The 56707-nt window shown below is 60.8% G+C and carries 55 protein-coding genes and 1 tRNA gene; 25 read left to right on the top strand and 31 right to left on the bottom strand.

All coding sequences use genetic code 11. The features are described from left to right. The 14 genes from NCG91_RS25420 to NCG91_RS25485 all read left to right on the top strand — a co-directional run. A partial coding sequence (locus NCG91_RS25420) for a DegT/DnrJ/EryC1/StrS family aminotransferase (RefSeq protein WP_251350068.1) occupies nucleotides 1-214 on the top strand: 214 nt, incomplete at its 5' end. A gap of 8 nt (nucleotides 215-222) precedes the next feature. Next, on the top strand, nucleotides 223-756 hold the full coding sequence (locus NCG91_RS25425; protein ID WP_251351708.1) for a dTDP-4-dehydrorhamnose 3,5-epimerase family protein: 534 nt from the start codon (nucleotides 223-225) through the stop codon (nucleotides 754-756). Between the two features lie 13 nt (nucleotides 757-769). Continuing rightward, the gene (locus tag NCG91_RS25430; RefSeq protein ID WP_251351709.1) at nucleotides 770-1687 is read left to right on the top strand and encodes an NAD-dependent epimerase/dehydratase family protein; all 918 of its coding nucleotides are present in this window, start codon (nucleotides 770-772) and stop codon (nucleotides 1685-1687) included. Beyond that, entirely contained in the window at nucleotides 1684-3060 is a 1377-nt protein-coding gene (gene wzx / locus NCG91_RS25435) for an O-unit flippase-like protein (protein ID WP_251351710.1), read from the top strand. Before NCG91_RS25430 ends, wzx begins: the two co-directional genes overlap by 4 nt. 3 nt (nucleotides 3061-3063) lie before the next feature. After that, nucleotides 3064-4098, top strand: a complete 1035-nt coding sequence (locus NCG91_RS25440; protein WP_251351711.1) for a glycosyltransferase family 2 protein — start codon at nucleotides 3064-3066, stop codon at nucleotides 4096-4098. 45 nt (nucleotides 4099-4143) lie between these two features. Next, complete coding sequence (locus tag NCG91_RS25445) at nucleotides 4144-5406, top strand: glycosyltransferase family 4 protein (RefSeq protein ID WP_251351712.1); 1263 nt, start codon at nucleotides 4144-4146, stop codon at nucleotides 5404-5406. Then, on the top strand, nucleotides 5399-6091 hold the full coding sequence (locus NCG91_RS25450) for an acyltransferase (RefSeq protein ID WP_251351713.1): 693 nt from the start codon (nucleotides 5399-5401) through the stop codon (nucleotides 6089-6091). Before NCG91_RS25445 ends, NCG91_RS25450 begins: the two co-directional genes overlap by 8 nt. Then, nucleotides 6088-7227, top strand: a complete 1140-nt coding sequence (locus NCG91_RS25455; RefSeq protein WP_251351714.1) for a glycosyltransferase family 4 protein — start codon at nucleotides 6088-6090, stop codon at nucleotides 7225-7227. The genes NCG91_RS25450 and NCG91_RS25455 overlap by 4 nt, the downstream gene beginning before the upstream one ends. A 62-nt stretch (nucleotides 7228-7289) precedes the next feature. Next, nucleotides 7290-8501: an O-antigen ligase family protein gene (locus tag NCG91_RS25460; RefSeq protein ID WP_251351715.1), complete on the top strand. Its 1212-nt coding sequence runs from the start codon at nucleotides 7290-7292 to the stop codon at nucleotides 8499-8501. 1 nt (nucleotide 8502) lies between these two features. Next, nucleotides 8503-9576: a DUF1972 domain-containing protein gene (locus tag NCG91_RS25465; RefSeq protein ID WP_099666663.1), complete on the top strand. Its 1074-nt coding sequence runs from the start codon at nucleotides 8503-8505 to the stop codon at nucleotides 9574-9576. Further along, on the top strand, nucleotides 9560-10537 hold the full coding sequence (locus NCG91_RS25470) for a UDP-glucose 4-epimerase family protein (protein ID WP_251351716.1): 978 nt from the start codon (nucleotides 9560-9562) through the stop codon (nucleotides 10535-10537). The genes NCG91_RS25465 and NCG91_RS25470 overlap by 17 nt, the downstream gene beginning before the upstream one ends. A 10-nt stretch (nucleotides 10538-10547) precedes the next feature. Further along, nucleotides 10548-11108 carry a sugar transferase gene (locus NCG91_RS25475; protein WP_099666661.1) on the top strand — a complete coding sequence of 187 codons (561 nt, stop codon included), beginning with the start codon at nucleotides 10548-10550 and terminating at the stop codon, nucleotides 11106-11108. A gap of 100 nt (nucleotides 11109-11208) precedes the next feature. Continuing rightward, nucleotides 11209-13155, top strand: a complete 1947-nt coding sequence (locus NCG91_RS25480; RefSeq protein WP_251351717.1) for a polysaccharide biosynthesis protein — start codon at nucleotides 11209-11211, stop codon at nucleotides 13153-13155. 407 nt (nucleotides 13156-13562) lie between these two features. Then, on the top strand, nucleotides 13563-14801 hold the full coding sequence (locus NCG91_RS25485) for a lipopolysaccharide biosynthesis protein (protein ID WP_251351718.1): 1239 nt from the start codon (nucleotides 13563-13565) through the stop codon (nucleotides 14799-14801). A 212-nt stretch (nucleotides 14802-15013) separates the two neighbouring features. Here NCG91_RS25485 and NCG91_RS25490 read toward each other — a convergent pair whose 3' ends face one another. Beyond that, on the bottom strand, nucleotides 15014-16564 hold the full coding sequence (locus NCG91_RS25490; RefSeq protein ID WP_251351719.1) for a DEAD/DEAH box helicase: 1551 nt from the start codon (nucleotides 16562-16564) through the stop codon (nucleotides 15014-15016). A 375-nt stretch (nucleotides 16565-16939) separates the two neighbouring features. Between NCG91_RS25490 and NCG91_RS25495 the strand changes: the two genes are divergently transcribed. Then, a complete protein-coding gene (locus tag NCG91_RS25495; protein WP_099666657.1) occupies nucleotides 16940-17158 on the top strand; it encodes an oxidoreductase-like domain-containing protein in 219 nt (72 codons plus the stop codon). 8 nt (nucleotides 17159-17166) lie between these two features. Here NCG91_RS25495 and NCG91_RS25500 read toward each other — a convergent pair whose 3' ends face one another. Next, nucleotides 17167-18852 carry a methyl-accepting chemotaxis protein gene (locus NCG91_RS25500; RefSeq protein ID WP_251351720.1) on the bottom strand — a complete coding sequence of 562 codons (1686 nt, stop codon included), beginning with the start codon at nucleotides 18850-18852 and terminating at the stop codon, nucleotides 17167-17169. 550 nt (nucleotides 18853-19402) lie between these two features. On the opposite strand from NCG91_RS25500, the gene NCG91_RS25505 reads away from it, so the two are divergent. Together NCG91_RS25505 and NCG91_RS25510 are read left to right on the top strand one after the other, a co-directional pair. Further along, nucleotides 19403-20122: a Crp/Fnr family transcriptional regulator gene (locus tag NCG91_RS25505; protein ID WP_035828139.1), complete on the top strand. Its 720-nt coding sequence runs from the start codon at nucleotides 19403-19405 to the stop codon at nucleotides 20120-20122. Nucleotides 20123-20190: 68 nt separating this feature from the next. Next, complete coding sequence (locus tag NCG91_RS25510; RefSeq protein WP_251351721.1) at nucleotides 20191-20802, top strand: glutathione S-transferase; 612 nt, start codon at nucleotides 20191-20193, stop codon at nucleotides 20800-20802. An 11-nt stretch (nucleotides 20803-20813) separates the two neighbouring features. Here the strand turns inward: NCG91_RS25510 and NCG91_RS25515 are convergent, their stop codons facing one another. Next, complete coding sequence (locus NCG91_RS25515; RefSeq protein WP_251351722.1) at nucleotides 20814-21230, bottom strand: GFA family protein; 417 nt, start codon at nucleotides 21228-21230, stop codon at nucleotides 20814-20816. A 119-nt stretch (nucleotides 21231-21349) separates the two neighbouring features. Between NCG91_RS25515 and NCG91_RS25520 the strand changes: the two genes are divergently transcribed. The 3 genes from NCG91_RS25520 to NCG91_RS25530 are packed head-to-tail and all read left to right on the top strand — an operon-like array spanning nucleotide 21350 to nucleotide 22727. Further along, nucleotides 21350-21844 carry a DUF4265 domain-containing protein gene (locus tag NCG91_RS25520; protein WP_251351723.1) on the top strand — a complete coding sequence of 165 codons (495 nt, stop codon included), beginning with the start codon at nucleotides 21350-21352 and terminating at the stop codon, nucleotides 21842-21844. A 32-nt stretch (nucleotides 21845-21876) separates the two neighbouring features. After that, nucleotides 21877-22338 (top strand): BPSL0067 family protein, encoded by a 462-nt coding sequence (locus tag NCG91_RS25525; protein ID WP_251351724.1) that lies wholly within the window; start codon nucleotides 21877-21879, stop codon nucleotides 22336-22338. Beyond that, the gene (locus NCG91_RS25530) at nucleotides 22335-22727 is read left to right on the top strand and encodes an STY0301 family protein (protein WP_251351725.1); all 393 of its coding nucleotides are present in this window, start codon (nucleotides 22335-22337) and stop codon (nucleotides 22725-22727) included. Before NCG91_RS25525 ends, NCG91_RS25530 begins: the two co-directional genes overlap by 4 nt. 67 nt (nucleotides 22728-22794) lie before the next feature. Here NCG91_RS25530 and NCG91_RS25535 read toward each other — a convergent pair whose 3' ends face one another. Then, nucleotides 22795-23307 carry a DUF2947 family protein gene (locus NCG91_RS25535; protein ID WP_251351726.1) on the bottom strand — a complete coding sequence of 171 codons (513 nt, stop codon included), beginning with the start codon at nucleotides 23305-23307 and terminating at the stop codon, nucleotides 22795-22797. 5 nt (nucleotides 23308-23312) lie between these two features. Next, the gene (locus NCG91_RS25540) at nucleotides 23313-24038 is read right to left on the bottom strand and encodes a pyridoxine 5'-phosphate synthase (protein WP_251351727.1); all 726 of its coding nucleotides are present in this window, start codon (nucleotides 24036-24038) and stop codon (nucleotides 23313-23315) included. A 131-nt stretch (nucleotides 24039-24169) separates the two neighbouring features. Between NCG91_RS25540 and NCG91_RS25545 the strand changes: the two genes are divergently transcribed. Both NCG91_RS25545 and NCG91_RS25550 read left to right on the top strand, forming a co-directional pair. After that, entirely contained in the window at nucleotides 24170-24883 is a 714-nt protein-coding gene (locus NCG91_RS25545; protein WP_099666648.1) for a YjjG family noncanonical pyrimidine nucleotidase, read from the top strand. Between the two features lie 97 nt (nucleotides 24884-24980). Next, nucleotides 24981-25457, top strand: coding sequence for a DUF2726 domain-containing protein (locus NCG91_RS25550; protein WP_251351728.1), 477 nt, complete (start codon nucleotides 24981-24983; stop codon nucleotides 25455-25457). 15 nt (nucleotides 25458-25472) lie between these two features. Here NCG91_RS25550 and NCG91_RS25555 read toward each other — a convergent pair whose 3' ends face one another. The 8 genes from NCG91_RS25555 to ybiB all read right to left on the bottom strand — a co-directional run bounded on the left by NCG91_RS25555 (nucleotide 25473) and on the right by ybiB (nucleotide 34037). Continuing rightward, on the bottom strand, nucleotides 25473-25808 hold the full coding sequence (locus NCG91_RS25555) for an FKBP-type peptidyl-prolyl cis-trans isomerase (RefSeq protein ID WP_251351729.1): 336 nt from the start codon (nucleotides 25806-25808) through the stop codon (nucleotides 25473-25475). Nucleotides 25809-25909: 101 nt separating this feature from the next. Then, a tRNA-Ile gene (locus NCG91_RS25560) sits at nucleotides 25910-25988 on the bottom strand. 109 nt (nucleotides 25989-26097) lie between these two features. Next, nucleotides 26098-28338, bottom strand: a complete 2241-nt coding sequence (rpoD, locus tag NCG91_RS25565; RefSeq protein ID WP_099666644.1) for an RNA polymerase sigma factor RpoD — start codon at nucleotides 28336-28338, stop codon at nucleotides 26098-26100. A 464-nt stretch (nucleotides 28339-28802) separates the two neighbouring features. Beyond that, the gene (dnaG, locus tag NCG91_RS25570; protein ID WP_099666643.1) at nucleotides 28803-30599 is read right to left on the bottom strand and encodes a DNA primase; all 1797 of its coding nucleotides are present in this window, start codon (nucleotides 30597-30599) and stop codon (nucleotides 28803-28805) included. 130 nt (nucleotides 30600-30729) lie between these two features. After that, complete coding sequence (locus tag NCG91_RS25575) at nucleotides 30730-31182, bottom strand: GatB/YqeY domain-containing protein (RefSeq protein WP_251351730.1); 453 nt, start codon at nucleotides 31180-31182, stop codon at nucleotides 30730-30732. Between the two features lie 195 nt (nucleotides 31183-31377). After that, nucleotides 31378-31590: a 30S ribosomal protein S21 gene (gene rpsU / locus NCG91_RS25580; RefSeq protein WP_008451879.1), complete on the bottom strand. Its 213-nt coding sequence runs from the start codon at nucleotides 31588-31590 to the stop codon at nucleotides 31378-31380. A 183-nt stretch (nucleotides 31591-31773) separates the two neighbouring features. Then, a complete protein-coding gene (locus NCG91_RS25585) occupies nucleotides 31774-32988 on the bottom strand; it encodes a BaiN/RdsA family NAD(P)/FAD-dependent oxidoreductase (protein ID WP_251351731.1) in 1215 nt (404 codons plus the stop codon). 56 nt (nucleotides 32989-33044) lie between these two features. Continuing rightward, the gene (gene ybiB, locus NCG91_RS25590; protein WP_251351732.1) at nucleotides 33045-34037 is read right to left on the bottom strand and encodes a DNA-binding protein YbiB; all 993 of its coding nucleotides are present in this window, start codon (nucleotides 34035-34037) and stop codon (nucleotides 33045-33047) included. Between the two features lie 147 nt (nucleotides 34038-34184). On the opposite strand from ybiB, the gene NCG91_RS25595 reads away from it, so the two are divergent. Together NCG91_RS25595 and NCG91_RS25600 are read left to right on the top strand one after the other, a co-directional pair. Then, the gene (locus NCG91_RS25595; protein WP_251351733.1) at nucleotides 34185-34862 is read left to right on the top strand and encodes a hypothetical protein; all 678 of its coding nucleotides are present in this window, start codon (nucleotides 34185-34187) and stop codon (nucleotides 34860-34862) included. Between the two features lie 150 nt (nucleotides 34863-35012). Next, nucleotides 35013-36074, top strand: a complete 1062-nt coding sequence (locus NCG91_RS25600; protein ID WP_099666639.1) for a 3-deoxy-7-phosphoheptulonate synthase — start codon at nucleotides 35013-35015, stop codon at nucleotides 36072-36074. A gap of 45 nt (nucleotides 36075-36119) precedes the next feature. Here NCG91_RS25600 and NCG91_RS25605 read toward each other — a convergent pair whose 3' ends face one another. Beyond that, nucleotides 36120-36530, bottom strand: a complete 411-nt coding sequence (locus NCG91_RS25605) for a nitrite reductase (NAD(P)H) small subunit (protein ID WP_251351734.1) — start codon at nucleotides 36528-36530, stop codon at nucleotides 36120-36122. A 209-nt stretch (nucleotides 36531-36739) separates the two neighbouring features. Here NCG91_RS25605 and tsaD point away from each other — a divergent pair, with 209 nt between their 5' ends. Further along, nucleotides 36740-37780: a tRNA (adenosine(37)-N6)-threonylcarbamoyltransferase complex transferase subunit TsaD gene (gene tsaD / locus NCG91_RS25610; protein ID WP_251351735.1), complete on the top strand. Its 1041-nt coding sequence runs from the start codon at nucleotides 36740-36742 to the stop codon at nucleotides 37778-37780. Here tsaD and eutC read toward each other — a convergent pair whose 3' ends face one another. From eutC to NCG91_RS25695, 17 genes are all read right to left on the bottom strand, one after another. Continuing rightward, nucleotides 37781-38554 carry an ethanolamine ammonia-lyase subunit EutC gene (eutC, locus tag NCG91_RS25615; RefSeq protein ID WP_251351736.1) on the bottom strand — a complete coding sequence of 258 codons (774 nt, stop codon included), beginning with the start codon at nucleotides 38552-38554 and terminating at the stop codon, nucleotides 37781-37783. It abuts the gene before it with no gap. Nucleotides 38555-38563: 9 nt separating this feature from the next. Further along, a complete protein-coding gene (locus NCG91_RS25620) occupies nucleotides 38564-39952 on the bottom strand; it encodes an ethanolamine ammonia-lyase subunit EutB (protein WP_251351737.1) in 1389 nt (462 codons plus the stop codon). Between the two features lie 34 nt (nucleotides 39953-39986). Continuing rightward, nucleotides 39987-41450 carry a TIGR01777 family oxidoreductase gene (locus tag NCG91_RS25625; RefSeq protein WP_251351738.1) on the bottom strand — a complete coding sequence of 488 codons (1464 nt, stop codon included), beginning with the start codon at nucleotides 41448-41450 and terminating at the stop codon, nucleotides 39987-39989. Next, nucleotides 41447-42088: a DUF4166 domain-containing protein gene (locus NCG91_RS25630; RefSeq protein ID WP_251351739.1), complete on the bottom strand. Its 642-nt coding sequence runs from the start codon at nucleotides 42086-42088 to the stop codon at nucleotides 41447-41449. The genes NCG91_RS25625 and NCG91_RS25630 overlap by 4 nt, the downstream gene beginning before the upstream one ends. Next, nucleotides 42085-42591 (bottom strand): GbsR/MarR family transcriptional regulator, encoded by a 507-nt coding sequence (locus NCG91_RS25635; RefSeq protein ID WP_099666632.1) that lies wholly within the window; start codon nucleotides 42589-42591, stop codon nucleotides 42085-42087. Before NCG91_RS25635 ends, NCG91_RS25630 begins: the two co-directional genes overlap by 4 nt. Before the next feature lie 240 nt (nucleotides 42592-42831). Further along, entirely contained in the window at nucleotides 42832-43956 is a 1125-nt protein-coding gene (locus tag NCG91_RS25640) for a fatty acid desaturase family protein (protein ID WP_251351740.1), read from the bottom strand. Further along, nucleotides 43953-45068, bottom strand: coding sequence for a sterol desaturase family protein (locus tag NCG91_RS25645; RefSeq protein ID WP_251351741.1), 1116 nt, complete (start codon nucleotides 45066-45068; stop codon nucleotides 43953-43955). The genes NCG91_RS25640 and NCG91_RS25645 overlap by 4 nt, the downstream gene beginning before the upstream one ends. Further along, nucleotides 45065-45703: a phosphatase PAP2 family protein gene (locus NCG91_RS25650; protein ID WP_251351742.1), complete on the bottom strand. Its 639-nt coding sequence runs from the start codon at nucleotides 45701-45703 to the stop codon at nucleotides 45065-45067. The genes NCG91_RS25645 and NCG91_RS25650 overlap by 4 nt, the downstream gene beginning before the upstream one ends. Then, a complete protein-coding gene (locus tag NCG91_RS25655) occupies nucleotides 45700-47004 on the bottom strand; it encodes a F390 synthetase-related protein (RefSeq protein ID WP_251351743.1) in 1305 nt (434 codons plus the stop codon). The genes NCG91_RS25650 and NCG91_RS25655 overlap by 4 nt, the downstream gene beginning before the upstream one ends. Then, nucleotides 47001-47831 carry an MBL fold metallo-hydrolase gene (locus NCG91_RS25660; RefSeq protein WP_251351744.1) on the bottom strand — a complete coding sequence of 277 codons (831 nt, stop codon included), beginning with the start codon at nucleotides 47829-47831 and terminating at the stop codon, nucleotides 47001-47003. The genes NCG91_RS25655 and NCG91_RS25660 overlap by 4 nt, the downstream gene beginning before the upstream one ends. Continuing rightward, a complete protein-coding gene (locus tag NCG91_RS25665; RefSeq protein ID WP_251351745.1) occupies nucleotides 47824-48861 on the bottom strand; it encodes an NAD-dependent epimerase/dehydratase family protein in 1038 nt (345 codons plus the stop codon). Before NCG91_RS25665 ends, NCG91_RS25660 begins: the two co-directional genes overlap by 8 nt. Before the next feature lie 10 nt (nucleotides 48862-48871). After that, nucleotides 48872-49852: a 3-oxoacyl-[acyl-carrier-protein] synthase III C-terminal domain-containing protein gene (locus NCG91_RS25670; RefSeq protein ID WP_251351746.1), complete on the bottom strand. Its 981-nt coding sequence runs from the start codon at nucleotides 49850-49852 to the stop codon at nucleotides 48872-48874. Between the two features lie 32 nt (nucleotides 49853-49884). Continuing rightward, nucleotides 49885-50793 (bottom strand): ion transporter, encoded by a 909-nt coding sequence (locus NCG91_RS25675; RefSeq protein ID WP_251351747.1) that lies wholly within the window; start codon nucleotides 50791-50793, stop codon nucleotides 49885-49887. 92 nt (nucleotides 50794-50885) lie between these two features. Next, nucleotides 50886-52637, bottom strand: coding sequence for a cation:proton antiporter domain-containing protein (locus NCG91_RS25680; RefSeq protein WP_099666623.1), 1752 nt, complete (start codon nucleotides 52635-52637; stop codon nucleotides 50886-50888). Between the two features lie 105 nt (nucleotides 52638-52742). Further along, nucleotides 52743-53987, bottom strand: coding sequence for a metal-dependent hydrolase (locus tag NCG91_RS25685; protein ID WP_251351748.1), 1245 nt, complete (start codon nucleotides 53985-53987; stop codon nucleotides 52743-52745). 61 nt (nucleotides 53988-54048) lie between these two features. Continuing rightward, the gene (locus tag NCG91_RS25690; RefSeq protein WP_251351749.1) at nucleotides 54049-55710 is read right to left on the bottom strand and encodes a GDYXXLXY domain-containing protein; all 1662 of its coding nucleotides are present in this window, start codon (nucleotides 55708-55710) and stop codon (nucleotides 54049-54051) included. Further along, on the bottom strand, nucleotides 55707-56672 hold the full coding sequence (locus tag NCG91_RS25695; protein WP_251351750.1) for a DUF2157 domain-containing protein: 966 nt from the start codon (nucleotides 56670-56672) through the stop codon (nucleotides 55707-55709). Before NCG91_RS25695 ends, NCG91_RS25690 begins: the two co-directional genes overlap by 4 nt. Between the last annotated feature and the right edge of the window lie 35 nt (nucleotides 56673-56707).

Below are 56707 nucleotides of genomic sequence, written 5' to 3' on the forward strand. Positions count from 1 at the left end.
CCAGCACAAGATCGGTACGCGTCTGCTGTTCGCCGGCAACCTGACGCGCCAGCCGTACATGATCGGGCGTAACTACCGTGTCTCGGGCGAGCTGACGAATACCGACCGCATCATGCACGACACGCTGTGGATCGGCGTCTTCCCAGGCCTGACCCGCGAAATGATGGATTTCTCGATCAGCAAGATCGAAGAATTCTTTGGTGTGAATTTCTAAATCATATTATGAAACTACTGAAAGAACTCCTTCCCGCCTGTTTTTTGCTTGAGCCTAGCCACTTTGAAGATGCGCGAGGCACTTTTGTTAAAACCTATCATGAAGGCATCTGTAAAAGTTTAGGCGCCAATCTGGATATCCAGGAGGAGTTCTATTCTATTTCACGCAAGGACGTCATTCGCGGCATGCACTTTCAGCTGCCGCCGCACGATCACGACAAGCTGGTTTACTGTACCCGCGGCGCCGTCCGCGATGTACTGTTAGACCTGCGAAAAGGACCCGGCTACGGCAAAGTGGCATCCGTCGACCTGTCTGGAGAAAATGGGCTGATGGTCTTTATTCCCAAGGGAGTAGCTCATGGTTTTGTTGCGCTGACAGAGGAAGCGTTGATGCTGTACAAGACCAGCACGGTGCACACGCCGTCTGCCGACTGCGGCATACGCTGGGACAGCTTCGGGTTCGATTGGCAAGTGACAGCACCGATCATGTCGGTGCGCGATGAGCAGCACGGCGCCTTTGCCGATTTCATTTCTCCGTTTTAGTAGGATATATTCCGTGAAAGTATTTCTTACTGGCGCTACCGGTTTTATAGGCAGTCAGCTGGTCAAACGTCTGCTCGCCGATAATCACGAGGTTGCCATCCTGGTACGCCAGCATTCCGATCTCAGCGTATTGCAGGATGCCTTGCCAAAGATTAGCGTGCATATCCATGATGGCAGCTATTCCACCTTATATGCGGCATTGGAGCAAACTCGGCCAGACGTAGTGTGCCACGTTGCCTCCTTGTTCCTGGCACAGCACAAGCCGGAAGATGTGAACCGCCTGATCGAGTCAAATCTCGGCATGCCGACGCAGTTGCTTGAGGCTATGCAACAGTTGGGCTTGCGTCGCCTGATTAATACCGGCACGTCCTGGCAGCACTTCGAGGACGCGGCATACAATCCCGTTAACCTGTATGCGGCCACCAAGCAAGCATTCGAGGACTTGCTGGCCTACTATGTATCCGCGCACGGTTTTCAAGCCATCACACTGAAGCTGTTCGACACTTACGGCCCCGGCGATACTCGTGCGAAACTGTTCAGCTTGTTGCGCAAGACAGCCCGCAGCGGCGTCAACCTGCGCATGTCGCCGGGAGAGCAACTGCTCGACCTCGTGTACATCGATGACGTACTCGATGCCTACCTCCTGGCCATGCAGCGCCTGCCCTCAATTGGCGCAGCGGAATGCTATGCCGTCAGCAACCCCGCTCGTCTGACCTTGAAAGATCTGGTGCGGGTCTATGGCGCCGTCGTAGGCAAAGACCTGCAGATCGAATGGGGCGGCCTTCCCTACCGTCCACGTGAAACCATGCAACCAAGTACGCGCCAACCTCACCTGCCAGGCTGGCAGCCGCAAATTACGTTGCAACAGGGGATCGCGCGCATGGAAGCCGACACGCTCATCGACGGCTTGCTTGCCGGACCAGGTAAATGAAAAAAGACATGCTCTGGGGCTATCTGTCTCAGTTTTTGCAGTATGGAGCAGCTTTGCTGGTTCTGCCACTATTGCTGAGAAAACTGAGCAGTGCCGAGCTGGGCATCTGGTACGTCTTCATGACGATATCGGCGCTGGTGACGATGCTCGACCTCGGATTCACGCCCACGCTGGCGCGCAATGTCAGTTATGTCCTGGGCGGCGCGAAACGCCTGCTCAAGGATGGTTTCGAAGTGCTGAGCACACCATCCCCAGTCGACTATAGCCTGTTCAATGCCATCATTCATGCGGCACGGCGCATCTTCATGGTACTGGCCGGCTGCGCCTTCCTGTTGCTGGCCACCCTGGGTAGCTGGTACATCGTGCATGTATCGCAAGGGCAGATCGCCACGCAAGCGGTATTGCTTGCCTGGGGTGTGTTTGTTGTCGCTACGGTTATCAATCTGTATTACAAATACTATACGCCATTACTGCAAGGACGCGGCCTGTATGCCGCCTTCTATAAATCGAGTGCCCTGTCCAATCTCGGTTTCGTGATTGTGACAGCCATACTCTTGCAATGCGGACTGACCTTACTGGCAGTGGCGCTGGGATACCTTGCTTCGGCACTCATTGGACGCTGGCTCAGCTGGTATTATTTTCACGACCAGTCTTTCCAGGCAGCCCTGCGTCAGGCGCCGCATTCCAGCATCTCCACACGGGATATTTTCGGTATTCTCTGGCATAACGCATGGCGCATGGGCCTGGGGGTCATCGGCGCCTTCCTGATACTAAGGGCCAATACGCTGCTGTCGTCCGCTTATCTGGGCCTGGCCACCACCGCCGCTTATGCACTGACGCTGCAGGTCTATTCCGTCTTGCAAAACATGTCGATGGTTCTATTCAATATCCAGCAACCCAAACTTGCGCAATACCGTGTCGCGAATGAACCAGGGCGCCTGCGTCACACCATACAGCTCGGCATCGGTTGTGCACTCGGGATCTTTCTCTGTGGCGCGATCATCCTGGTGTGTTTTGGCCCGACCATGATCAAATGGATCGGCGGTCAAACCGGGCTGCTGGCATTGCCACTGCTGATTTGGGTCGGGATCATGGTCCTGCTGGAATTGAACCACTCGCTGGCAGCCAGCGTCATTGTCACAGGTAACCGTGTGCCATTTGTCAAACCAGCGCTCGTTTCCGGGCTGGCTATTGTCACGCTCTCATGGCTAGGCCTGCGTTTGGGAGGGATGGGCCTGACGTGGCTCATAGCAAGTCAATTTACGGTACAACTCGTCTATAACAATTGGAAATGGCCATACATGGTCTGGCTCGAACTGTATCGCAATAAAGCGTCGCCTGCCGCCTCCTCGCCCCATCAAATGAAAGTGTAACGTTTGAACATTCTCGATATTGAAGACCAGTTTGCCATTTGTGCAGATCGTCCTTCGTCACTCATCATTGATGGTGGCAAGCGCCTCATGCCGACACTGTCCATCATGATCCCGACCTATCGCCGCCCGGACATGCTGGCGCAGGCGATTCGCTCGGTACTGGCCCAGGCAAGCGATATTGACTTCGAAATCGTCGTCGTGGATAACGACCATTCGATGAGCGAACAAGTTGACGAACTGATTCGTCAATTTGCAGATGATCGCCTGCGCCTGTTCCGCAACAGCGAAAATCTGGGCATGTTCGGCAATTGGAACCGCTGTATTGAACTGGCGCGCAGTGAATGGATTTCCATTTTGAATGACGATGATTTACTGCATCCGGATTTTGTCGCTGAAATGTTCTCGGTGCTGAAAAAAGATCCTTCGATCAGCCTGCTATACTGCCGCTCCATTTTTATGGATGCCCGTGGCAGTCTTAACCAGCAGCTCAAAAACAGAATCAAACAAGGTCTGAAAAATATCAAGAATACATGGTTTTTGCCGCATTTGAGCCGCATCCCGATTTCCCACGTCTATATGGATGCGCCATCGAGCGCCCTTGGCCTGATTTTCAAACGTAGTCACGCCATGCAAATTGGTGGCTACAAGGCGTCTGCCTTTCCCAGTTCAGACTATGTATTTTTCACGATGTATTTCCTGAATTTCGGCGCAAGCAGACTGAACAAGACCCTGGCGTATTATCGCATTCACGAAAACGAAACCGCCAATCCCGCTACCGGCGAAGGGTTTATTGCAAAAAACATACAATTGCGTAGAGCGCTGGAAAAACACGTCGATGTACCACCATCGCTGCTACGTCAGTATGCTCAGTTCTATGCATTGGTCACGATAAAACAATATAAAAACTTCTGGAATATAGACCTTGATCTCCCCCGTCTGCGCCGGGAACATGGCTTGAGCAAACTGCCAGCCACGCCATTTTTTCACCTAAGCAGACTTGTATTGCGCCTGTGCTTTCTCTTTTCTCGGAAAAAATAATTGAATTTGAATTCGAATTCAACAACATGATTCAATAATATTTTTATGACAAAAATAAATACACCGAAGAAGAAGATACTCATTGCCGCGTACGCCATCTCACCGTATTCAGGCTCCGAATTTGGCGTAGGATGGAATTTCGTTTCCAAGCTGAGCGCGTTTTACGACATTACCGTGCTGTACGGAACGTCCGGTGTCTGCATGGGAAATCATGAGGCGATGCTTCAATATCGCCAAAACAATCCAGACGATGGCGTCAACTATGTGTATGTCGAGCCGAACCGATTAGTGCGTTTGTTCGACTGGATGAACCGTTCGATCACCCCCCTGTTCTTTTCATTTTCTTACATGTTGTGGCAACGCCAGGTCCTAGCCACCGCAAGAAAAATGCAGGCAAATGAAAATTACAGCCTCGTGCACCAACTGAACACGATAGGATTTCGGCATCCGGGTTTTCTGTGGAAACTCGATCTCCCCTTTGTCTGGGGGCCGGTCGGTGGAAGTTCGAACTTGAACGATATATTTTTCCCTATATTAGGCAAAGGAAACTTTCTTCGGCACAAGTTGAGAAACTGGACAAATAGCTACTTCCTGCAATACTCGGCACGCGTCAAAAATGCGGCAATGGCAGCAAAGGCAATTTTTTCGGCCACCTCGGCTGATCGCGATAATCTCCAGCATTTTCTGCATGTGGATTGCCAGATCATTCGTGAAAACTCGCTCTTGAATCTACGGGAGACGATCAAGCCGACAGGTGCAGAGGTGCAATTTGTCTGGGCTGGCCGCATCGACGAACTCAAGGCTCTGAACCTCGTGCTGAGCGCCTTGGCGCACTTGTCCGGACGACAGGATTGGCGCTTGCACGTCATCGGTGACGGACCGTGCAAAGCAGTGCTGCAGGCCCAATCCACGGCGCTGAAACTCGATGAGCGGATCATCTGGCATGGACAGGTGCCGCGCGAGCAGGTGCTCGACATCATGCGTGAAGCCGATGTCCACGTCATGCCGTCTATGATGGACAGCAACCCCACCGTATTGCTGGAAGCGTTTGAAATGGGCTTGCCCAGTATCGCGCTCGACCAGTTTGGCGCACGTGACCTGATAACAGCAGAAACTGGCTTCAAGGTAACGCTCAACACTGTAGAGGGCATCATTGAGCAGATGGCGGACCACATGGCATTTTGTCTGAACAATCATGCAGCGCTCGACCACATGAAAACCAATGTCCTGCAGCGCCAGGCGGAACTGCACTGGGATGTGACAATACGTCAGGTGCGCGACATTTATGAAAAGGTGACGCATGAGTGATTTTTTTTCAACGCTGGCGTCACGCGCAAGAAAAGAGAAATTCGCCATCGATCCGGACGTTCCCAAGGCCTATCTGCTGCGTTTTTTCGCTGGCAAGGTCATTGACCTCTTGCGCGGCATTCTCGTGTTTCGACGCCTGAACGCGCGCATTTTTGTCGGCAGGAAGACAGCGATTTTGTGTACCTCGAAAATCCGTACCGGCCGCTTCATCAAATTTGCATCCGAATGCCATGTGGATGCCCTGTCGCGCGATGGAATTCATCTGGGGAATAATTTTTCCCTGGGACGTGGTGCATCCATTGAATGCACAGGATCGCTGGCAACCCTGGGCAAGGGGTTTTCTGCAGGAAATAATGTCGGAATTGGTTCCTTCAGCTTCCTGGGCTGTGCGGGCGGCATCAGCATCGGTGATGACACCATACTGGGTAATTTTGTCAGCATGCATTCTGAAAATCACAATTTTGAGGACAGCGGCGTCCCCATCCGTCTGCAAGGCGTCACTCAGCAAGGCATACGCGTAGGGAGCAACTGCTGGATCGGCGCCAAGGCCACCATCCTGGACGGTGCCGAGATTGGCGACAATACCGTGATTGCCGCCGGTGCGGTCGTCACTGCGGGGAAGTATGAAGGCAACGCCGTATATGGCGGCATTCCGGCACGTAAATTAAAATCACTTATCGCATGACGCACATACCTCCCGTCTCCTCAGCGGAGTCCGTAAAAATCGACCTGGTGTTCTGCCATTTGCTCAATGACGCATCCGGCAGTCCGCGGGTACTGCGAGGCACCATCCGGGCATTGGTTGACGATCCCGCTCGCGCGATGCTCTTTGTTGGCTCCCAGGGTCGTGGCGTCCTGGAAACGTGCGGCGTTCCCCTCAGCCGATATTGGTACCACCGTTCGCGGTTGCGTATCATTACTCTCTGCAATCTGTTACTCAGCCAGATATTTCTGCTGTTCTCCTTGCTTTGCCAACGCAACATCGCCAAGGATGCTGTGATTTATGTGAATACCCTGCTGCCTTTCGGTGGGGCGCTATATGGCAAGCTCACCGGGCGCAAGGTCATCTATCATGTCCATGAAATATCCATAGAACCCAAGCCCTTGCGTCTGTTGCTCTGCACGATCGCGCGCATGTGCTCGGCCTACAATATTTATGTGTCGAAGTCGCACGCGGAAGCCTTGCCTATCGCCGACGTGCCGGCCGTGCAAATCTACAATACGCTCGACGCGGACTTCACGGCGGTCGCGGCGCAAGCCAGCTATCAACCGCGTCACGATGGCATCTTTACGATACTGATGCTGGCATCGCTGCGCGATTACAAGGGTGTGCCGGAAATGGTGGCGCTGGCCGCCGCGCTGGCCGACCGCAAAGACGTGCAATTTGAATTGGTGGTCAACGACGACCAGGCGGCCATCACGCAATATTTTGCCCATATGCCGATAACGCCCAATCTGCGCGTATATCCGCGCACCGACAATCCCGCCATGTTTTATCAGCGCGCTGGCATGCTGCTCAACCTCTCGCGCGTGGATAGCTGGATTGAAACCTTCGGACTCACGGTGCTGGAAGGCATGGCTTTTGGCCTACCCGTGCTTGTACCACCATTGGGCGGGCCGGCAGAGCTGGTAAACGACATGCAGGAAGGATTTCTGGTCGACTCACGTGACTTTGCACTGTTAAAACAAAGAACGCTGGCCCTTGCAGACGATACCGCCCTGTGCCATGCCATGTCGAAAGCGGCACGCGCCAGGGCCGAGAACTTTTCACAAGAGAAGTTTTCCCAGGCGCTCAGGGGGCTCGTGGGGATGCTGAGATGATGCGACCAATACACTTGCCTTCACTGTAAAGACGTGCTCCATCCAATATCACGGGAAATAGTTTGTTAATCGGTAAAATAATCCACACGCCACGTCAGATCGGTGCACCCTCGCAACTACTGTTCTGGGGCCTCCTGCTATCTGTACTTGCTCTCTTCTTCAGTTCCAACTATCTCAAACTGGGCAGCCTATTTTTGACGGCGCTGTATATCGCGCTACCGGTAAAAAAAGTATGGCGCTATCGCGGTGAGAAGCTGGAACTCTACTTGTTACTACCATGCATCATTGGCCTGCTCTTTGCATGGAAAAACCAGCTGGCCGATACGGTTCGGGATATTCTATTCTTTCTGATTCCGTACATTTACTTCATGGCAGGGAAAAGATTTTTCAAGCAAGGTGGGAATATCCGCCAGCTGATTTTTGGTTATTCGAAAATATACTGCGTCATATTTTTTCTGCTGCTGGGTTTCTTCTGGTTTGAGATGGGTTTTATCGGGGTGCTGCAAATACGTGATTTTGTCAGCCCCGGCAGCTTCCTGCTGGTTTACTGCATTGTCATGCTGTATGAAAAACGAAAGTCCTGGAAACAAGTATTGCACAACCCCTGGTTTATCGCGGTACATGCCGTTTTTCTCGCTCAGTTTTCGCGCACCTATGTTCTCATCCTGGCGGCTTTTTTTCTTCTCTCCGGCAGAAAAATCATCGACGCCAAAATAATGTGGCGCGCCTTGGCCCTTTTCATTCTTGCCGCTGCCGTTGCAGGCGCCTTTGGCCTGTATGATTTGATCGGTGAAACACTGCACAAGGCAATCTCAGAACTGCATTTTAATGAAGAATGGACTCAGGAGGACATCGGCACCAGCTATCGCGCCTACGAAATTTTTGCGTCATTTCGCGAATTCAAGAACTATCCCGTCCTTAACGAGATTTTTGGCGGCGGATTCGGCGCATTAGTGCATCTCGATTTTCCAGTTCCATTGGGCGGTGCCGAATATTCGGAAATTCCATGGATGCACAATGGCTATCTGTACATTCTCGTCAAGAGCGGCCTGGCTGGCCTGCTGTGTTATTTCATTTTTTTGCTGAAAATGTTCAGGCGTGCCAAACACTGCACGGCCCCCCATGGCAGGATGATGATACTCGGCAGCATCGCGGGACTGTTGCTGTCCAACATGGTCATCTGCGGCATCTTCAGCAATGAATCCGTATTTTGTTACATCGTGTTAGGTTATTTCTCAAGTTTTCTTGCAACAAAAAAAACAGGTTCACATTAATATGAAAAAAATCGCTATCGTAGGTTCCGTCGGATTACCAGCCAAATATGGAGGATGGGAAACACTTGTCGACCACCTGACGGCGCACTTGTCCACTTCCTTCGATTTCACCGTGTATTGCTGTGCTGAAAAATACCCGGAGAAGCTGGCAACCTATAATGGCGCCAAACTGGTCTACATCAACCTCGATGCCAACGGCATGCAAAGCATCATCTATGACCTGTGGTCGATGTTGAAAGCCATCCGTTATGCCGATACGATCGTGGTCTTGGGCGTTTCCGGCTGCGTCTTCATGCCTGTGCTGAAGCTCATATCGCGCAAAAAATTTGTCATCAATATTGATGGCCTCGAGTGGCGCAGGGCCAAATGGAGCGGCTTTGCCAAATGGTTCCTGAAACTATCGGAATCGGCCGCCGTACGCTATGCCGACCAGGTCGTGACGGACAACAAAGCGATCCAGGACTATGTCAAAACGCAATATGGACGCGATAGCGCACTGATCGCCTATGGTGGCGACCATGCTGTACGTCCACAGCGGGATGATGCCATATTGGCAAAATATGAGCTCGATCGCGTGAAGTACGCATTTAAAGTATGCCGCATCGAGCCTGAAAACAATATCGACATGATCATCGAGGCATTCGCCAGCGCACCCACGATGGATCTTGTCATCGTGGGCAACTGGGACAATAGCGAATATGGCAAGCAATTACGGCAAAAATATGCCGGAATTGCCCATTTGCATTTGCTCGACCCCATCTACGATCACACTATCCTGAATCAGCTACGCGCTGCCTGCCAAGTGTATGTCCACGGCCACAGCGCTGGCGGAACCAATCCTTCGCTGGTCGAAGCGATGAGCCTGGGCTTGCCGGTGCTTGCCTATGGCTGCATCTTCAACCGCGAAACCACCAACCAGCAGGCTTACTTTTTTGACACGTCTGCAGAATTAACTGAACTGCTGAACAGCCTGACCGAGGCCAAGTTGACGCTCTTAGGACATCAGATGAAACAATTGGCGGATCAATTGTATACATGGAACAGAATTTCGAGCGGCTATGCAGACATCTTTTAACCCCCGCAGTTTTCTCGTGACGGGCGCCTCGGGCTTTGTCGGCCGGGCGCTGACACAGCATCTTGGCATCCAGGCCGGGACGCGCGTGGTGTGCGCAGCCCGTAGCCACATCCCATGCGCGGCGCCAAACATGACGTTCTTCCAGTGCGACGATGCGCTTGAAACACAGGATTGGCGCGCGGCGCTCGATGGTGTGGAGGTGGTCGTTCATCTTGCGGCCAGGGTCCACGTCATGCGCGACACGGCAGCGTCTCCTGCGGACGAATTTCGTCGTATCAACGTGCAAGGCAGCATCAATCTGGCCCGCCAGGCAGCGGATGCCGGCATCCGCAGATTCATCTTCATCAGTTCGTTAAAGGTGAATGGCGAGCAAACGCTTCCTGGTCGCCCGTTCCAGGCCAGTGATGCAGCGAATCCACAAGACCCCTACGGCACGTCCAAACACGAAGCCGAACAGGCCCTGCTGGCCATTGGTCGCGAAACGGGCATGGAAATCGTTATACTGCGTCCACCGCTGATCTACGGGCCTGGCGTACGCGCAAATTTTGAACGATTGATGCGTTTGGTACAGCGCGGTGTACCATTGCCACTCGGCGCCGTACACAATGTCCGCAGTATGGTTGCACTGGATAATTTTGTTGATTTGATTACGCTCAGCACATGGCATGCACAGGCACCGGGGAAAATATTCCTTGTATCAGATGACCACGATGTCAGCATTGCACAGTTACTGCGCATGTTGGCAAGCGGCATGAAAAAACATATTTGGCTGATACCCGTTCCTCCCTGCCTGCTTGTGGCGTTGGCGCGCCTGGCAGGAAAATCGATGGATGCGAACCGCTTGCTTGACTCATTGCAAGTAGATATTAGCGAGACCAAACGCATGCTGAACTGGCAGCCCCCCCATGCAATGCAGGACGCCATCAACAAGACGGTGACTTCTTTTACTTCAAAACAATAAAAATACTCCAATGAAAAGATTATTTGATTTCGCCCTTTCTTCCGTAGTGCTGCTGGCCTTTGCCATCCCGATTCTCATCGTCGCCATACTTGTCAAGCTCACCTCCCCAGGGCCTGCCATTTACTGGTCGGACCGGGTCGGGGTGCGCAACAAGATTTTCCGCATGCCAAAGTTCCGTACGATGCGTATAGACACACCGGCCGTGGCAACGCACTTGCTCACGAATCCCGGGCAGTTCCTCACGCCGATAGGCTCCTTCCTGCGCAAGTCCAGCCTTGACGAGTTACCGCAATTATGGAGCATCCTGCGCGGCGACATGAGCTTTGTCGGGCCCCGTCCCGCCCTGTTCAACCAGCAGGATTTGATCGCGCTGCGGACGGAATACGGCGTCGACCGCATACTGCCAGGCCTGACCGGCTGGGCGCAGATCAATGGCCGCGATGAATTGCCGATTCCGGAAAAGGTCAAACTCGATCTGGTCTACATGCAGCAGCAATCGTTCTTCTTCGACTTGAAAATTATCCTCCTGACGGCGCTCAAGGTAGTACGCCGCGATGGCGTCACGCATTGATGAGTTTTACATTGGAAACAGTATTGTTTTTGCGATATTCCAACGGTTTGCAGCAAAGCCAACGCTGCCCTTATCCTTTCTAAAGTAATTATTCGTCAAAATGAAACTAATTATTGATTTATCACGATTCAAGAAACAGCTCATTGCTGTTACTGCTGATTTGATATTCTTGCCATTGACCTTTTGTCTGGCGATTATTTTGCGCTACGATGTCGTTAACCTGAACTTGTTCCTCAGCTATTTCTGGATCATCGTTGCGGCCCCCATCGTCGCCATCCCCATCTTTATCAAAATTGGTCTGTACCGCGCCGTCATCCGCTTCATCGATCAGAAAATCGTGTATGTGGTCGTCTTCGGTGTCACGCTGTCGGTCGCTGTTTTACTGGCACTGGCGGGGCTATTGACGCATATGGCCGGAGTCTCGCGCGGCGTATTCGGCATTTATTGGGTAAGTGCCTTGACCTACGTGGTGGCCAGCCGCTTTCTCGCACGGGGCGTGCTACTGCACCAGATGGGACGTCGCTATACGCGCGTCGCCATCTATGGCGCGGGCAAAGCGGGCGTGCAACTGGCCAGCGCCTTGCGCGCAGGCCGCGAGTACATGCCAGTGGCGTTCATCGACGATATGAAAGAATTGCGCGATGCAACTATTTCTGGCATTAAAGTCCATCCGTCCAATGCGCTGGCCGACGTGATCGAGAAATATGGGGTAAACGAGATACTGCTGGCCATGCCTGCCTTGAACAAAGGCGAACAGAAAAAAATCCTCAATAGCCTTGAACACCTGAAAATCAAGATCAAGGTTACCCCGCCGGTGGAAAGCCTGGTCAGTGGCGAGTTACGCGTGCAAGATGTCCGCGACATCGAAATTGAAGATTTGCTGGGCCGTGACCAGGTATCGCCCGATCTGTCGCTGATATCCAGTTGCATTATTGGCAAATCCGTCATGGTCACGGGCGCTGGCGGCTCGATCGGTTCCGAACTGTGTCGCCAGATCATCCGATTGAAACCTGCCCGCCTCGTCTTGCTGGACATGTCCGAATTTGCCCTGTATTCCATCAAGCAGGAGTTAAAAGGCATCAATGAAGGATATGAGCTGGGCGTCGACATCCTGCCCTTCCTCGGCAGCGTGCTCGATACCGAAAAATGTCAGCGCATCTTGCAATCCTTCTCGGTGGAGACGCTGTATCATGCGGCAGCCTACAAACACGTGCCGTTGGTGGAGCATAACCCCGTAGAGGGGGTACGCAACAATGTCTTCGGCACGCTCAGCATTGCCAAGGCGGCAATGGCAGCCCATGTCAAATATTTTGTCCTGATTTCCACGGACAAGGCGGTACGGCCGACCAATGTGATGGGCACGACCAAGCGCCTCGCGGAATTGATTTTGCAGGCATTTACACGCGAACAGAGCCACACGCGCTTTTGCATGGTTCGTTTTGGCAATGTCCTGGGCTCGTCTGGTTCGGTCGTTCCCCTGTTCCGCCGACAGATCGAGGCCGGTGGTCCGATCACCCTGACACATCCGGAAATCACACGCTATTTCATGACCATTCCCGAGGCCGCCCAACTTGTGCTGCAAGCCGGCGCCATGGGCACGGGCGGCGATGTGTTCGTTCTTGACATGGGCGAGCCCGTGAAGATCATGGATCTGGCTGAACGCATGATCCATTTGAGTGGCCTGGAAGTGAAGAGCAAGTCGGCACCGGACGGAATTGAAATACAGCATGTAGGTCTGCGCCCCGGAGAAAAGCTCTATGAAGAGCTATTGATTGGGGGCAATGTGGAAGGCACCGAACATCCCCTCATCATGCGGGCAGAGGAATCGGAAGTGCCTTGGCAAGATTTGAAAAAGATCTTGGAGGAAATGGATCTTGCATGCAATGACTTCAATTTCGAGGCGCTACGCAATCTGCTGCTGCGGGCAGTTCACGAATATGTACCGCAATGTGGTATCGAAGACCTGATCTGGTCGGAGCAGCGGCGTCGACAGGCTACCGCGGAAGATAAGTCGCCACCGCTCAAGGATAGTAATTTTTTGACATGATCCGGGCGACCGACTGAAGCCTGCCTCAAATAACAATGGGGCGGGGAATATATGGGTAACGAGACAAGAAAGCTAACAAATTGTAACAAATGCCTATTTTCACGTCTCCCATTATTCCCCTATAATATTTTGTGAAAAAATCTGCTCTCCGAAAAATGAAGCTCGCAATCAATATAAGAACCAACATCGATTATTGTCCTTGGCACATTTTTTCACTCAATAGCAATCAAATTGTTCCTCAAGAATAACCGTAGAGAACTCATGCCCCTCAGGTAATGCATATCGCAAAATCATATTCGCCCGGCATCCTCAGGCAGGACTGAGCGACATGGCAGACTAGCCCTTTGAAACATCCTCGCCACTTTTATCTTGAAAATGGCGAGCTGGAAAATTAAAAAAGAGAACTTATGGAAAAGCATGACGAATTGAATGAATCGGAAGTTTACGTTGAAGATGATGACTTCAATTTGACAAATTTCCTCACTATCTTATGGCAGTCGCGTGGCGTTATTCTGGCGGGAACCGCCTTGGTGGCGATACTCGGCACATCCAGCGCCTTATTCCTTGGCAAATACCAAAGTGAAGGTTTTTTACAGTTCGGCGGCGCCATTCCCGAGAAAAAAATAGAGAAAGATGGAAAGGAAGTCAAAGAACAGGCGCCCGGTATCGCTTTGGCTGACTACAAGCGCTTTTCATCGCCATTAAACACCAGCGAACGCTTTAATGAATTTGTCAGGCAAAACAATATAGAGAATGACCCTACTGTCATCGCGTTGAGCCAGACATTTGCCGCGCGCGGGGGGATTGCCAAGGTGATCGAACCGATCTTTCCGTTCACCAAGCTTGATGCCAAAGAATTGATGAGCAGCACCAAGGATGCTGACAACAATGTCATCGCCGTTTCCATCAACTACGCGGCCAAGACACCGGAAAGCGCGCAACAAGCAGTGAGCTTGCTTGGCCGATATACAGTCGACACCATTGTCTACATGATTTATACGGATATTTTACGCTTTAAAAATTCCGAAATTTCCGCTGCCATTACCAAGCTGGATAATAAAATCATTGAAAACAAAGAAAAAATCGACTCGTATCAGCGCAAAGGCGTCAGGCTCAAGCAAATCGTGACGCGCTATCCGGACGCTGCCAGCCAGGCTTCCCGCCAGCTTGTATCAATCACCGAAGATACGGCGCGCTACCTGTCGCCGCTCAGCCAGCTGATGACCAGCGAAGTCGAGATTACTGAAGCGAATGAAGCCATCTACAAGGCAAAGCGGGAACAAAAGCAGTATATGATACTCGCAGAGTATTATGATCGCGCGAAAGCATTGGCCGAGAGCACAAAATCTGGCGAAGCCATTCTGCGAGGACTGGAACCAATCAAGAAAACCGTCTTTAGCGGCAAGGATATGGAAGACGAAACGATCAAGGAAGTCTATAACAAGATCAGTGTCGATAATAGTTCCGCCATTAGTCTCTATCTGGAAAAAACACGCTTTATTGCTGGCCCCAGCTTGCCCAAGAATCGGACAACCCGTACCTCAGTTGCCCTGCTAGGCAGCCTGCTGGCAGGCTTGAGCATCTCCATCTTGTTCGTGCTGGGGCGTCGTTGGTGGCAGAATAACCGTCAACAGCTGCAAGGCTGATTGCGGTAGTACAACACGCACGCCGGCGCCACCAACTGGTTCGACAGCCGTCAATATCCGGCGGCCACGACCATCTCAAGGCCGGCGGTAGCGTCTCCGCCTCTTCATCATAAAAAAACCCAAAAAGTGCGCATTGAACTTTTTGGGTTTCATTCATCAATTCAGGCACTGTTGCTACCCGAACGACCATGGGTAGCAGTCAGTCGCGACAGTCAGCTCTTCAACAAGCCACCCAGCAACGCGGCCACCTTCTGCTTCGGCTTGGCCGCGGCAGGCGCCATGCTGGCGGCAGCCGGGGCTGCTGCCTTGGCGGGCTCATACGGCTTCAGGAACCAGGGATCGGCCTTTTCGCGGCGGGCGCCGGGACCAAAGGCGGGACGCGCACCGCGCTCGGCGGAGCGGCTGTCGCGACTCTCGCCCACATGGCGGCTCTCGGGTGCGCGCGCAGGACGCGCCTCGCCGCCTTCGCTGCGGCGCGGCGGACGGCGCTCGCTGTCGCTGCTGCGGGCAGGAGCCGGATTGAAGCCCGTCAATTCACCGCGCTTGATGCTTTGCTTGATGAGTTTCTCGATATCGGCCAGCAAGCGCTCGTCCTTATCCGAGTAGATCGAAATGGCGTCGCCCGAAGCGCCGGCGCGGCCCGTGCGGCCGATACGGTGCACATAGTCTTCCGCGTTGTACGGCAAGTCGAAGTTGATGACGCAAGGCAAATCGGAAATATCCAGGCCGCGCGCCGCCACGTCGGTTGCCACCAGCACGTCGATCTCGCCCTTCTTGAACGCTTCCAGCGCCGCCATGCGTTCCTGCTGGCTCTTGTCGCCATGAATCGCCGTGGCGCTCATGCCTTCCTGTTCCAGCACGCGGGCCAGGCGCGAGGCGCCGATCTTGGTATTCGAGAATACGATGACCTGCTTCAGGTCGCGCTGGCGCAGCAGATGGGCGACCAGGGCATGCTTCTGGTCTTCCGTCACCTTGTACACCACCTGCGTGACCTTGTCGGCCGTCTGGTTGCTGCGCGCCACTTCGATCGTCAGCGGATCGTTGAGGAACGTGGCAGCCAGCTTCTTGATTTCTGGCGAGAACGTGGCCGAGAACATCAGGTTCTGGCGCTGTTTCGGCAGCAAGTTGATGATGCGTTGCAAGTCCGGCAAGAAGCCCATATCCAGCATGCGATCGGCTTCATCCATGACCAGCATCTGCACCTGGCTCAGGCTGATGTTCTTTTGCTCGATATGGTCGAGCAAGCGGCCCGGCGTGGCGATGACGATTTCCACGCCACCACGCAGGATGACGGTTTGCGGCTTCATGTCCATGCCGCCGAAGACGACGGTCGAACGCAGCGGCGTATGCTTGGCGTAAGCCTTGACATTTTCGGCCACCTGCACCGCCAGTTCACGCGTTGGCGTCAGGATCAGCGCGCGCACCGGGTGGCGTGCCGGCGACATGCTGCTGCTGGCATGCGCCATCAGCAACTGGATGATCGGCAAGGAAAAACCCGCTGTCTTGCCGGTACCCGTCTGCGCGGCACCCATCACATCGCGGCCTTGCAGCACTACAGGGATCGCTTGTTCCTGGATCGGTGTCGGATGGGTGTAGCCTTGATCGGTCAGTGCGCGCTGGATTTCAGGCGCGAGGCCAAAGTCGGCAAAAGTCAGGCTGGGAGCAGCGGATGCGGCAGGTGCTGGTGCAGGCGCAGCGGCAACGGGCGCCGCTTCAGGGGCAATCGCCGGGCTGGGCGTAGGAGTCGATTCGGTTTCAGACATAAATTTTCTGGTGTGCCTCCGCACTGCGGAAGCCATGCTTTCTCAATAAACAACATTTCGGGGCACAGGCAGCTCCGTCTTGCAAGCCATGGATCATTGTTCTTGCGGCACCTCCGTGCTCCGGGACATGCTGTAGGGCGTATGCGGGAGCGTCGAAGAGATGTGCTGCGATGGCGGCGGAGATCGCGCCGGCGGAACATCGCGCGCAGAAGATACAATATCAGTGCTGTAAACGATACCCTAATTCACCGCAACTGTACACGGAAACCGTGATTTTTGAGCAAAAAGCGTTCCAGCAAAGGCCCGCCGGGATGCCGTATGATGGCAACTTCAATGCCAGCTCCGATGCCTCTTCCGCCGCCCCCTGCCCTCACCATGCCCACCCCGCCTCTGCCCCACGATCCGCCACCGCAAGCGCCCAGCAAACCGGGCAATGACGAGTGCTGCCACAGCGGCTGCACCTTTTGCATTCTGGAAATGTACCAGGAAGACCTGGCCGCCTACGAAGAGGCCCTGAGGGCGTGGCAACAGCGTCAGCAAGCCGCGGCCGCACCCGCCACCCAGGGCGTCAGGAAAGCGCGCAAGCGCGCTTAATTTATTAATTAAAAGCTTTCCCACTCATCCACTGGCGCAGTACGTCGCGCCGTGCTGGCCAGTTGATGCGGCGCCGCTGGCGGCACCGCGGCTGCCGGCGCCTTGACGGCGGCGGGCGCGCGCGGCCCGGTTGCAAAGGTGCTGGCCGCGTCGAGCTTGAAGATGCTGACCACGGCGCTCAGGCTGGCGGCCTGCTCCTGCATCGATTCGGCCGCTGCCGCCGCCTCTTCCACCAGGGCCGCATTTTGCTGCGTCACCTGGTCCATCTGGGCGATGGCCTGGTTCACCTGCTCGATACCGGCGCTCTGCTCGCTGCTGGCGGCTGTGATCTCGCTCATGATGTCCGTCACGCGGGTGATGCTGGCAACGATGTCATCCATCGTGCGGCCCGCCTGGTCCACCAGTTTCGATCCCGCCTCGACTTTCTCGACCGAATCGCCGATCAGGACCTTGATATCCTTGGCCGCGGCGGCCGAGCGTTGCGCGAGGTTGCGCACTTCCGTGGCGACGACGGCAAAGCCGCGCCCCTGTTCGCCCGCGCGCGCCGCCTCGACGGCCGCATTCAGGGCCAGGATATTGGTTTGGAAAGCAATGCCGTCGATGACGGCGATGATGTCGACAATCTTGCGCGATGAAGCATTGATCGACGCCATCGTGCCCACCACTTCGCCGACCACCTTGCCGCCCTCGATGGCGATGCTCGACGAGGTCAGCGCCATGGTGTTGGCCTGGCGCGCATTGTCCGCATTCTGCTTCACGGTCGACGTCAACTCTTCCATCGACGAGGCTGTTTCTTCCAGCGAACTGGCCTGCTCTTCCGTACGCGACGACAAATCCTGGTTGCCGGCGGCAATCTGGCTCGACGCCGTGGCGATGGTATCGGTGCCGCTGCGCACCTGGCCCACCAGCGTCTGCAGGCTGGCATTCATGTCTTTCAGGGCCTGCATCAATTGCCCCGTTTCGTCTTGCGATTGCACAACGATGTGCGCCGTCAAATCGCCGGCCGCCACCTGGCGCGCCACACCGACGGCCGCGATCAAAGGACGCGCCACGCTGCGCGCCACCCACAGCGCCAGCAGCATGCCGATGACGACGATGCCCACCAGCAAACCGATCAGGCTGGCGCGCGAGGCCGCATAGGTTGCGTCGGCGCTGGCGCTCGAGCGCACGCCGCCATCCGTATTGATCGACACCAGTTTATCGAGGACCGTCATCATGTCCGTCATGACCTGGGCAGACGGCCCCACGGCCAGGGCGCGCGCCTCTTCCTTTTTCATCTCGCGCGACAGGCTCAGCATGGTTGCGTGCAGGCGCATGAATTCATCGTTGAGCGCCAGGAAGCGCTCGAACACTTCCTTCTCGCCCGGCTCCGAGATCAGGCTGCGGTACTTGTCGCCGTCCACCTTCAGCTTGGCCTGGGTTTCCGTCATGCGCGTTTCATTCTGCGCCATGTCGGCATCCTGTGCGGCCAGCATGTGCGCCAGTTCCCAGCGGCGGAAATCGCTGACGTCGCTGCGCATGGACATGGCCGCCAGCACGCTGGGCATCCAATTATCAGACAGATCCGTCGACGCGGTATTGATGCGCGCCATGGAAAAGATCGCCGACACGCCCAGCGCGGCCGTCAACAGCAGCACGGCGCCAAACGACAAGATCAGCTTGGTGGCAATTTTCAAATCAAAAAACCATTTCATGCGTTGCTTTCCTTCATAAACGGGTAAACGGGACAAGACCGCGGGACAAGACAGCCGCGCGCTGGCAAAGGCACGGCGCGCGCAGTGAGGGCAGGCTGCGGGAAAGGGAGCAGTGATGGAGAGCAAGTGCAGCAACTCATACCGGCACAAACCAAATTTCCGCAGTGCAACATTTTATCACCGTCGCACCAGACGCAGAGTGGTTTGATCGCGGCATGCGGCCAAAGTTCGCGGATAGCGTGGCGTATTTTTGCCCAAGTGCGGCTGTTTCCACAGGGAAAAATGCAGGAACAGGCGTAGGAGTCGGATGACACGAGGCAATGTTCCTAGCCTACATAAGCGCGTCGGCTCATCCGATGCCCGTCCGCAGCCCCCGGTTCTATAGTGGATACAAGATTCAGCACAACGCTAGCAAGCCAGAAAAGCAGCGCCATCCAACAAAATCAGAAGACGAGGCCCTACCATGTACAAAGCTTATAGCAACCTGACACCAGCAACGAATACCCACGCCGCCGTCCAGCACAACTGGCAAGCCGCTCCCGCCACGCCCATGATCAGCATCACGGGCGCGCAACAGAACGAATTGCTGCGCGCCTTGTCGCGCGCCGATCTGGAGCGCCTGTTTTGCCAACTGGAATTGGTCGCCCTGCCTGCCGGCAAGCACCTGTTCGACTGTGGCGGCAAGATTGAATACACGTACTTCCCCACCAACGCCATCGTTTCCCTGCTGTATGTGATGGAAGACGGCGCCACCACCGAGATCGCCGTCATCGGCCGCGAAGGCGTGGCCGGCGTGGTGCTGTACGAAGCCGAGCGCGCCACCTGCACGGCCATCGTGCAAACGGCCGGCTACGGTTACCGCCTGAAAACAGCCTTCCTGCGGGAAGTGTTCAATGAAGGCGGCGCGCTGGCGCAATTGCTGATGCGCTATACCAGCGCCATGTTTGCGCAAATGGCACAGAACGTGGTGGGCGGCCGTCATTGCAGCATCGAGCAAAAGCTGTGCCGCTGGCTGCTCGACCGCCTCGACCGTTCGCTGTCGAACGAGCTGAAGGTGACGCAAGACACCATGGCCAACATGCTGGGCGTGCGCCGCGAAAGCGTCACCGTCACGGCCCGCAAGCTGCAGGACGAAGGCTTGATCCAGTACCGCCGCGGCACGGTCGAAGTGCTCGACCGCGAAGGCCTGGAAGCGGCCGCCGGCAATTGCTACAAGGCAGCCCGCGCCGGTTTCGAACAATTCCGCAGCGGCATCAGCGCACACAATTAAGCACGACGCTGGCCAGCGGGCAGGCAAGCGGGTATCGTAGATACTCCTGACTACCCCGGAGACTGGCCATGAAACTGATCGGTATGCTCGACTCGCCCTATGTGCGCAGGGTCGCCATCTGTTTGCAACTGCAGGGAATTTCCTACGAGCACTTGCCGCTCTCCGTGTTCCGCAACATGGATGCCGTGCGCGAGATCAACCCCGTCATCAAGGTACCGACCCTGGTACTGGACGACGGGCAAGTGCTGATGGATTCCACCTTGATCCTGCAATATCTGTCGCTGCTGCGTCCGGACACCGTCGTCCCCGCCCTCACCCTCACCGACAGCGTGCGCGCGCTGCGCCTGACGGGCCTGGCCCTGGCCGCCTATGAAAAAGCCGTGCAGATCGTCTACGAACGCAAGCTGCGTCCGCTCGACAAGCAACACGCGCCGTGGCTGGAACGGGTCAGCATGCAACTGCATGCCGCCTGGAACGCGCTGGAACAGGAATGCGCGCACCTGCCCCTGCCTGGCGAGACGGGCAATATCGACCAGGCGGGCGTGACCATCGCCGTCGGCTGGAGCTTCGCCCAGCTGGAAACGTCCGATATCGTCAAGCCCAGCGATTACCCGGCCATCCACGCCTACACGCGCTCGGCGGAAACCCTGCCCGCCTTCCTGGCCACGCCGCCAGTCTGACGCGCTGGGGGCTATTTGCCTGCGCCGCCCGGCCCGGGGACAGCGGCGGCCGGATCGAAGTGCCACCAGAGCGGCCTGACATCGTCAAACGCGTGATAGTCGGGCGCAAAGGCCGCCCGGGCAGGATCATCAAAGCTGCCCACCAGCAAGGCCACCGTCGGCGCATTGTCGATGGCGCCGATGGAACTGCCGCACGCGGCGCAAAAGGCCCGGCTGGAATACTCGGAAGAACGGTATGTTGCCGGTGCACCGGCCGAACCCGTCCAACGCACTTGATCGCGCGCAAACTCCATCCACGCCACCGTCGGCGCGCCCGTATGCTGCTGGCAATTGCGGCAGGAACAGCTGTGCGGATTGCTGCCCTCGCCGGTCACTTCAAAGCGCACCGCGCCACATAGACAGCCGCCTGTTTGCACCACATTCTCCATCGCTTCTCCTCGTTTGCACCGTTGCGTGCCCTGCCAGCAGATACGTACCCGGTACAATATTGCCATAATCCCCCCTGGCGCAGCCCAAAGTACGCGGCGCCGGCACTATGAAAGAATAAATGGAAGACATCAATTGCGAAGGCTTGCCGCACATCCGCGTACTGGCAGGCGAAAACACCAGCGGTCCCGTCTATGAAACCCTGCCGGCGCGCCAGATCGACGAGCACGTCTACGAACTGCTGGCCTCGCCCGGCCTGACCCTGAACCTGGCGCGCGGCGACATCGTCAACATCGCCGACCCGCTCGCCCCCGCCGAAGTACTGAAGCGCGGTGGCAACTTCTGCATCCATATCTACGACGCCGACGAGGTGTCGCAAGAGGCAGTGGACCAGCTCGAGCGCGACGTGCAAAACCAGCTGGGCGGCACCCTGGATGGCCAGTACAAGGGCAACCTCACCTTCAGCGTGCCGGGCCACCATGGCATCTACAACGTCAACGGTCCCTTTGACGCCTTCCGCGAAGCGACGGGCGTGGAATGGTACTTCGCCAATATCTACGTCAACCTCGATGACGACGATGATGAAACCTTGCTCAACTGGTGGGTGGATATGTAAGGTTGTCCGTGCACCAGGCGGAGCCATGACACATGTCAATGTTCTGTATTGCTCTGGCACACATCAAGCTGCTTGCCCGCGCCTTGCATACGCTCTCTCTATCGTCAACCACAGAGAGCAACGATATGCCCTACATTGCGCGCGCCGACTATGCGAAGCAAAAAGAAATCGTGGGAAATGGCGAGTGTGTCACGCTGGCAAGGCGCCTCACCGGCGCCCGTGCCTCTTCGCTTTGGCGCGAAGGTGACAAAGTGCCGGACCTGCTGGAACACGGCGGCATCGCGAAAGGCACGCTGATTGCCACCTTCGTCAATGGCCGCTATCAGAATCTGCGGCAGGGCAATCATGCGGCGCTGTTCATCCGCCAGGTACCTGGCGGCATAGAAATTTTCGACCAGTGGCGTCACCACAAGCCCAGCGCCCGCGTGATCTACTTTGGGCGTTCGGCGGCCGGGGCATCGAATCGTCCCGAACTCTATTCGGTAGTGGAATGAAGCTGCTCGCACTGTTGGCATTGACCATCGCTGCCGCGGCGATGCGGCCAGCTGCCGCAGTCCCCCTTTCTTGCCCGCAAGCACCTCCCTCAAGCTGGAACCTGCCGGCCAGCAAACTCGATGGCGTACGCGTGCTGTCCTATCCGTCGGATCAGCCGCCAGCAGCTGGCGAAGCCTTGCCTATCCTGGCCCCGGACAAGGAATGGACACGCAACGGCACCTTGCATCAACGCTGGGACATCAATTTTGATGCGCCCGAGTATCTGTTTCAGGTGGACTGCCTGTATGCGGGTACCGAACGCTACCTGCGCATGGCATTGCCAGGCGTCAAACAGTGCGTCGCAGCCATTGCACAGCGAACGAAAATGGTCAGGTTTCAGTGCAATTAGACAACGCGCCTGGCATTCAGCGCAGTCGATACCGCTACCGAATGGACGCATGAGTCTATCGTTCCGGTTAAACGGACTGCAGCTTGTCCTCGCCACCCGCCAGCGCCCCATGCGGCCGGCACCAGACGAACTTGCCGGTCACTGGCTGGTACAGCAAGGGACTTTCATCGGAAATGGCCAGCAAGCAAGGCCAGCATGCGGCAAGCGCGGCGGGTGTCAGCGCATAGGCGCGCTCCCGGCTGACCATGAACAGGACGGGGGCCGCCCCGGCAGCGTGAAAGTGGGAAGCGAGAAAGGCGGCCACGCGTCCCGATTGCGCCGGGTGCTCGCTGGAAACGGCATCAAACTCGGCCAGCCAGTCCGGCCCCGATACCGTTGGCTGCAGGCGGTGTCCATCGCGCAACTGCATCGGGTGCGTTTCAGCGGGCTGGGCCGACACATGGCGCGTCCACAACTGCGCCGCGGCGTGGGGCGTCAGCGCTTGCACTTGCGCCAGCATCTGTGCCGACATGGAAAAATCGGCATCGAAGAACGGCCAGTCCGCTTCAGGTTGCAGCGGCCGGCCAGCATCGTCCTCCAAGACTCCTACGATTGACATATCTCAAGGTAGCGGCCCAGCACCTTGTCCATGCCCTGCTCGATGCACTCGACCACCAACGCGTGGCCGATCGACACTTCCAGGATGCCGGGAATGTCCAGGAAACGCGCCAGATTGTGCAGATCGAGATCATGCCCGGCATTCACGCCCAGTCCCAGCGCCTGCGCCCGCCGCGCCGCCTGCAGATAGGTATCGAATACGGCATCGCCGTGCTCGCTGCCATGGCTTTCGGCAAACCGCTCCGTGTACAGCTCGACCCGCGCCGCGCCCACTTCGCGCGCCCATTCCAGCGCCGGGTAGTCGGCATCGACAAACAGGCTGACGCGGATGCCCAGGTCATTCAATTCCGCAATGACGGGACGCAACAGCGCTGCGTGCTGCTCGATGTCCCAGCCGTGATCGGACGTCAATTGCCCCGGCATGTCCGGCACCAGGGTGCATTGCGCCGGGCGTGCACTTTTCACTATTTCCAGAAATTCCGCCGTCGGATACCCCTCCACATTCAGCTCGCGCCCCCGCTCCGCGCACAGGCGCTGCAAGGGGGCAACATCGTCGTAGCGGGCATGGCGCTGGTCTGGGCGCGGATGCAAGGTGATGCCGGCGGCGCCCAGGTCGAGAAAGCGCGCGGAAAATGCGAGCAGGTCCGGGAAGTTACGGCCGCGCGAATTGCGCAGCAAGGCGATTTTATTGACGTTGACGGAGAGCTGGGTCATGTGCGGGAATGGAATGAAGGTAACAGGTGTGGCAGCGATTGTAGCGGATCGCCCGCGCAGGGCACGTCCAACCGAACTCAGCGCTACGTGCTACGATGCAAGATAGATTTCCACGCTTTCAACAACACACCATGAAATACAAATTATTCCTGTTTGACCTGGACGATACCCTGCTCGACTTCCGGGCGTCCGAAAAACGCTCGTTCCTGCACACCATGCACGAACTGGGCTTGCGCGACGGCATCGACGGCTTGTTTTCCCAATACCAGGCGATCAACGTCGACCTGTGGAAACGTTTCGAAACGGGTGACGTGAGCAAGGATTTCCTGAAGGTGGAGCGCTTCCGCAAGACGTTTGCACTGAACGGCATCGCCATCGACCCGGAACTGGCCAGCCGGCTGTATCTGGATTCCCTGCCGGACACGGTCGTGCTCATCGATGGCGCCAAACAGGTGTGCGAAACCTTGTCGCGCATCGGCGAAGTGGGCATCATCACCAACGGCGTCGAGTCCATCCAGAACCGCCGCATCGCCGCCTCCGGCCTGGGCGACTACATTTCCTTCGTCGCCACCTCCGAAGCGTGCGGCCACGCCAAGCCGGATGTGCGTTTCTTCGAATACGCGGCCAACATGGCGCGCGCATGCAGCAAGGACACGACCATCATCATCGGCGACCGGCTGGACGCCGACATCCTGGGCGCCAACCGCTACGGCATCGACAGTTGCTGGTTCAACCCGGACAGCATGGCCAATACGTCGGCCGCCACCCCTACCTATGAAGTGGCCAGCCTGCAAGACATCGTGCCGGCGCTGGACGTGATGCAGATCAACTTGAAACAGGCTTGATCTTCAACAAAGGCTGCACCTGAAATACGCCGGCAGCGGCACGAAAACACGCTGCAGTTCGCGTACCATCAGGATTCGTCCATCCTGATGCCTGCCCATGCCTTCCTACACCGTCCTGCTCGCCATCGCGGCCTTGCTCCTGCTCTTTGCCATGCTGGCCGTGCGCGGAAACGCGAAGTCCCGTGCGCCGCTGCGGCTGCACAGAAAACCCGTCATGACGGCGCGCGAGCAGCAGATGTATCACCTGCTGCAAACGGCATTGCCGGAATGCACGGTGCTGGCGCAAGTGGCGTTTTCCGCGCTGGTGACGGCGAAGGGATGGGCGAACAGAAACCGTTTCGACCGCAAGGTGGCCGATTTTGTATTGTGCAGCCAGCAACTGCACGTCATCGCCGTGATCGAGCTCGACGACAGCAGCCACAACGGCCGCGAACGCCAGGACAGGGAGCGCGACGCCATGCTCAGGCTGGCCGGCTATGTGACCTTGCGCTATGCCACCTTCCCCACGCAGCAGGCGCTGCGCGCCGATGTCGAGCAACTGCTGCTGAAAAAAGCCGGCGTCGTATCGGCCTGATGACACCATCGCGTATCAATCGCGCGTCAGCACTTCCAGCAACTCGATCTCGAAGACCAAATTGGAGTTTGGCGGAATCAAGCCCACCTGCCGCTCGCCATACGCCAGCGCCGCCGGTACCCACAGCTTGCGCTTGCCGCCCACCTGCATGCCATGCAAACCCAGAATCCAGCCCTGGATCACCTTGTTATTGCTCAACACGCAGCGAAAAGGCTCACCCCGCTTGTGCGACGAGTCAAACTCCGTGCCATCCTCCAGCCAGCCCCGGTAGTGGGCCGTGATCAGTGCACCCCGCGCCGCCGCCTTGCCGTCACCCACCACGATATCTTCCATCTTCACTTCCGCCGTCATCTCGTTTCACCCTAGATAAATCGCAATGCCGCGATTGTACGACAGCACGAAAAAAGCCCCGGCAGTGGCCTGCCGGGGCTCGTTCTATTGCTGCTCAATTCTGGTGGGCCTCCCGTGAGTCGAACACGGCACCAACGGATTATGAGTCCGCTGCTCTAACCAAGCATGAGCTAGAGGCCCAGGGGACTGCGGCGTGGCGGCGCTGTTGAAACCCGCCTCGCGCGGCCGTTTTAGAAACGGACACGCGAGGATAGGGGTATCAGGGGCGCACGTCAAGCCCTATTGGCTTCTAGTTGCCTTCCAAGAAGCTTTTCAGCTTGTCGGAGCGCGATGGGTGGCGCAGCTTGCGCAGCGCCTTGGCTTCGATCTGGCGGATGCGCTCGCGCGTCACGTCAAATTGCTTGCCCACTTCTTCCAGCGTGTGGTCGGTGGACATCTCGATGCCGAAACGCATGCGCAGCACTTTCGCTTCGCGCGGCGTCAGGGAATCGAGCACGTCCTTGACCACGCCCCGCATGGACGCGTGCAGGGCCGCATCGGCCGGCGCCAGGGTGTTGTTGTCCTCGATGAAGTCGCCCAGGTGGGAATCGTCGTCGTCGCCGATCGGCGTTTCCATCGAGATCGGTTCCTTGGCGATTTTCATGATCTTGCGGATCTTGTCCTCGGGCATTTCCATCTTGATCGCCAGGGTGGCCGGATCGGGTTCCGCACCCGTTTCCTGCAGAATCTGGCGGGAAATCCGGTTCATCTTGTTGATCGTCTCGATCATGTGCACGGGAATACGAATCGTGCGCGCCTGGTCGGCGATCGAGCGCGTGATGGCCTGGCGAATCCACCAGGTCGCATACGTGGAGAACTTGTAGCCGCGGCGGTACTCGAACTTGTCGACGGCCTTCATCAGGCCGATATTGCCTTCCTGAATCAAATCGAGGAATTGCAGGCCGCGGTTCGTGTATTTCTTGGCGATCGAAATGACCAGGCGCAAGTTGGCCTCCGTCATTTCGCGTTTGGCCTTGCGCGCCTTCATTTCACCGGCCGCCATCTGGCGGTTGATGTTGCGCAAGTCCGGCAGCGGCAGCACGACCCTCGCCTGCAAGTCGATCAGGCGCTGCTGCAGTTCCTTGACGGTCGGAATGTTGCGGCCCAGGATGGCGCTGTACGCGTGTCCTGCGTTGACTTCGCCATCGACCCAGTCCAGGTTGGTTTCATTGCCCGGGAAGACCTTGATGAAGTGAGCGCGCGGCATGCCGCAGCGGTTCACGGCCACGTCGAGGATTTGCTTCTCGATATGGCGCACTTCGTCGACCTGGCCGCGCAGGGTATCGCACAGCTTTTCCACGACCTTGGCCGTGAAGCGGATGCCCAGCAATTCTTGCGAAATGGCTTCCTGCGCCTTGGCGTACGGTTTCGAGTTGTAGCCTTCTTTTTCGAAGGCGCGGCGCATCTTGTCGAACTGCTGCGAAATGACGGCGAATTTTTCCAGCGCCGTGCGTTTCAGGGTTTCCAGCTGCTCCGCGGAGAAACCGGCGGCGCCCGACGCGCTCGCTTCTTCTTCCTCTTCTTCTTCCTCTTCTTCCGCTTCGCCTTCTTCCTCGTCTTCTTCGACGGGGGCGGCGACGACAGGCGCGGCGGCGACCGGTTCGTTTTCATCGACGAGTCCGTCGACGATTTCGTCGATCTTGATCTCTTCGTTGGCGATGCGGTCGGCGGCGGCGATGATTTCGGCAATCGTCACGGGACAGGCGGAAATGGCCTGGATCATGTCTTTCAAGCCATCTTCGATGCGTTTGGCGATCTCGATCTCGCCTTCGCGCGTCAGCAGCTCGACCGAACCCATTTCGCGCATATACATGCGCACGGGGTCGGTGGTGCGGCCGAAATCGGAGTCGACGGTCGACAATGCGGCCTCGGCCGCTGCTTCCGCCTCGTCATCGCTGGTGACGACGGCAACGTTATCGGACAGCAACAACGTTTCCGCATCGGGCGCGTGCTCGTAGACGGCGATGCCCATGTCATTGAAGGTACCGATGATGCCTTCGATGGCTTCCGGATCGACTATGTTTTCAGGCAAGTGATCGTTGATTTCCGCATACGTCAGGAAACCGCGTTCCTTGCCGAACTTGATCAGGGTCTTGAGTTTCTGGCGCCGGCGCTCGAGTTCTTCCTCGCTCGCTTCCGTATCGGACGAGAACGCGTCTTTCAGCAGCGCGCGCTCCTTCGCCTTGCGGTCCTTGGCCTTGGCCTTGTCGACGGCCTTCAGTTCGGCCCGCTCGACGGCGTTCAGGGCGGCGACTTCATCATTTTCTGGCTGGAATTCTTTTGGCTTGCGGCCGCGGCGGCCTGGCACTTTTACCGACGGCAAGACATAACCGGACGTATCGATGGCTGCCAGGGTGGCAGCGTCGGTGGTCTGGCTGACCACGGGCGCGCTGGTAACGCGCGCTTCTGGCCGGTCGAGCGCCTTTTCGGCTTTCGTGGTAACTTTAGTGGGCTTTGCAGCCGCTTTGGATTCGGGTTTCTTGATTGGCACAGGCGCTTTCGATTACACAACGACTTGCTTTACGGTGGATTAGGATAAAGTTTGCTGCCAGTTCCCTGTCTACCTGCGGGAACCACCATCTTCGAACCTGCCGACTACGCAAATTCGACACTGTTACGTTACTTACACCTCATCGGCCACGATCCGCGGGAAGCGCAGCAATTCCTGTCCACCGGCTGTTGCCAGCCGCCTCGGCAAAAATTCCTGCATCGACCGCGTTGGGAGCGAGAGCCTGGCGCGGCTTGCCAGCGTCTGCGAGCCTTGCCCGCAACGCCGAAAACGCCAGTTGGCCCTGGCTGCCGACACGATCCACCGCGCCGATCAAGAGCCTAACTTACTGAAAACAAATACTATTTACGAAACAGAACTAGCTTGCCAAAGCACACAATACTTAGCATTTAATTATAGCACGCGAAAAATGTTTTTCCAGTGCGCGCCATACCCTCAAGGCAAGGTTAGCGATTCACCAACTCGGCATCGCGCTCGCGTTCCAGCGCCCCCTGCTCCTGCATGATTTCGCGGTAGCGTACACCAATTTTCTCGGATGGCAAACCCGACGCAAACAATTGCTGCAATTCCGCCTTCAAGGCATTCAATTTGATCTCGCGGATGGTGCTCACCAGCCACGACAATTCGCTGTCGTAATCGGATTCCGTACCGGCCGCGATCTCGCCGATGATCTCGTCATACTCGCTGCCCAGCTCCTTCAACTGCTGCGCCAGCGCGGCAAAGCTGCCGTGCTCGCCCAGCGCCTGGCCCACGGCCACCAGTTGCCCCAGGCTGTGCGCCGCATCCGGCCCCAGGTGCTGGAAGGCGGCCAGGGCGGCCTCGTCGATGCGCATCGTCAGCGGCGGATGCGCCACCAGCATGCGCATGATCTTCAATTCCAGGCCGACAGGCACGGGGCGGCCCGATTTCGGCGGCGCGCGATGCGCCACGGCAACGGGTTTCGCCAGCTCGAACAGGGCTTCAATCTCGGCCGGCGTGGACTGCGTCAGCTGCGCCAGTCCCCGCACGATCTGCAGGCGCAGGGACGACGGCGCCATCAGCTGCAGCAGCGGCTTGGCGTCGAACTGCACGCGGGCGCGCCCTTCCGGCTCCGACAGATCATGCTCGCCCGACACTTCTTTCAGCAAAAATTGCGACAGCGGCATGGCTTCATGCACTTGCTGCTCGAAGCCCTCGGCGCCGAATTCGCGGATGTAGCTGTCCGGATCGTGTTCCGACGGCAAGAACAGGAATTTGATGGTTTTATTGTCCGACACGTGGGCCAGGCTCGCTTCCAGCGCGCGGCGCGCGGCGCGGCGGCCGGCCTTGTCGCCGTCGAAGCTGAAAATCACGTTATCCGTCTGGCGCAGCAGTTTTTGCACGTGCGTGGGCGTGCACGCCGTGCCCAGAGTCGCCACGGCTTGCGGGAAACCCATTTGCGCCAAGGCAACGACGTCCATATAGCCTTCCGTCACCAGCACATAGCCGGCGTCGCGGATGGCCTGGCGCGCCTCGAACAAGCCATACAGTTCGAAACCCTTGGAAAACAAGGGGGTTTCCGGCGAGTTCAGGTATTTCGGTTCGCCATGGTCGAGCACGCGGCCGCCAAAGGCGATGACTTGCCCCTTGGTATTGCGAATCGGAAACATGATGCGTTCGCGGAAACGGTCGTAACGCTTGCGATTGTTGCCCTCTTCATCGACCTTGTCGATCACGAGACCGGCCTCGGCCAGTGCCACCACGTCGTAGTCGGGGAAGACGGAGCGCAGGTTGTCCCAGCCGCCGGGCGCGAAGCCCATGCCGAAGCGAGCGGCCACTTCGCCCGTCAAACCCCGGTTTTTGAGGTAGGCGATGGCTTCCGGCGCGTGGCGCAATTGTCCGCGGTAATAATCGCACGCCTGCGTCATGGCGTCGGACAGGGCCAGGCTCTGCGCCTGGATCTGCGCGCGCTGGGCTGGCGGAATTTTATCGTCCGCTTCCGGCACGACCATGCCCACGTTCTGCGCCAGGTCCTTGACGGCGTCGACAAAGCCCATGCCCGAGTACTCGATCAGGAAGCCGATCGAGGTGCCATGCGCACCACAGCCGAAGCAGTGATAGAACTGCTTGGTGGGGCTGACGGTAAAGCTGGGCGATTTTTCACTGTGGAACGGGCACAAGCCCATGAAATTGGCGCCACCTTTTTTCAGTTGCACATAGCGCCCCACGACATCGACGATATCGACGCGGTTGAGCAAATCGGAAATGAAGGATTGAGGTATCACTGGCTAGGGCGGGTCTTGTTATAGGTCAGACTATACTACCGCACGCGGCCTGAGGTTGAGCCAGGTCAACGTGTGGGCTATTAACAGGCTGCCAGCGCGACGACTGGCAGCCCTTGCTACTATTGTATGCTTACGCTGCCGACGTCAAGGCTTTCTTGACCAGGGCGGACACCACCGTCATGTCGGCGCGGCCAGCCAGCTTCGGCTTGACGATGGCCATGACCTTGCCCATGTCTTGCGGACCGGCGGCGCCCGAGGCGGCCACGGCGGCAGCCACTTCGGCCGCCACTTCTTCTTCCGACAGGCCCGCAGGCATGTAGCCGATCAGGTGCACCAGCTCGGCTTTTTCAATGTCGGCCAGGTCGGCACGGCCACCGGCTTCGAACTGGGTGATCGAATCCTTGCGCTGCTTGATCATCTTTTCCACGATGGCCGTCACGTGGGCATCCGTCAATTCGATGCGCTCGTCGACTTCCTTGCGCTTGATTTCCGCCAGCAACAGGCGAATCGTGCCCAGCTTGCCCGCTTCCTTGGCGCGCATGGCGTTTTTCATGTCTTCGGTAATTTGTTCTTTCAAGCTCATGGCAATCCTCGTGTTGGTAAGTGGGGCTCGATGCTGATCTGTGTACTCCAAGCAGGCAGCCACAAAAGCGAAAACCCGCTGCGGCGAACCGGAGCGGGTATGCGACTCATCTGAAGTATCACTTCAGGCGAATCAAAACAAAACCCGTGGCGAACAATGCGCCGAACTACCCGGGTTGGTTCTGACTGAACAGTCTTAGAATAATTTTTTCGGCAGTTGTTGGCTGCGGATGCGTTTGTAATGACGCTTGACAGCAGCTGCCAGCTTGCGCTTGCGCTCAGCTGTTGGCTTTTCGTAGAATTCGCGTGCGCGCAATTCGGTCAGCAGACCCGTTTTTTCGATGGTGCGTTTGAAGCGACGCATTGCGACTTCGAACGGCTCGTTTTCTTTAAGGCGAATAGTGGTCATGTAAAATTCAAACCGTTGAGGTGGTGTATAGGAAGAGATAGATAGTAGCAGCTTTTATTCGGAAAGGGAAGCCCCTCCCCCACTTGCGTGCGGCATGCAGCCTGCGGTCGCTGCCGGAATGTGGCGTAAACCACGCACCGGGGTCGGCGCACCGGGCGCCAGAACCCCATCCTACAGACTTGCTTACTGCAAGGCAATACCTGCCGCCACGCCGGAAGCCCAGGCCCACTGGAAGTTGTAACCGCCCAGCCAGCCCGTCACATCGACCGATTCGCCGATGAAATACAGGCCCGGCACCTTATTCGCCATCATGGTCTGCTGCGACAGTTCGCGCGTGTCGATGCCGCCACGCGTCACTTCGGCCTTGCGGTAGCCTTCGGAACCGTTCGGCACGATGGACCAGGCATTGATGGCCTGGCCCAGCTTGCGCAGCAGCGCGTCGGGCATGTCGGCGATGCGCGCGTCCGGCGCCAGGCCGTTGACGGCCAACAAGCAGTCCGCCAGGCGCTGCGGCAGCCATTGCGCGACGATATTGCCCAGCTGCTTCTTCAAGGTGCCCTTGCCTTCAATCAAGGTCTGCGCCACATCCACTTCCGGCAACAGGTTGACGACGATGGGCTCGCCCGGCAACCAGTAGCTGGAAATCTGCAGAATCGCCGGGCCCGACAAGCCGCGGTGGGTGAACAGCAAATCTTCGCGGAAACGCGCGCCCGTGGCCTTGCGGCCTTTCAGACTGCCCGTTTCCACATCCACTTCCAGCGCGATGCCGGACAGTTCCGCGAACGGCGCCCAGCTGGCCGGGTCGAACGTCAGCGGCACCAGGGCCGGACGGGGTTCGACCATCATCAAATCGAATTGCTTGGCGATGCGGTAGGCGAAATCCGTGGCGCCGATCTTCGGGATCGACAGTCCGCCCGTGGCGATGACGATGCTGGCCGTCTCGATGTCGCCGCTATCCGTCTGCAGCACGAAGCCGCCATCTTCCTGCTGCACAACATTGTCGATCTTGCACGGCATGCGCCAATGCACGCCGCCAGCGGCGCACTCGTCCTTGAGCATGTCGATGATCTGTTCGGCCGATTCATTGCAGAATTGCTGGCCCTTGTGCTTTTCGTGGTAGCCGATCCGGTATTTTTTCACCAGCGCGAGGAAATCCTGCGGCGTGTAGCGCGACAGCGCGCTCTTGCAGAAATGCGGGTTTTCCGAGAGGAAATTTTGTGGCGTGGCGTTAATATTGGTGAAATTACACCGTCCACCACCCGAGATGCGGATCTTTTCGGCCAGCTTGGCCGCGTGATCGATCAACACCACGCGCTTGCCTTGCTGGGCGGCAACAGCCGCACACATCATGCCGGCCGCGCCCGCGCCGATCACTGCCACATCAAATTGTTTTGCCATAAGAATTCCGGTCACCGCTGATTACAAAGACGCCATTGTAAACTGCGGCGGCGCGGCTAGCGCGGCCGTGCTGCAATCTGCCGCGATGCCATCAGGCATTGCTCCACCTGCCCGGCGATCGACGGCGGCACGGGCACCTCGCCGCGCAGCACGGCGGCGATCCAGGCGGCCGTGGTGGCTGCATCGCGCTCGGCCGGCAAGTGCGGCAACTCTTCCACCAGCAACTGTTTTTCCACCAGCACCGTACGTTCGCTCCCGTGAAACCAGTCGATCTGCTGCGCCTTGTTGGCGTTGGCCACCGTTTCTCCCTCCGTGCCGCGCATCAGGAAAGCGTCGCCGCGCGCAGGATCTGATGCAGTCAGGAAATATTCACCGAGCATTTCCAGGTATTCCGGGTGCGTGTACGACACCAGGCGCAGGGCGGGACCGGCGAACGGCTGCATGATTTTCACCAGGGTGTGCGTGGAATTGCGCACGCCCAGCACGCGCCGCAGGGACAGCATGTGCGCCAGGCGCGGCGCCAGCGCAGCGATGGGCAGGAAGGCGGCTTCCCCCCGCGCCATGGCGGCCTCGGCCTGCGCATGGTCCGGCGAGGCGGGCACACCCAGCGCGGCCAGCACTTCGGCCGTCGTGATGCGGCCCGGGTCGCCCGTCACGCCATGCACGAGCACGGGCGCCCCCGCGCGCGCCAGCAGCAGCGCCAGCAAGGCCGTCAGGTTGGCCATCTTGCGGGCGCCGTTGTAGCTGGGAATGATGATGGGCGCGAATTCGCCGGCCGGCGCGGCCAGCGGGACGAATGACGCTTCGGCCGCGTCGAGGAAGCCGGCTATCTCGTCCACGGACTCGCCTTTGATGCGCATCGACAACAAAATGCCGCCCAATTCCAGGTCCGACACGCGGCCCTCGAGCATGGCGCGGTACAGGGCGCGGGCGTCATCGCGCGTCATGCTGCGCGCGCCGTTCTTGCCGCGTCCTATTTCCTTGATGAAACGTGCTGCTGGGAATGGCTCGCCGGCCACATCGGTATGGGGGATGGAAACAGTCGTCATGGCGCCAGTTTACACGGATTCTCCCCCTTGCAGACGGGCTGGAAGAGGCCATGGACGCCAATGCAACAGTCTTTCAAGCTATTTCTTGGATGGAACTGCATCCAAACGCGCCACCGCTGCGTATAAGACTGCACAGGAGGACTCATCATGGAACACGCAAGCAAACAGGAAACGGCCTTCGTCGGCATCGAAACGAGCAAGCTGCTGCTGAAAGCCGTGCTGCTCTCGGGCGGCGAAGTGCTGTGCAAGGTGCTGGAAAACGACGTGGCCGGCTACCGCTGGCTGCGCAGCTGGCTGCAAAGGAACGACGTGTCCGTCATGGGCTTGCGCGTCTGTATGCGCGTGAACGAGCCGCACAGCGAGGCGGCCGCCAGCGCGCTGGCCGGCATGGGCATGCTGGTCTGCGATGTCGAGCCCGGCCGGCTGGAAGCGTATGCGCGCGGCTGCGGCTTGCCCGGCGGCGCGGTGCGCGGCGCCGTGGTGCTGGCCAAGTATTGCGCGGCGGCACGCCCCGTCCCCTGGACGCCGCCTTCACCCGCCTACGTGGAGCTGCGCCAGTGGCTGCGCCGCCTGCAAGCCGTGCGGCAGCTGCGCCAGCAGGAAATGGCGCGCCTGGAAACCCATTTCCATGCGGGCCAGATTGCGCTGCATCAATTGCTGCGCCAGCAGATCGCCTGCCTCGATACGCAGATACGCCAGCACGAAAGCGCCATTCTTGCGCATGTGCGGCGCCATCCCGGCCTGTCCCGGCCACCCGAGCTGGCCGGCAACTATCCGCGCATCGCCCGCTACAGCGTTGGCGCCAGCCTGGCCGGCGGCCATTGAGCGCCCCGGAGCAAGGGGCCGGCGGCGTGCCGGCCCTGCCATAAAAACAACTCAGCCATTCCCGTTTTGGCCCCATCCCCGCCGCCAGGCCGCATTTCCGCTACACTATTGCCTCTTAAAGAACGCAATAGCGAAAGCCGAGCCAGAATCATGAATACGCCAGACATCGAAAATATCAACGTCACCTCTTTCGCGCCCATGCCGACACCGGCCGAACTGCACGCCAAGCTGCCCCTGTCGGAAAGCGCCTTCGACACCGTCAGCCGCGGCCGCGAAGCGCTGCGCAACATCATCGACCGCAAGGACCAGCGCCTGTTCGTCGTCGTCGGCCCGTGCTCGATCCACGACCCCGTCGCCGGCCTCGATTACGCGCGCCGCCTGAAAGCGCTGCAAGAGGAAGTCAAGGACACGATGCTGCTGGTGATGCGCGTGTATTTCGAAAAACCGCGTACCACCACGGGCTGGAAGGGCTATATCAACGATCCGTACATGGACGACTCGTTCAAGGTCAACGAAGGCATGGAAAAGGCGCGCCAGTTCCTGCTCGACGTGTGCGAACTGGGCCTGCCCACCGCCACCGAAGCGCTGGACCCCATCTCGCCGCAATATCTGGGCGACCTGATCGCCTGGACGGCCATCGGCGCGCGCACCACGGAATCGCAGACGCACCGCGAAATGTCGTCCGGCCTGTCGACGCCCGTCGGCTTCAAGAACGGCACCGATGGCGACATCAGCATCGCCGTCAACGCCATCCTGTCGTCGGCGCACCCGCACTCCTTCCTGGGCATTAACGGCGAAGGCAACGTCGCCATCGTGCGCACGCGCGGCAACGCGTACGGCCACGTCGTGCTGCGCGGCGGCGACGGCCGCCCGAACTACGATTCCGTGTCGATCGCCATCGCCGAACAGGCGCTGGCCAAGGCCAAGCTGCCCGCCAACCTGGTGGTCGACTGCTCGCACGCGAACAGCTACAAGAAGCCGGAACTGCAACCGCTGGTGATGGCCGACGTGGTCAACCAGATCCGCCAGGGCAACCGCTCGCTGGTAGGCGTGATGATCGAATCGAACATCGTCGGCGGCAACCAGAAGATCCCGCAAGACCTGTCGCAACTGACCTACGGCTGCTCCGTCACCGACGGCTGCATCGACTGGGACACGACGGCGACCATGCTGCGCGACGCGCATGCGCACTTGTTGAACCGCCCGGCGTAAGCCTCTCGCGGAGACGAAAAACGGCGCCCTGTGCGCCGTTTTTTTTCACACTGCCATCTGCACATGCGGCAGCACGGCGAACGATCCCGCCAGCGCCTGTTCCGCCTTGCTGGCCGGGATATTGAGTTCATTGACGTCCAGGTAGATGCGCCCGTCCAGGATGCGCACGGCGTACGTGCGCGCCATGCCCTGCACGGGCGCCACCAGGCGGCCCGAATCGAGCTCGATGATCCAGCTGTTCTTCGGCCCCATCAGGTTTTTCTCCATCAGCACCCCGTGCGCCAGCGGGCCGCCCAGGCAAGGCACCGTGTCGAGCAGCGCGTACACCGTGTCATCCAGGGCGCGAAACAGCGCCACGCCCGGCAAATCCTGCCACGCCAGGCCCCGCTGCACCATGCGCGCGCCCGCCAGCGGCATATCCTTCAGGCGGCAAATCATTTTCCATTGTTCCGACATCGCTAGCTCCCTCGAGAAAGGCACACGCCTGTCTAAGCAAGAGCGGTGCCAGTGCCGCACGGGCGAAAAATGGCCAACATGCGGGGAAAAACCCCAGCGCGGCGCACTGCGCAAGTGCACACTGCCGCCGAAATGGTGCGCCCGCCGCACGGTGGACCAGCCGGCTTTCCTTTACAATGGCGGATTACTCCTCCCTATTCAGTACCTTCATGATTGTTCTTGGCGTCGAATCCTCCTGTGACGAAACCGGCCTGGCCTTGTACGACACGCAACGCGGCCTGCTGTCGCACGCCCTCTACTCGCAAGTAGCCATGCACGAGCAATATGGCGGCGTGGTGCCGGAACTGGCGTCGCGCGACCATATCCGCCGCGCCATCCCGCTGCTCGATGAAACCCTGGCCAAGGCCGGCATCACCCTGCCCGAGATCGACGCCATCGCCTATACGCAGGGTCCCGGCCTGGCCGGCGCGCTGCTGGTCGGGTCATCCGTGGCCTGCAGCCTGGGCCTGGCCATCAACAAGCCGGTGCTGGGCATCCACCACCTGGAAGGCCATCTGCTGTCGCCGCTGCTGGCGTCCGAGCCGCCGGAATTCCCCTTCATCGCCCTGCTGGTGTCGGGCGGCCACACGCAGCTGATGCGCGTCGATGGCGTGGGCCAGTACACGATGCTGGGCGAAACGCTCGATGATGCGGCCGGCGAAGCGTTCGACAAATCGGCCAAGCTGCTGGGACTGGGCTATCCGGGCGGCCCCGCCATTTCGCGCCTGGCCGAATTCGGCGACCCGCTGGCCTATAAACTGCCGCGCCCGATGCTGCACTCGAAGGATTTCAATTTCAGTTTCTCCGGTTTGAAGACGGCCGTGCTGACGGTGGTCAAGAACCATGAAGAAAAAGTCATCGCGAATATCTGCGAACAGGACAAGGCGAATATCGCGCGCGGCTTCGTCGACGCCATCGTCGACGTGCTGACGGCCAAATGCGTGGCGGCCCTCAAGCACACGGGCTTGAAACGCCTGGTGATCGCCGGCGGCGTGGGCGCCAACGCGCAATTGCGCGCCTCGCTCAACGCGGCCGCCGCCAAGAAGCGCTTCAAGGTGTATTACCCGGAGCTGGAATTCTGTACCGATAACGGCGCCATGATCGCCTTTGCCGGCGCCATGCGCCTGCAAATCAACCCGCAGGCGGCCAAGCACGATTACTCGTTCAACGTGCGCCCGCGCTGGCCGCTGGACGAAATCCGCGAAGTCTGATCACTCCAGCAGGAAATTGCGCGCGCCCGCCAGGGCCGCGCCTTCCGCCACCGTTTCATCCTTCAAGCCCACGCCCGACAGCTGCCGGCTGAACGCCTGCGACAGCAGATAATGCAGCCGGTACGCCGCCTGCGCATACGCCAGCCCTTCCGGGCGCACGTTCGAGATGCAGTTGCGGCGCTCGTCCAGCAAGCCTGTTTTTGGCGCCCACGTCAGGTACAGGCCCAGACTGTCCGGGGAACTCAATCCCGGCCGCTCGCCGATCAGCACCAGCACGGCGCGCGCCTTCAGCAACTCCCCTATTTCGTCGCCGATGGCCACCCGTCCCTGCGCCACGATGTGCAGCGGCGACAGCGTCCAGGCTTCCAGCGCCAGCCGTGCGCGCAAGGCGGCCAGGAAGGGCGCCACGTGGCGCTGCACGGCCAGCGCCGACAGGCCATCGGCCGCCACCAGCGCCAGGTCGACTCCCCTGGTGCCGGCCGCCAGCCGCGCGCGTGAAGCATCGTCGAGCCGGCGGCCCAGGTCGGGCCGCTGCAGGTAGTCGGCACGCGTGGCGGCGGCGCTGTGCAGCTGCACGCAGGCCAGCCCCTGTTCTGTCAGCGCCTGCGCCAGGGCGCCGCCATCGAGCGCCAGGTGCACGGCGTCGCGCGCCTGCGCGTGGGCCAGCTGGAACGCCAGCTGCGCGCTGGTCGGCACGCTCACGCCGCGACGCCCCAGCGCGATGCGCGCCGCCGTATGCGCGCGCAGCGCCTGCCACGGGCTTTTCTCGTCCATGTATCCTCCCTAGCCGTTCAGGCGCAGCAGGGCCGCCTGGAAGGCGGGCGCCAGCGCCGTGTTCAGACGACCCTGCGCATCCGTGATCCGCATGCGCGCCAGCCAGGCCGCGAATTCGGGCGCGGGACGCAGGCCCAGCACGCGGCGCGCATACAGGGCGTCGTGGAACGAGGTGCTCTGGTAGCCGAGCATGATGTCGTCCGCGCCCGGCACGCCCATGATGAAATTGCAGCCGGCCACGCCCAGCATGGTCAGCAAGGCATCCATGTCGTCCTGGTCCGCTTCCGCGTGGTTGGTGTAGCACACGTCGCAGCCCATGGGCAGCCCAAGCAGCTTGGCACAGAAATGGTCTTCCAGTCCCGCGCGCATGATCTGCTTGCCGTCGTACAGGTATTCCGGGCCGATGAAGCCCACCACGGAATTGACCAGCAGCGGCTGGAAGGCGCGCGCCACCGCATACGCTCGCGCCTCGCACGTCTGCTGGTCCATGCCGTGGTGGGCGCCGGCCGACAGGGCGCTGCCCTGCCCCGTCTCGAAATACATGACGTTGTTGCCCACCGTGCCGCGCCCCAGCGACAGGGCCGCCGCCTGGCCCTCGGCCAGCAGCGACAAGTCGATGCCGAAGCTGCGGTTGGCCGCCTGCGTGCCCGCCACCGACTGGAATACCAGGTCGACGGGCGCGCCGCGACGTATCGCCTCGAGCGTATTGGTGATGTGCGTGAGCACGCACGACTGCGTGGGAATCTGATATTGATCAATGACGGCGTCGAGCAGGTGCAGCAGCGCGACCACCTGCGCCACATTGTCGGTGGCCGGATTGATGCCGATCACGGCGTCGCCGCTGCCCAGCAGCAGGCCATCGAGGATGGAGGCGGCAATCCCCGTGGCGTCGTCCGTCGGGTGGTTCGGCTGCAAGCGCGTGGACAGGCGGCCTTCCAGGCCCAGGGTATTGCGAAAGGCCGTGACGACCTTGCACTTGCGGGCCACCAGCACCAGGTCCTGCAGGCGCATGATTTTTGAGACGGCGGCCGCCATTTCCGGCGTGATGCCGGCGGCGACCTGGGACAGCGTTGGCGTATCCGTCGCGTCGTCCAGCAGCCAGTCGCGGAAATCGCCCACGCACAGGTGGGAAATCGGCGCCAGGGCGGCGCGCTCGTGGGTGTCGATGATCAGGCGCGTGACTTCATCGTCTTCGTACGGCACCAGCGCCTCATTGAGAAAGGTCAACAAGGGCACGTCCGCCAGCGCCAGCTGCGCCGCCACCCGTTCGCGCGCGCTGGCTGCCGCCACGCCGGCCAGCACATCGCCCGAACGGGGCGGCGTGGCCTTCGCCAGCAGCTCCTTCAGGCTGGCGAAGGCATAGGTATGGCTGTCTATCGTATGGCTGAAACGGGGCATGGTTCGGTTCCTCCCATCCCCATCTTACGCCAACTTATAAACTGCGCAGCGCCCCTTCCAGCTGTGGGTAGCGGAAGGCAAAGCCTTCGCCCAGCAGCCGGCGCGGCGCGACCCGCTGGCCTTCCACCAGCAAGTCGGCCTGCTCGCCCAGCATGGCGCGCATGACGAAGGCCGGCGTGGGCAGGAAGCTGGGGCGGTGCAGCACGGCGCCCGCCACTTGGGCGAAGCGGCGCTGCTCGATGGCTTCCGGCGCGCAGAAGTTGTAGGCGCCGCTGACGGTGGCATCTTCGCTGCGGCGCGCCAGGTGGGCGATGCCGCGGATCACGTCGCGCACGTGCACCCACGTGACCCACTGCTTGCCGCTGCCCAGCGGGCCGCCCACGCCAAAGCGGATCGGCAGCAGCATCTGCGGCAGCGAACCCTGGTGGCCGAAGACGAGGCCAAAGCGCATGCAGCCCACCTGCACGCCAAATGCCTCCGCCTGGCGCGCGGCCGCTTCCCATTCCTGGCACAGCTGCGACATGAAGATGGCTTGCGGCGCGCTCTCCTCCGTCAACTCCGTCGCGTCGCCCTGCGGCTGCACGCCGTAATAGCCGATGGCCGATGCCGACAGCAGTACGCGCGGCTTGTGCTGCGCGCGGGCGATCCACGCCACCAGTTCCTGCGTCAGCGCCACCCGGCTGCGGCGCAGCGCCGCCTTGCGCGCCTCCGTCCAGCGCCGCCCGACGATGCGCGCGCCGGCCAGGTTGACCACCATGTCGATGCACTGCGCATCCGCCAATGCGTCCAGCGAGTCGATGCAGCGCACCTGGCCATCGAAGGTCCACGCGGCCTGTTTCGGCTGGCGCGTCAGCACCGTCACCGCGTGGCCATCGGCCAGCAGGGCGCTGACCAGTTGCTGGCCGATGAAACCCGTGGCGCCCGTCACCAGCACGGACTGCGGCGCGGCGGCAAAGCGCAGGTGCTCTTCCTGCTCTTGCTTTTCCTGCACCTTGCGCCGGCCCAGCTGCCACACGGCATACGCGTCGCGCAGGCCGGACAAGCCCACGCCCACGCCGCACAGGGCGAGGAAGACGCTGAGCCAGCCATACGGCTGCCACACGAGAGCCGTCGGCAACGTGGCCCACTCGCTGCTGTTCAGGGCCAGCAAGGCGATGAAGGCGCCCGCGTTAATCGCCAGCACAGTATGCGTGACCCGCTCCGTGGCGGGCAAGAGACGGGTCTGGTCTTCCACGACGAAATCCCACAGGGTCAGCACGATTTCCACGCCAAAGACGATGACCAGCACCCAGGCCCAGGCGCCATGCCACTCCCAGGCGGCCAGGCCCACGAACAGCAGGCTGTAGATCAGGGCGCGCGTCGCATGGATGGTCAATTCCAGCCTTGCGGAGGCCTTTTGCGGCAGCGCCTCCGTGATTTCATGGTGGTAGATGGTGTCGAAGGCGCCCAGGCAGCCTTGCGCCGCCATCAGTTGCAGGGCCAGCAGATGCGTATTCATGGTGTTTCCTTCATTTCCGGTGCGGCGGACTCGCGGAACACGCCAGCCTGGGTGAACGTGGTGCCGAACAGCGCGTGGCGAATCTCGATGCGGATGTTGAACTGCTGCGGCGTCTCGTTGCGGTGGCACAGATAGGTCTTGCCGGGCGTGAGCACGCCCGGCAGCGGCATGCGCCAGCCGAACAGGTCCCAAAAATAGCCGTCGCTGGTGAAATGCAGGTTGCCATCCTCGACGTGGAGCAGCAGCTTCATGCCCAGCCCCATGCCCACGTATTCGAGCACTTCGCCCTTTGCGCTTTCGGCCATATAGGAGGTGAAGCGGATCGGCGCGCGCCCGTGCAGGCGGTAGGTGCGCTGCTTGAAGATGAAGGGGCAGCCGGGGCGCGAATAGACTTCGATATCCACGGGGAAGTCGTGGTCGTCATGCGGAATCAGGGCGCCATCGATGAAGGGGCGCGTCAGCCAGCCGAGGCATTTTCCCAGGCGCGAGCTGGTAAGCTCACTGAGTTCACCGCGGTAGTACAGGGGCTGGCCCGGCGCGGGATTTTTCTCGAAGCGGCGGCGGATGTCCGGGTGCAGGGTCAGCCACTGCTCGCCCATCACCTTCTTGAACAGTTCTCCTTCCGAGGGGCCGTTCATGATTCCCCGCGCTTGCCCGGTTTGTCTTCCGGGCTGAGGAACTTGGCCACCTTGCCGCCCATCGACAGCATGCGCTGCAGGGTCGCCGGCGGCAGGTTCTTATAGTCGCTGTAGGTGCTGCTGAGCATTTCCAGAAACGCCAGCACTTCACCCATGCGTTCGAGCGTCGCCGGCGGTATCGCCGCATCGTGCTCGCCCTCGATCGCGCATTCGCGCAGCACCGTCAGGGTGGGGTCGATCTCGCGCCGCTTGCGCTCTTCCATGATGACGCGGAAGATTTCCCACACATCCTGCAATGCCACGAAATGGTCGCGCCGATCCCCCATCACGTGCGTGATGCGCGCCAGGCCCCAGCTTTGCAATTCCTTCAGGCTGTTGCTGACGTTGGACCTGGCCACATTCAGGCTGGCCGCGATGTCTTCCGCCGTCAAGGGTTCGTTGGCCAGGAACAGCAGCGCGTGGATTTGCGCCACCGTGCGGTTGACGCCCCAGCGCGTACCCATTTCCCCCCAATGGAGAATGTATTTTTGCGTGGTCGGACTCAGAACGCCTACCATAATCTACTCCGCGTCGCGCTTTGCGGTCTGCGATGCTCACTGTGCTCAAGCACAGCTGCGCTTCTCGGCCACAAATCACTGCCGCTCGCTACGGTTCTGTCAGGCGTTCTTGATTTCATGATTTTCTCTTATTTCTGTCGTTACAGAAATGTAAGACGGAACGGAAACCGAGTCAAGTGCGATTCGTTACAGGTCCCTGCCGGCGGGCGGCTGACCCATGGCGCGCAGGAATTGCTGCTGCGACGCGTGCAGCTGGCCGTAACCGAGTTCGCGGTACACGAGACCGTGGCGCGGCGCCAGTTCGGCCAGGATGCGCGCCAGCGCTGGGTAGTGGCGGTGGTTCCAGGTGGGGAACAAGTGGTGCGTCAGGTGCAGATTCAAGCCACCGAGCCAATAACCGAGCCAACGCAGGCGGCGCGGCTGCGGCGTCCAGTCGCAAGCCGTGTAAAACGTGTGCTGGTACCAGTCGTGCGGCAGCGTACCGTCCGCGCCAGGCTGGAAAAACTCGACTTCGGCCCAGTGCGTGCCCAGGATCAGCGCCACCAGCGCGCACGAGGCGATCATCTGGCCCACGAAATACGCCCCCAGCACCACGCCCCAGCCGATGCCGTGCTGCTGCAGCACCCACATGGGCAGCGCCAGCACCAGCGCCACATGGCCCAGCTTCCAGCCCAGGAACGACAGCCAGCCGCGCCAGCCCTGCAGCCGGCTGTGCGCCGCCACGGGCGTCTTGCCGAAGCGGTCCAGCCAGTCACCATACCAGTTCAAATAGGGCAGCGACAGGGCCGCCACCACGGGCCAGTACAGGTATTGATAGCGGTACTGCGGCGACCAGCGTTGGAACGGCGTCTGGCGCAAAAACGGATTCGGTTCCGTGTCGAGGTCATAGCCTTCCACGTTCGCATACGTGTGATGGAAATGCACGTGGCGGATGGTCCAGAAATCCGTATCCACGCCCACGGGCAAGCCCACCAGGCGGATCAGCACGCGGTTCCAGGCCCTCTGGCGGAAGATGGCGCTGTGGGCCGCATCGTGCAGGGTATTCATGGCCAAGGTCATGGCCGCGACCAGGCAAGCCACGTAGCTGGCGACAAACGGCCAGGTGCTTTCGGCGCGCAGCGCCAGCGCATACAGCCCCACCGTCAGCGCGGCCAGGAACACGGTTTTCGCATGCAGGCGCGCGTCGCCGAAGCGGTGTTTTCCTTCGTCCGCCAGGTAGGCGTCGGCGCGCGCGCGCAATTCGCGGCGGAAGGCGGAATCGCGTGCGGGCTGGAAGCGCAGCGGCGGCAGCGAAGGTACAGGCTGCGTCACGCGCGCGTCCCCGCCGCTGCCGGCCACCACAGGCGGCGCGCGCCGTCGAGGCCATGCGCCAGCAGCGCGGCCAGGAAAACCACGCCCCACGCATCGCGCGCGCCATACCAGCCCAGATACAGGGCCGGCATGGCCAGCGCGATGGCGACCCAGGCGATGGCGCCCCAGCGGCGCGCATCCGACAAGCCGCCCAGCGCCAGGGTGCCGCCGAAGATCAGCGCGAACAGGATGGCTTGCTGCGCGCCCGCCAGCAGCGCTTCATGGTTGACGTAATAGATCACCAGGCCAAACAGGATCACGCCGCCGGTGCCGATGAACAGCTCGGGCACGTGGAAAGTGCCGCGCGACTGCCAGTGGGGGAAACGCGCGCGCAGCCACTTGAACAGTTTGCCATTGCTGGCCAACAGCGGGTTGTGCGTGGGTGTCATGCCCTTCACGCCATAACGCATTTCCACGCCCTCGAGTTCGGGCTGGAAGCTGCCGAACAGTTTGTCCCAGATCAACAGCGTGCCGCCGAAATTGCGGTTGATGTAGCGTTTATCCGTGCCGTGGTGCACGCGGTGGTGCGACGGCGTGACCATGAAGCTATCGAGGATGCCGGACTTGTTCACCAGCGCATTGTGGTTGTAGAACTGCACCGTGTAATGCAGGGACGAGACGACGAGGAAGATTTCCAGCGGCACGCCCAGCACGGCCAGGATGGCGATGAAGGGGAAATTCGTCAGCGACGAATACCAGGAATTGCGCACGCCCAGCGACAGGTTGAAATGCTCGCCCTGGTGGTGCACCACGTGCACGGCCCACAGCAGGGGGATTTTGTGATGCAGCCGGTGCATCCAGTAAAAGCACAGGTCCCAGGCAAAGAAGGCGAAGACCCATTGCGCTGCCACGGGCCACTGGTCGACGATATGCAGGTTCGCATGGCGCAGCAGCAGGGCGAACGCCGCCACTTCCACCCCGCGGAACACCCACATCAGGATATGGCCGGAATTGAGGTTGAAGATCACGTCCTTCCACGGCACGGGGGTCTTGCGCACCCATTTGAGGATCAGCAGTTCGGCCAGCACGAAGGCCAGCATGATCAAAAACGACAGGGCAAAGGGATTCATCATGATGCGGTTTTTATGGAAACGGCGCGGCGGGCAGCCAAGGATACCTGCATTTTCGCCAGGATGCCGGCAGCGACGCCAACAAGCAGGCCGGCGGCCAGGTCGATGCTCACGTGCCGGCGCAGGGCGATGATTGCATAGCAGATGGCCACGCCCAGCACCACGGCCAGCGCGGAACGCAGCAGGTGGCGCCTGCCGCACAAGGCCCACACGCACAGCAATGTCAGGGCGCCGTGCAGCGACGGCAGGCAGTTTTGCGCGGAGTCCGCCGCCTGCAGCAGGCGCAACGCCTGCGTGCTCCAGGCACTGCCTTCGCCCACGGGCGGATACGCGAGCGTGGTCGGGTACAGCAGGAAGACCATGCCGCAAGCCAGCGCGGAAAGCGCCATGGCGCGCGCCAGCCAGCGCACCCGCGCCGCATCGGCCGCCAGGTAGGCGTAGGGAATAAGGATGAAGAAGGACAAGTACAGCCAGATGGCAGCGTCCGTGTAGGGAATGGCGCGGTCGATGGCCGTTTCCGGCAGCAGCGCCCCCTGCCCTTGCAGCAGGTCGCTGGAAAAATACACGAGGCCGACGCTGCCCCAGCCGGCCAGCAAATGCAGCAGGCGGCCGCGTACGGTCATGGAAGTAGGGTTCATGCGGTCGCGAGGCGCCGGATGCGGCGCCGTTTCATGGTGGGATCAAAAGGAGGCAGTTCAGCGCTCGTCGTCCATGCCAGGCCGTCGACGGCCACGCCCAGACCGCGCAACACCGTTGCCAGGTGCGCGCGCAGGGCGGCCAGGCCGGCGGCGTCGAGGGCCGCGTGCAGCTGCAGGGCAGATTCGCCTTGCTGCACCAGGCGGTAATCGGCGTCCGGCGGCAAGGCTTGCGCAAACGCGCGCGTCAATACGTCGGCAAACACGGCGACGGGGGCGCCGCCGTTCGCCGATGGCAAGGATGGCAAGAACAGCATGTCGTCGCAGCGCCCTTCGATGCCGTCGATGGCGCGCGTGGCGCGGCCGCACGGGCATGGCGCGGCGCGCGCGAGCAGGATGTCGTCGAGGCGGTAGCGCACGATGGGCTGCGTGATGCGCGTGAAGTCCGTAATCACGGGCACGAAGCGCCGCTGTTCAACGTCCAGCCACTGCGGCTCGATGTGCACGTACTCTTCGTTCAAGTGCAGCACGCCATGCTCGCAGCTGCTGGCGAGGAAACCCTCGGTGGCCTGGTAGATTTCATGCACGGCGCCAAACGCCTGCACGATCAGTGCGCGGTCCTGCGCTTCCAGCACTTCGGCCACCGAGATGACTTTTTTCGGCGCCAGCGCCAGGCTGCCATCGATGACGCGCAAGGCCAGCTGGCGCAGCACCTGGGCCGGCGCGACGATGACCGTTGGTTGATATTGCGCAAGCCGCGCGCACAGGCTGTCGAACGGTTCGAACAAATCGTAGAAGGCAAAGGTCAGCCACGGCGAGCGCACGGCCGTGTACAGATTGCTGTTCGCGCGCAGGAACAGCGCCACTTTTTCGCCGGAAAACAGGCCGTCGGGCAGCGCCTTGGCCAGCATCACGCCCGCCCATTGCGCCTTTTCGCGGGGGCTGACCGTAAACACGGCGCGCCGCGACGAGGTGCCCGACGACAGGCCCACCGTGATGTCGCCCACGGCGGGCGTGAAATCGCGGCTCTGTTCGGCCGCCATGGCCGCGTCCATCGCCTGCGCCAGCGTGATGCCTTGCGTGTTCATGGCGTCGAAATGCTCGAGCATCAGCGCCTTGTTCATCGTCGGCCACTGCGCCAGGGGCAGATCGCGGAACGGCGCAAAGTAGGCGCTGCGCGCGCACAGCACGTCGATGAAGCGCGCCAGTTGCTTGTGCTGGTAGGCGCCCAGCTGCCGGCGGCTTGTGAACCGCAGGCGGCGCGTGCGCCAGTACGACAGCAACAGCCAGACGATACGCTTCACGGGCGGCCCGCCACAGGAACATAGTCCGCCGTGTCTTCATGCGTGATGCGGATCTGCGCATTGCCCGACCGGTGCAACTGGTGCAGCCGGTTCAGGGTGGCGTAGTACGGCGCGCGCTTGTGCTGGATGAGGAACGACAGTTCGGACGGTCCGCGCAGCTGCTGAAAGCTTTCCGGCACCCAGGCCGCATCCGACGCCAGCAAGGTCCAGCCACTATCCTGCAGCACGAAGGCGCCCAGGTGGCCGATGGCATGGCCGGGCAAGTCGACGATGTAGATTTCGCCCGTGCCGCTGACATCGCGCCCGTGCGTAAATGGCAGCAGGGCCGCCGGCAAGGCCGTCTCGGGCACGCTTTCCACGAAATCCAGGCGGTCGGCTATGTCGTTTGGCAGCAACTCGGGCACGAAAGCCTGGCGCACGGCAGCCACGCCGGACAAGCGACGCACGGCATCCCAGCCCGTTTGGGAGGCCATCAGCCGGGCGCGGGGAAAGTCGCGCAGCCCCGCAATATGGTCGGCGTGGAAGTGCGACAGCAGCAAGGTGTGGATGTCGCCGGGCGCCACGCCATGCGCGCGCAACTGGCCCTGCAACGATTCACTGTCATCGAAGGAAATCGGCGTCACCCACGCATACATGCGGTACACGCCCTTCGACGTGGCGGCGCGGAAGTGCTCGGCGTAGCCCGTGTCCCACAGGTACAGGCCCGCGCGCGTCGCTATCAGGTAGGCGCGCGAGGGGAAACAGCGGCTGGCCAGCCCGCTGCCTTTCAAGACCATGCACGAAGGATGGGTGCAGTGGCCGACGCGAAACGCGGTGATGCTAGCCATTGCGCTCCTTGCCCACCTTGTGCGCCGCCGCTTCCTGGCGCATCCACTGCGCCGTCAGGGCGATGCCTTCCTGCAGGCTGACGATGGGACGGTAGCCCAGCACCTTGCGCGCCTTGGCATTATCGAGCGTCATGTCGAAACTGAGCGCGCCGATGCTGTAGGGCGTCAACGACGGTTCGCGGCGGGTAAAGCGCGAGGCGAACTGCATCAGGCGCGCCACCAGCGCCAGCACGCGGTAAGGCACGCTGACGATCTCGAACGGCTGCTGCAGATGGTCGCAGAACAGGGTGCGCAAGATGTCGCACAAGCGCGCCGGTTCGCCATTCGTGATGTTGAAGGCGGCGCCGGAAGCGATGGTCTTGTGCACGGTGGCCAGCCACATCGCGTGCACGACATTGTCGACATAGGTGATGTCGATGGTGGCCGCGCCGCCGTTGGGCAGGGGCAGCTTGCCGCCGCGCTCCTGCAGCACCCGCGCCAGGCGCGGGATCAGGACCTGGTCGTGCGGGCCGAAGATGGCGCGCGGGCGCAGGATCACGCACGTCATGCCGCGGTGGCGGTCGACGCAATCCTGCACCAGCTTTTCCGCCATCGCCTTGCTGCGCGCATACGCGTTGACGAAGGCATCGGGGCGGAAGGTTTCCGGCACGTCGAGGTGGTTGCGATAGTCGAAATAGATGGCCGGGGTGGAGATGTGCACGAAGCGCGCCACGTGCAGGCTGGCGGCCGCGCGCAGCAATTGGCCCGTGGCCGTGACGTTGGCGGCGATGAAGTCGCGTTCCGGCCCCCACGGCGACGACAGCGCGGCGCAGTGCCAGACGGTGTCCATGCCGCGCACCAGTTCATCGACCTGGCGTGGCGATGCCTGCGCCAGGTCGAGCGCGACGAATTGCGCGCCCATGCGTTCCAGTTCGCGGCCGACGGCGGCGTTGCGGCCCGTGGCGCGCACTTCCACGCCCTGCGCCAGCAGGGTGCGCACGGCATTGCGCCCCAAGCCGCCCGTCGCTCCCGTGACCAGTATCCGCCTCATCGCACCACCTTCACAGGTCAAGAATCATGCCGCCGATGGTCAAGCCCGCGGCCGTGCCCATCATCAGCAAACGCTGGCCTGCCACGGCCCGCCCCGTCATCACCGCCTCGTGCAGGGCGGTGGGCAAGGACGCGGCCACCTGGTTGCCATGCGTTTCAAAGATCTTGATGATTTTAGCATCGGGAACGTCGAGGATGCGCGCCGCATGCGCGAGCCCCAGCGGGCTGGCCTGGTGCGGCACGACCACGTCGACTTTTTCCAGTCCCGCGCCCGATTCCTGCATTAGTTCCGTCAGGAAATCCGGCATCACCTTGACGGCCAGGCGGAACACGGCCTTGCCATCCATGCGGAACAGGTAGTCGCCCGGCTCGCAGCCATTGCGCGGGTTGCGCTCGGTGCCGCCGCCACGGATTTCGCAGTAGCGCCGCCCTTCCGGATACGTGCCCATCTTGTAGGCGCGGATGCCGGCGCTGCCATCGCCGCGCTCGACGATGACGGCGGCGGCGCCGTCGCCAAAGATCATCGACGCTTCCGGCTCGCTCCAGTCGACGCCGCGCGAGGCGAGGTCGGACGAAACGATGGCGATGCGCCGGTAGGCGCTGCCCGCCAGCATGGACGCGGCCACGCGGAAGGCGGCCATGAAACTGAGGCAGCTGGCGTTGACGTCGAAGCTTTGCGTGCCTGGCGGCAATCCCGCATGTTCGGCCACGAAGCAAGCCGTATTCGGCAACGCTTGCTCGGGCACGCCGTTGGCGCAGATCAACAAGTCGATGTCGGCCGGACGCAGGCTGGCATTCTTCAGCGCGTCGAGCAGGGCGGCGGCGCCCAGCTGGCTTTGCGATTCATCGGGCGCGGCGACAAAGCGCGACAGCACGCCGCTCTTGCGCAGGGTATAGCCAGCCGGATGGCCCAATGTCAGGTCCAGGCTGGCGGAAGTCACACTCTGCGACGGCACGGCCTTGCCCGTCGCGATCAGGCGAACTGGAATCATGTTGGCCTTAACAAAGTAAATATAGTTATGAATTAATCACGTGCCAGCGGCGGCAATGCAACGCCGCAGTTCTTGCAGAAACTGGCATCGTCATCGAGCCCTTCCTTCAGGCACGTGGGGCAAGTACGCGTGGTGACCAGCTTGGAACTGCGCTGCACCGTCATTTCCGCGCTGATAATGCCGGTAGGCACTGCCAGGATGCCCCAGCCGAGCAACATCATCAGGGAAGCGATGGTGCGCCCGATGTCGGTCCTCGGCGTGATATCGCCGAAACCCACGGTGGTCATGGTGCTGATGGCCCAGTAAATCGACGTGGGGATGCTGCTGTAACCGTTCTCCGGTCCTTCCACCACGTACATCACAGTACCCAACAGAAAGACCACCATCATGACAAAAGACAAGAAAATGAGGATTTTGCGCCGGCTGGCCAGCAAGGCCCTCCCCAGCACCGTGTATTCATGCACATACGACGTGAGCTTGAGGATACGGAACATGCGCAGCAGGCGCAAAATGCGCACGTCGATCAGCACGTGGGCGCCCGGCAGCAGCAAGCCGATGTAGGTGGGCACGATGGCCAGCAAATCGATAATGCCGAAAAAACTCTTGGCATAGCGCACCGGATGCTGCAGGCAAGACAGGCGGGCGAAATATTCGATGGTAAATAAAATGGTGAAAAACCATTCCAGCGCCGTCAGCCAGGTGCCATAGCGCTCGGCCACGGAGGCGACACTGCTGAGCACGACCACCGTCACGCTGATCAGGATGGCGGCGATCAGCAGCAAATCGAAGGCGCGGCCCGTGCGCGTTTCCGCCTCGAAAATGACGGTGTACACCTGCTCGCGCCAGCCCCGCTCGGGCTTGCCATATTTCTGCTGCGTTTCCTGCGCCGCCAGTTGCTGCGGCGTCAAGGGCACCGCTCCGCTCTTCGTCGCGGCTTTCATGTGGGTAATGTGCTCATATACTATTATTGTATAGATAATTTACAAAGCACGGCGACACGCACGGTTGCGCTATAGGTTTCCCCACAACAACACTACGACAGCTTTTTCGCCAGCAGCACGGCATTGCGCCGGTCGCGCTCGGCTTGCACGATGTCCGCCGTGCGCGCTTCCGACAGGCCCACCGTGTGCAGCACGGTGGCCGTCAACTGCAGCGCCGATTCCAGCGCCTCGGGCACGACCAGGGTGGCGCCCGCCTGTATCAGGGCCACGGCATGCGCCTCGTCGCGCGCCCGCGCATACACGGGCAGCTGCGGATATTCGCGGCGGATCGATTTCACGGCATGCAGCACGGACGCCGCATGGTCCATCGTCAGCACCACGGCGGCGGCCCGGTCCGCATTGACCTTTTGCAACAATTCCGCGCGTGACGCATCGCCGAAATACACGGGGAAGCCGCGCGGATGCAGGGTCGTCACCAGGCGCGCATCATTTTCAATCGCCACATACGCGATATCCTGTTCCGTCAGCACCTTGGCCAGCAACTGCCCCACCCGGCCAAACCCGGCGATGATGACGGTGCTGCCCTGCGGCGGCGGCGCGCCGTGCGCCAGGTCGGCCAGCTGATGGTGGTGGCGCTGCTCCCACCAGTTGCCGAAGGCGCGCGCCGCCTTGGCCAGCGCCGGCGTGGCAAACAGGCTCAGGCCCACCACCAGCATGACGAACTGCGCCACCTGCGGGCCGATCAGCTTGGTACCCAGCGCATACGCGACGACGATGAAGGCGAATTCGCCGCCCTGCCCCAGCAGCACGCCCGTTTCCACGGCGCGCCCCCAGTGGAAGCCGCCGATGCGGAAAATCACGCTGATGACGAGGGTTTTCAGCGCAAACAGGCTCAGCACGGCCAACGGTATCAACACCGGCGACTTGAGGATTTCGCGCACGTCGATCTGCATGCCCACGGACATGAAGAACAAGCCCATCAGCAAACCCTTGAAGGGCTCGATCGTCACTTCCACTTCGTGGCGAAATTCCGTTTCCGCCAGCAGCAGGCCGGCCAGCAAGGCGCCCAGCGCCATCGACAGGCCCGCCAGGTAAGTCAAGCCCGCGATGCCCAGGGTGCTGAGCAGGGTCAAGGCCATGAACACGTCGGGCTGGCGTTTCTTGACGAAAAACTGGAACAGCGGACGAATCACGCGGCGCCCCAGCAGATAGATCAGCAGGATGGCGCCGGCCGATTTCACGGCCGCAAAGCTGAGCAGATACGCGAGATCGTCGCTGCGCCCGCTGGCGAACACGTCGATCAGGATGAACAGCGGCACCACCATCAAATCCTGGAACATCAAAATGGAAAAACCCGCCTGGCCGGCCGGCGTCTGCAGGGAGCGCTGGTCGGTCAGCAACTGCATCACGACGGCCGTCGACGACAGCGACAGCACCAGGCCCAGCACGATGGACGCTTCCAGCGACAAACCAAAGTAATACGCGACGCCGCCGATCAGGCAGGCGCTGACGGCCACCTGCCCCACGCCCGCGCCGAATACCCAGCGCCGCAGCGCCCACAGCCGTTCCGTCGACAGTTCCAGGCCGATCATGAACATCAGAAACATCACGCCCAGCTCGGCCAGGCCGCTGACCTGCTCGGCACGCACGAACGAGAAATACGTCAGCCACGTGAAGTCGCCCGCCCACAGGCCGAAGCCGAACGGGCCGAACAGGGCGCCCACGGCCAGGAAACCGAGGACCTGGTTGACCTTCAGGCGTTGCAATAACGGAATAAAAATCCCGGCCAAGGCGAGAAACAGCAGGGTTTCCCGCAAATACGGTAAGGCGTGTTGCTCTTCCAAAATAATCCTAACTAAATATCATTCATGCTGAATTGGTCGTGTCGCATGCGCGGCCATGGCGAAGTAAGTGCACACACGATATTTTGCCACAAGGCAACAAATTCGCTACGGACGCACCGCTTGCGGCGGCGCCAGCATGTCCGCGCGGGGGCGGCCCCAGCCCGGCACGTAGGCGGGACACGGCCGGTTGCGGAACTGCTGCAGTTCGACGGTCGTGAAATTGGGCAGCATGCCGGGGTTGAAACGCACGTCCGTCAGCTTGTCCGCATTCAACCTGGGCATGCGGGCAAAGCGGAACCAGGCGTCGACATAGCAATTGTCTTCCTGCAGCGCGCGCAAGGCGGCCAGGCTGCCCTCCGCCTTGGCCGACACGGCGATGCCGGGCGCCAGTTGCTGGCCTTGCCTACCCGTTTCCACCAGGCCGGCCGGGCAGGCGGCCGGCGCCAGCGCATCCGGCAGCAGGCTCAGGGTGCCGCGCCGCAAGGTGTACACGTCCGTCTTGCTGTCGAGCGAGACATAGATCCAGCACAGCGGATTGCTGGGAAACGCCGTCATCGCCACGTCCCACACGCGCGTGCCGGGATCGAGGCGCTGCACGGCCGCCTCGATGCGCGCACGGCCAAGGGCCGACGCCACACCCTGCGTGCCGATAAACGTGGCGGCCAGCGCGAAGGCCAGCAGCAGCGGTCCGCGCCCCCGCTCGCCGGCCCGCCCCTGCAGCACGGCCAGGAGCACGCCCAGCCCCAGCAGGATGAGCAGCGAGGCGGGCGCCAGATAGGTTTTATGGGTAAAGAAACACAGGGCCGCCGTCAACCCCGCCAGCAGCACGCTTTTGACGATGCCGTAGTGCAAGGACATGATCACGGGCACGCCCAGCAGCACCCAGAACATGGGCTCGACAATGAAGACCATGTCGCCATACAGCCAGCGGCTGTCAAACGGATAGAACGGGTGCAAGCCATAGGAATTGAGGAAATCCATGCCCATGTGCAAGCAAAAGCCCAGCAGCAGGCAAGCGGCCAGGCCGATGCGGGCGGGCACGCTGCTTTTCAGCAGCCGGCGCGCGCCGGGCCACAGCAGCCACAGCAAGGCCAGCAACAGCAGCGCCTGCGGCAAGGCCAGCAGCAAGGTATGCGTGTGGCCGCGGTGGTGCAGCATGTAGCCGAACGGGCGCGGCAACAGCCTGGTCAGCACCAGGTCGAGGTCGGGCGCGTTGCTGGCAAACCATGCCGAAAATAAAAACAGCGCGCGCCGGGTGCGCTGTGCGGGGGCCTGCGGCTCGGGCGGCAGGCTGCGGTGTACCAGTTCGCCGACCCCGAGGCCGATGACCGAATGCGTAATATTATCCATAGGGCAATTTTACAGGATGCCCGCCCTGGCGTGCTCTTGCACGACTGCCTGCGCGTCAAAGCTACAGCTTCTCCAGCTCCGGGCCACGCATGCCCACCAGCAAGGCGCGGCCGTCGGGCAGCACCCGGAACTCGCCATAGCGGGCCTTTTCCCAGCGCGCCGCCTCGCCTTCCTTGAAGAACCAGGCATCGCTGACGAGCACCCAGTTCCCATCCTTCGGCGTCAGTTCGAGCAGGAATTCGCCGGGCGCCAGCGCCTCTTGGGTGTACGGGCGCAGCAATTCCGCCACGCCGCGCGCATCGCGCATCGCCACGACGAGGGGCCGGCCAGGCGCCCGGTCCACGCTGGCCAGGGTGGACAGGACGCCCAGGTTGACGAAATTGAGGCGCATGTAGTCGCCCTGCATCAGCGAGCGGGGATCGACGGGTTCCAGCGCCACGAAGATCGCTTGCCCTTTGGCAATCAGCTGCTCTTTTTGCCAGATGCCGCCATTGGCGACCAGCAACACCAGCAGCAAGCCACCCAGCACGCCCAGGCGCGCGGCGCGGCGTTCAAGCACCACGCCCGCCGGCTTGCTTTCCACCAGGTGCAGCACGGCGCCCCGCGTGGCCAGCCACGACAGGGCGCACAGCAGCGCGCCGGCCATGGCCAGCAGCGCCGCCTTGCTGGCCAGCGGCCAGGCCAGCTGGTAATAAAAGCTGCCGAGTATCCACGCCGCCGCCAGCGCGGCCGCCACGGCCACGCGCGAACGCCCGCTCGTCAAACAATACGCGAGGATCAGCAGCACGGGCCCCAGCGCCGGCATGAACCACGCCAGCACGATCAGCACCAGCGCCACGCCGATGGCGGGCAACTGGCGCAGCGCCGGCCAGCGCCATCCCGTCCAGGCGGCAGCCGCCGTGGCCAGCACGAGCGACACCCCATTCAACACTTGCGCATACCAGGCAACGGCCTGGTGCCGGGTCGCTTCGCGCGCCACGTCGCCGACAATACCGCCGCCCAGCGCACCGCCCAGCATGAAGGTCATGCCGGACCAGAAAACCAGCCCCAGCAAGATTGCCAGGACCCACCCCGTCGACAGCGATTCCAGGAAGGCGGCGATGGACGCGCCGCGGCCATCGTTGAACGCCTGCTTTTGCAGCCAGTGGGCGCCCAGCCAGAGTGCCAGGGCCAGCATCCAGGCGCTGTACAGCTGCGTGGGGTCGTTCTCGAAAATCCAGTCGCGCGTGCTATCGATGATGCCCAGCCCCAGCAAGCCGCAGGCGACCAGTCCCAGCAGCACGCGTAGCCAGTCGCGCGGCAGGGCGGCAGCCGTCAGCAGGCACGCCAGGCACATCAGCAGCGACGCCGTCTGCGTGGCATAGTCGCGGAACAGGGCATAGCCGAGCAGGCTGCCGCCCACCAGCAGGCATGGCACGGCCAGTTGCTCGACAAACAATGCCACGCCGCGCGTGCGGATCAGCAGCACGGCCACCACCAGCACGATGGCGGCCACGACATACGCGCCGGGGCCGTGGCGCACGACGCTTTCCAGTCCCGCGCCCAGTGCCAGGACCAGAGGGATGGCGGCCAGCCAGGCGCCGAGGGCCGTCATCAGTACCAGCGGCCACGGCCGCACATCCTGCACGGGACGGGCGGCGCCGGACGGCAACAGGCCGGCGCGCGTGGCGTCGTCGATCAGGGTGGCGAGCGCATCGGCTCGCTGACTATTGATATGGCTCATGCCGCCTCCCGGCGCGTGCGCCACAAAATGCCTTGCACGGTGAACGCCAGCAGCACGGCCGCGAACAAGCCCAGCATCACCAGCCTGCCGATGCCATCGCCATTGCCGCCGCCATGGAACAGCACGTGCCCCAGCCCCCACACCAGCAAGGTGTTCAGGCCCAGCGCGACGGCGCTCAGGCCGAACACGTCAAAGAACTGGCGCGTGGCCAGCAGGACGCCGGCGACGGCCAGCAAGCCGAGACCGGCCCAGTACGGCGATTCGATCTCGCTGCCGAACAGGGCGCTGACGGCCGTGCCCGTGATGAGGATGGTGGCCAGCACCAGGCCCAGACGCAAGGCCCAGTTGCCCGCGCCCGTCCAGCGCGCCAGCAGGGGCGAGACGAACGCACAGCCAGCCAGCACGGCCAGCCAGCCGCCGATGAAAATGGGCAGATCGGCCGAATCGACGCGCCAGCTGTTGTGCGCATGCGCCTGCATCCACAGGGTGGCGGCCGTCGACAGTATCAGCATCCACGGCGTCCACAGCACGTCGCTGCGCGCCACCAGGCACAGGGGCAAGGCCAGCGTGGCCCACAGGGCGAACAGCTGCCACGGATCGGCGCCCGTCTGGTACGTCTGGCCGAAATACGCGAACAGGCCGCCGATGGCCAGCAAGGCCAGCAGCAGCAAGGGTACGCGCGCTTTCGGCACGGCAAACGCGCCCACGCAGGCGGCGGCCAGCACGCCTTGCAGCAGGGCAAAGCGACCCATGCGGCCCAGGTCTTCCCAGTTGGCGGCCACCCAGCAGATCAAGCCCATGCCCAGCAGCACGGCGCCCAGCACGGCCACGCCACGCGGCAGCCAGTAGGCCAGGCGCGCCGGTTCGCGCTGGAAGCCGGCCACTTCCTGCAACTGCCGGGTTTGTTGGGCATCGAGCGCATAGTCCGAGGCGAGTTGGTACACGGCGAGGCGTAAATCCATCGTCTGCTTTCAGGTTGATTGGTCGTAAGAAAGCG

Origin of the sequence: Janthinobacterium kumbetense (assembly GCF_023703445.1) — a bacterium.
Classification (GTDB): domain Bacteria; phylum Pseudomonadota; class Gammaproteobacteria; order Burkholderiales; family Burkholderiaceae_D; genus Janthinobacterium; species Janthinobacterium kumbetense.

Coding starts and splice junctions, on each gene's coding strand:
- NCG91_RS25500 (WP_251351720.1), bottom strand. CDS start 18,852: ATGAAATGGTTTTTTGATTTGAAAATTGCCACCAAGCTGATCTTGTCG.
- ybiB (WP_251351732.1), bottom strand. CDS start 34,037: ATGACGACTGTTTCCATCCCCCATACCGATGTGGCCGGCGAGCCATTC.
- NCG91_RS25635 (WP_099666632.1), bottom strand. CDS start 42,591: ATGGGTACGCGCTGGGGCGTCAACCGCACGGTGGCGCAAATCCACGCG.
- NCG91_RS25485 (WP_251351718.1), top strand. CDS start 13,563: ATGGAAAAGCATGACGAATTGAATGAATCGGAAGTTTACGTTGAAGAT.
- NCG91_RS25605 (WP_251351734.1), bottom strand. CDS start 36,530: ATGTCGGAACAATGGAAAATGATTTGCCGCCTGAAGGATATGCCGCTG.
- NCG91_RS25480 (WP_251351717.1), top strand. CDS start 11,209: ATGAAACTAATTATTGATTTATCACGATTCAAGAAACAGCTCATTGCT.
- NCG91_RS25665 (WP_251351745.1), bottom strand. CDS start 48,861: ATGAGGCGGATACTGGTCACGGGAGCGACGGGCGGCTTGGGGCGCAAT.
- NCG91_RS25490 (WP_251351719.1), bottom strand. CDS start 16,564: ATGTCTGAAACCGAATCGACTCCTACGCCCAGCCCGGCGATTGCCCCT.
- NCG91_RS25625 (WP_251351738.1), bottom strand. CDS start 41,450: ATGAATACGCATCTGCTGGCCCTGCAACTGATGGCGGCGCAAGGCTGC.
- NCG91_RS25505 (WP_035828139.1), top strand. CDS start 19,403: ATGATCAGCATCACGGGCGCGCAACAGAACGAATTGCTGCGCGCCTTG.
- NCG91_RS25685 (WP_251351748.1), bottom strand. CDS start 53,987: ATGGATAATATTACGCATTCGGTCATCGGCCTCGGGGTCGGCGAACTG.
- NCG91_RS25645 (WP_251351741.1), bottom strand. CDS start 45,068: ATGATGAATCCCTTTGCCCTGTCGTTTTTGATCATGCTGGCCTTCGTG.
- NCG91_RS25465 (WP_099666663.1), top strand. CDS start 8,503: ATGAAAAAAATCGCTATCGTAGGTTCCGTCGGATTACCAGCCAAATAT.
- eutC (WP_251351736.1), bottom strand. CDS start 38,554: ATGGACGAGAAAAGCCCGTGGCAGGCGCTGCGCGCGCATACGGCGGCG.
- NCG91_RS25445 (WP_251351712.1), top strand. CDS start 4,144: ATGACAAAAATAAATACACCGAAGAAGAAGATACTCATTGCCGCGTAC.
- NCG91_RS25520 (WP_251351723.1), top strand. CDS start 21,350: ATGGAAGACATCAATTGCGAAGGCTTGCCGCACATCCGCGTACTGGCA.
- NCG91_RS25545 (WP_099666648.1), top strand. CDS start 24,170: ATGAAATACAAATTATTCCTGTTTGACCTGGACGATACCCTGCTCGAC.
- NCG91_RS25510 (WP_251351721.1), top strand. CDS start 20,191: ATGAAACTGATCGGTATGCTCGACTCGCCCTATGTGCGCAGGGTCGCC.
- NCG91_RS25515 (WP_251351722.1), bottom strand. CDS start 21,230: ATGGAGAATGTGGTGCAAACAGGCGGCTGTCTATGTGGCGCGGTGCGC.
- tsaD (WP_251351735.1), top strand. CDS start 36,740: ATGATTGTTCTTGGCGTCGAATCCTCCTGTGACGAAACCGGCCTGGCC.
- NCG91_RS25670 (WP_251351746.1), bottom strand. CDS start 49,852: ATGATTCCAGTTCGCCTGATCGCGACGGGCAAGGCCGTGCCGTCGCAG.
- NCG91_RS25450 (WP_251351713.1), top strand. CDS start 5,399: ATGAGTGATTTTTTTTCAACGCTGGCGTCACGCGCAAGAAAAGAGAAA.
- NCG91_RS25555 (WP_251351729.1), bottom strand. CDS start 25,808: ATGACGGCGGAAGTGAAGATGGAAGATATCGTGGTGGGTGACGGCAAG.
- NCG91_RS25650 (WP_251351742.1), bottom strand. CDS start 45,703: ATGAACCCTACTTCCATGACCGTACGCGGCCGCCTGCTGCATTTGCTG.
- NCG91_RS25540 (WP_251351727.1), bottom strand. CDS start 24,038: ATGACCCAGCTCTCCGTCAACGTCAATAAAATCGCCTTGCTGCGCAAT.
- NCG91_RS25600 (WP_099666639.1), top strand. CDS start 35,013: ATGAATACGCCAGACATCGAAAATATCAACGTCACCTCTTTCGCGCCC.
- NCG91_RS25550 (WP_251351728.1), top strand. CDS start 24,981: ATGCCTTCCTACACCGTCCTGCTCGCCATCGCGGCCTTGCTCCTGCTC.
- NCG91_RS25630 (WP_251351739.1), bottom strand. CDS start 42,088: ATGAACGGCCCCTCGGAAGGAGAACTGTTCAAGAAGGTGATGGGCGAG.
- NCG91_RS25495 (WP_099666657.1), top strand. CDS start 16,940: ATGCCCACCCCGCCTCTGCCCCACGATCCGCCACCGCAAGCGCCCAGC.
- NCG91_RS25475 (WP_099666661.1), top strand. CDS start 10,548: ATGAAAAGATTATTTGATTTCGCCCTTTCTTCCGTAGTGCTGCTGGCC.
- wzx (WP_251351710.1), top strand. CDS start 1,684: ATGAAAAAAGACATGCTCTGGGGCTATCTGTCTCAGTTTTTGCAGTAT.
- NCG91_RS25575 (WP_251351730.1), bottom strand. CDS start 31,182: ATGAGCTTGAAAGAACAAATTACCGAAGACATGAAAAACGCCATGCGC.
- NCG91_RS25425 (WP_251351708.1), top strand. CDS start 223: ATGAAACTACTGAAAGAACTCCTTCCCGCCTGTTTTTTGCTTGAGCCT.
- rpsU (WP_008451879.1), bottom strand. CDS start 31,590: ATGACCACTATTCGCCTTAAAGAAAACGAGCCGTTCGAAGTCGCAATG.
- NCG91_RS25595 (WP_251351733.1), top strand. CDS start 34,185: ATGGAACACGCAAGCAAACAGGAAACGGCCTTCGTCGGCATCGAAACG.
- NCG91_RS25620 (WP_251351737.1), bottom strand. CDS start 39,952: ATGCCCCGTTTCAGCCATACGATAGACAGCCATACCTATGCCTTCGCC.
- NCG91_RS25675 (WP_251351747.1), bottom strand. CDS start 50,793: ATGAAAGCCGCGACGAAGAGCGGAGCGGTGCCCTTGACGCCGCAGCAA.
- NCG91_RS25660 (WP_251351744.1), bottom strand. CDS start 47,831: ATGGCTAGCATCACCGCGTTTCGCGTCGGCCACTGCACCCATCCTTCG.
- NCG91_RS25470 (WP_251351716.1), top strand. CDS start 9,560: ATGCAGACATCTTTTAACCCCCGCAGTTTTCTCGTGACGGGCGCCTCG.
- NCG91_RS25690 (WP_251351749.1), bottom strand. CDS start 55,710: ATGAGCCATATCAATAGTCAGCGAGCCGATGCGCTCGCCACCCTGATC.
- NCG91_RS25455 (WP_251351714.1), top strand. CDS start 6,088: ATGACGCACATACCTCCCGTCTCCTCAGCGGAGTCCGTAAAAATCGAC.
- NCG91_RS25585 (WP_251351731.1), bottom strand. CDS start 32,988: ATGGCAAAACAATTTGATGTGGCAGTGATCGGCGCGGGCGCGGCCGGC.
- NCG91_RS25525 (WP_251351724.1), top strand. CDS start 21,877: ATGTCAATGTTCTGTATTGCTCTGGCACACATCAAGCTGCTTGCCCGC.
- NCG91_RS25695 (WP_251351750.1), bottom strand. CDS start 56,672: ATGGATTTACGCCTCGCCGTGTACCAACTCGCCTCGGACTATGCGCTC.
- NCG91_RS25530 (WP_251351725.1), top strand. CDS start 22,335: ATGAAGCTGCTCGCACTGTTGGCATTGACCATCGCTGCCGCGGCGATG.